Here is a 57,011-nt window from a genome sequence, read left to right on the forward strand (position 1 = left end):
AATAAGAAACTAAAAGTTTCTCAAACATCTGGCTTTAATCATGTTGCATGATTATTTGCATTGTTTAGTTTTCAAAGAACAATCTGTTCAGCACTCTTTCGAAGTGCCTGTCGCTTCAAGCGACTCATTTATCTTATCGCATTCAGCTTAGCTTGTCAAGAACTTTTTTAATTTCTTTTTTCAAGTTTTTCGAACCCTCTCAGTGCCTTGCCAGTCAAGGCTTGCTGCACCGTTTCGCGTCCGTATCTGTCAGCGACTTGTATTATATTACACGAGTCTTGTGCATATGTCAACACCTTTTTTAAAATAAATTAAAAAAAACAGTCAGTACGCAAAAGTACTGACTGTTTTTCGTCTAACTGGGCTTGAAATAGACGGTTATACTCGTCCCTTTATCTACCAGGGTATTCATTTCTATACTCTGTCCCACGGCATAGCCAGAACCTTCACTTTGGAAGGACAGGCCTCTGTCCGCAGCCAGGCCGGCAGCCTCGCGCAAGCTCTTGCCGCTGAAGTCCGGCACCAGAATTTTCCCATCAGGGATTTCCCCTGTATAAAGTCTGGCCGGCTTATGCTGTGGCTTTTTCTCCTCAGCCTCCATACCAGCAAAGGGGTCACTTGACGGTTCTATATGCATATAACGCATCAGCTGGGCAAATATCCGTCCGGCCACCGGTGCGGCAATCTGACCGCCATAAAAGTTCCCCGTACCCGGGTCGTCAATCATCACCAGCACTGTAAGTTTGGGGTCTTCCACCGGCGCAAAACCACAGAAGGACGCTATATAACGGCCGTCCATATAGCCGCTGCCGTCCTCACGGATTTTTTGTGCCGTACCGGTCTTACCAGCAATACGATAACCACGCACAGCGGCTTTAGAACCGCCGCCGCTGGCTACAACCTGCTCCAAAAGCCCCATCAGCGTTTTATCCGTAGCAGAATCTATTACCCGGCGCACTTCTTTCTTGCCGCGTTCCTCATACATACTGCCATCGGCATTACGAATAGACTTTACAATATGCGGTTTCAACAGTACACCATCGTTGGCAATAGCTGACATAGCTGTCACCAGCTGCAACGGCGTCACAGCGATACTTTGCCCGATAGCCGAGGTAGCCATATCGGACTCACGCATATCCTCAGGATTGAACAGGATACCGCTTTCCTCCCCCGGCAGGTCAATCCCCGTGGGTTCACCGAAACCAAAGTTTTTGGCATAACTCATCAGACGGTCTGCACCTAAACGCAGGCCGACCTGGGCAAAACCGGTATTCAGCGACTGTTTTACCACGTCGGTAAAAGTAACCGTACCAAAACTTTCACCATTCCAGTTTTGAATACGCCGCCCGGACACCATAACATACCCGGGGTCCACAAAAACCTGATTCGGCGTAACCACTTTTTCCTGCAGGGCCGCGCCGGCTACTACAGACTTAAAGGTCGAACCCGGTTCATAAATAAAGGACACCGCCCGGTTCTTCCAGATTTCCGGGTTGTAATCCCAGAAACGGTTGGGGTTATACGACGGCCGCGACGCCATCGCCAGCACTTCCCCCGTCTTGGGGTCCATTACTACACAGGTAACCGCCTTCGGGTTATTTTCAGCAATTGCCCGGTCAAGCTCCTGCTCCACAATAAACTGTATCGAACTGTCAATTGTCAGCTCAATGGTTTTGCAGGCATCGCCGGCATAGCGCCGCCGGCTGGAAAAGATAGAATCAAGTATTGGCCGGTCCTGTCTGTCCGTCGTCAGGTAGGTTTCCTTGACCTCGCCCTTCAGCATTTTGTCCAGTGCCTGCTCCACGCCGTCCAGACCTTTGTCGTCCGTACCCACAAAGCCAATAACATTGGCTGCCAGTACATCATTGGGATAGTAGCGCTTGGCCTCATCCCGGAAATTAAGGCATGATACATAGTTTTTCTCACGAATTAACTGACGAACTGCCTCATACTCCGCCTGTTCCATACGCCGTTTTACCCAGACAAAGCCGCCGCCCACAGCAATATCGTCAAGAATCTCCTGTTCGGACTTACCGATAAGCGGCGCGAGGTTAGCAGCTACCTCCTGTGGATTTTCCACATGTGACGGGTCAATGTACAGGGATTTGGTCATCGTGCTGACCGCCAGTTCGCGGCCATTACGGTCTAAAATAGCCCCACGCGGACTCTGAATCGCATAGTCCTGCCCGACCTGAGCCTTCATGCGTTCGCCCAGGGAATTCCCCTGTACCAGCTGCAGCCAGCCATAGCGGAATATCAATAGAATTACACAGCCCAGCATGATTGCCGCCAAAAAAGCCACGCGCTGCTGAACATTATGCTGCTCCAGTTTCATCAATTAGTCTCCTGTCTGCCGCTGTTTTTCAGCAGGGTATCCCTCAGCTTGCCCTCAATCTGTACAAGCTCAGCCTCAGCGGCCTGCCGTTTAGCCCGGCCATTCTGCTGTATTTTTATCGTTTCTTCAATGGTGTTAATCAGCCGTTCATTGACCTCACGCACGGTTTCAATATCCACAATACTGCGCTCGTTTTCCTCAGCTGTTTCAATGCTGTTCTGCTGGAGCATCTCTGCATTGCGGCGCAGCAGCTCGTTGGTGGTATTGCTGACCGCCTGCTGCATACGCAGTACATCCTGCTGTGCCTGCAGCCCCAGGGCGATAACCAGCTGATTTTTCCAGAGGGGAATTGTGCTGTAAATAGCCGTCTGCACCCGGTCAATAAGGGCCTTGTCATTGTTCTGAATCAGCCGTATCTGCGGTGCCGACTGGATAGCGATGGTTTTACTTATCTTTAAATCATGAACCTTCTTTTCAAAACGGTTGACACTGGCCTCAAAGTCAGCCACTACCTGTACCGCCATCGGGTCACCGGATTCGGCCGCCTGTTGGCGCAGCTTGGGCAAAGTAACTTCGCGCATTTCCGTCAGTTTTTCTTCGCCGGCCTGAATATACAGCTGCAGCTGCTTGAAATAGCTGAGATTTTCCGCATATAGTTTATCAAACAGAGCCACGTCCTTCATCATTTTCAGTTTGGCCTGCTCGAGATTTCCCTGAATCCGTTCCACCTGTGTGGACAGCTTTTCATACCCCTGCTTAATATCCTCGCCTTTTTTCACCAGACTGCCTACCAGGGGGATTTTCTTCAGAAAACTGCTGTTCCCTTCCGGCTCAAACTCCCGTACCTGCGTCACCAGACTGGACAGCAATTCGCCCACAGGGCCGCTGTCTTTCGTGCGTACCTGCGATAAAACGCTGTCGGAAAACTCCGCGATTTTCTGCTGGGCCGGTGCCCCAAAGCGCAAAATCGCCGTGGAATCTGTCAAATCTAGTTCATCTTTTATTTTATCCACCTTGCTCCGTTCCTCCGGAGTCAGGTCATTTACCACTTTTTCCACCTGCGCCGTCATAACTTCCGCCGACGGCAGATTATCAGGTGTAACATCAGCTGTTGCCAGCCCCTGCTTTGCTTTCATCAAATCTTCCAGCTTTACTTCCATTTTCAGCCCTCCCATTTAGCGATAATACTGCTCGTAAAAATCATCCACCGGCATGAAGAAATAGCGGATACCCTCAACAATGGATATCAGCGTCGGTATCATGGTCCAACACAAAACAATATAGGCAATACCCCATTTGCTTTTGCCCTGATAAAACTTATGCGCACCAAAAGTCCCCAAGCAAATCGCCAGACCGCTCATAATCGCTTTTTGCACCAGCACCGCTGACCGCAGATTATCCGGTGTATGTATTTTCTCCTTACGGCGCTTTTTTTCCTGCCCGTTCACTCTGCTGACAGCAGAAACACGCGGACGCTTTTTCCGCCCAATACCCGTGGACGCCGGTGTCTGCGCAGCGTTAATCTCTGCCGGCGCACCGTTGCCATTTGCCTGACCGTTGCTGATGCCCTCGGCCTCAAAAGACTGCTGCATTACCGTGAGTTCCGCATCCATATCCAGCAGCTGATTGTTGATTATTTTGGTAAATTCCGCTCCATAGGCCTCGTCAAAACTGAACAGCGTTTCCTTCAACCGGGCTTTTACCTGACGCACCTGGTCCGTTTCCAGCTTGGTTTCCTCGAGCTCACTGTACTGTTCACTGAGGCTGGCCGCCCGGTCCTGATAATAGTGAATAAAACGTCCGGCCGACGCAATCCGCTCCGGATGTTTCTCCACATAGTCTAAAAGTCTGGCAGCCTCCTGCTGCATAAGGCCGAGCTGCTGGCTCATCTGGCTGTCCCGGATTTTATGCCGTGCCGCCTCCACACGTTCATAATCAGCCCGGGCCTTTTCCCAATCAGCCAGAGCTTTATCAGCCTGTTCAGCGGCCAGCTGCCCAATGTCCAGCTTACGGACTTCCGCCTGTGGCAGCTGTCCCCGATAAATGCATATCCCCATCACTGCGAGCAGCAACAGCCCCACCGCATCATAGTCATGTATTATAAGATAAATGCCGCCGACACCGGCTAACAATGCCAGCAGGCCATACACATTGCGCATTACCATCGCCCCCAAGTATAATTTTATTTTCATTATACCACAAAGCCGTCCCGGTTTGGGACGGCTTTAGTTTACCAATGATATTTTTCACCACGGTTAATTTTAAAGGCGCGGTAAATCTGTTCCACCAGCAGAAGTCTTACCATCTGGTGCGTAAATGTCATGCGCGAAAAGCTCAGCAATTCATCGGCCGACCGCCGCACTTCCGGCGACAAGCCAAAGGCACCGCCAATCAAAAAAGTGATATTGCTGCGCCCTGTCAGCGCCAGTTTATCCAGCGAGGCCGCGAGCTCTTCTGAGGATTTCTCCTTGCCAAAAACATCCAACACAAAGAGGTAGCTGCCCTCCGGCACGAGCTTTAACAGCTTTTCGCCTTCTTTTATGAGCACCTGTTCCTTCTCGGCAGCTGACGGTGAGTCCGGCATTTTTTCCTCATGAACTTCCCGTATTTCCACCTGCGCAAAGGGTTTCAAGCGTTTCATAAACTCCGCGATACCTGCCGACAGATACTTCTCTTTGATTTTTCCGGCACAAACAATGGTTATCTTCATCAGCGGTTATCCTGCGGCATTTCTTCCAACACCACATCAGCATTACGGCTGGCACCATTGCGGTCATAGGTAACTTTTACCGTGTCACCGACCTTATAGGACGCCACCTTGGCCCGCAGGTCAGCTACACTATTGACTTCTTCATCATTGACCTTGAGGATGATATCGCCGCGCTGCAGGCCGGCTTTGCCGCAGGGGCCATTCAGCGTGAGCTGGAATACATACACACCCTTGTCAATGTTCAGCTGATAGCCATAACGGCCAGCCGTCTGAGGGTCAAATACCGACACGCCCAGATAAGGACGGGCCACATACCCCTTGTTCATGATTTCATCAATGATATTCTGCACCGTGTTGATAGGAATAGCAAAGCCCATGCCCTCAACACCATTGGCCGCTACCTTGGCGCTATTGATCCCGATGACCTCGCCATCAGCATTCACCAGCGCGCCGCCAGAGTTGCCCGGATTGATGGCTGCGTCCGTCTGAATGAGTTTAACCAGCTTGTCGCTGATATCGAGCGTTCTATTTAACGCACTGATAACACCGCTGGTGACACTCCCCTGGAATTCCAGTCCCATCGGATTGCCGATGGCAATCGCCGGCTCGCCAACAACGATTTTATCAGAATCACCGAACTTCGCCGTTGGCAAGTCCTTGGCCTCAACCTTTACCACCGCCAGGTCAGTCAGGGCGTCAGCGCCAATCAGTTTGCCTTTCAGGCTGCGGCCGTCCGGCATGGATACGATAAGTTCCTTGGCTCCACTCACCACATGATTGTTGGTGACAATATAGCCATCCTCACGGAAGATAACGCCAGAGCCCACGCCCTGCGTTTCCACGGGATTATTGAACCAGTCACGCGCCACAGCCTTGTTGGTGATACCCACCACAGCCGGGCCTACCATCTTTGCCGCCCGTACTACCGGTGTATTCCGGGCGTCAGATAATTTTATATCGCTGCTTGTCTGCTGCACAGCCTTGCTGCTGACAGCCCCGGCCGAATTATCGCTGGCCGTACCAGCAGAACAGCCGGAAAATGATATTGCTGATAACGCCAGCATTGCGGTCATTATAAGAGAAGTTTTCTTTTTCACAAAAATCCCTCCAATTTTACATAAAGTGACAGCCCACCATTTCAGTTTGGCTGGCCACCGTCAAATCAAGATTCAGTCCCTGACCTTCCAAAATACTCTGTACGGTTGTTTCCGCCAGTTCCGGCCGGTTATTCTCCTCAGACAAGTGGGCTAAAAACACTTTCTCCGGACGCTTTTGCATGCGAATCAGCGCCCAGGCAGCGTCGGAATTAGCAAGATGCCCACGATTCGAGAGAATCCGCCTTTTCAACGGCCAGGGATAAGCTCCCTGTTTTAAAACTTCGGGGTCATGGTTAGATTCCAGAATAAGAACGTCTGCGCCTTCCAAGGCAGCCTGCACGCTGGAAGTCACAAAGCCCAAATCCGTGGCTATGGTAACATTTTTTCGCCCCCACAGGCGATATCCCACCGGTTCAGCCGCATCATGCGGAATATTAAAGGCCTCCACCTGAAGTCCCTTTACAGAAAAGCGTTCCCCAATAGGACAAAAACACTCCGCCGGAATCGACGAACGTTCTTTCATGTTTGCAATGGTACCAGGCCGGGTATAAATAGGCAGGTGATACCACTTGCACAACGTAACCAGGCCGGCTACATGGTCACGATGTTCGTGCGTGATGAGCACGCCGTCCAGGTCTGACGCCTCCACGCCAAAACTGGCTAGTCCTTTTTTTATTTTCGTGGCACTAATGCCAGCGTCAATCAGCAGTTTCGTGCCATCCATTTCCACAAAAACAGCATTTCCCTTGCTGCCGCTGGCCAAAATCCTAACCTGCATTCCCACGGCTCCTATCATAACACTTGATTCTGTAAACTATCTGCAAAAGCAAGACATACACATTATAACGCCGTTTTTCGAGTTTTGCCATAGGCAAAAAGCCCGGCATAACTATTTTCGGAGCGTTTGACGCGTCAGCGTCTCAGCGGAGAAAACAGTTATGCCGGGCTTTAACAGCCACGATGTCTTAACGAATCAAACCGTGGTAAATATTAGATGCTGTACACACGTACGGAGCTGGAGTTGCCCTTACCAGCCTTAACACCGGAAGTGATGATGGTCATGTCGCCACGCTGTACATAGCCTTCCTTAACAGCAGCAGCCGTAGCGTTGCTGAGCATTTCATCGGCATCGCTCCACATGGAACCGAGTACCGGATATACGCCCCAACGGAGGTTCAGCTGACGCAGAGCTTTTTCACTCGGCGTATAAGCTACGATAGCAGCCTTCGGACGATACTTGGATACAACTTTCGTCGTGTAACCGGATTCAGTCGGCGTAATGATAGCCGGAACGTCGAGTTCATAAGCCATCTGTACCGTAGCATGTGCAATAGCACGCGTACGGGATTTCAAATGCTGCAGACCGCGTTCTACAAACAGTTCCTTATATTCGAGGGAGCTTTCGATGCGCTGTGCAATGCGGTTCATCGTAGAAACAGCCTCTACCGGATAATCACCGGATGCCGTTTCGCCGGACAGCATGATTGCATCCGTACCATCGAGGATAGCGTTACCAACGTCGGATACTTCAGCACGCGTCGGACGCGGATTACGTTCCATGGAGTCAAGCATCTGCGTAGCAACGATAACCGGTTTGCCGGCAGCATTACACTTACGGATGATTTCCTTCTGGATAAGGGGCACATCTTCTGCCGGAACTTCTACGCCCAGGTCACCACGGGCAACCATGATGCCGTCGGAAACTTCGAGAATGGCATCGAAGTTCTTAACACCTTCGAGGTTTTCAATCTTCGGAATGATTTCCATGCGGCCATTGTGCTCTTCGATAAGCTTACGGATAGCCAGTACGTCATCCGGACGCTGAATGAAGGATGCGGCTACGAAATCCATATCCTGTTCGCAGCCAAAGATGATATCCTTAGCATCCTGTTCGGAGATAGGAGGCAGACCAAGGGATACGCCCGGAGCAGCTACACGCTTACGCGTGCTCATCTTGCCGCTGTTCTGGATAGTCGTAACGATATCCTTGCCCTTGATTTCATCGACTTTGAGTGCTACAAGACCATCGGAAAGGAGCAGCGTGTCGCCCGGCTTTACTTCCGTGTAGAGGCCTTTATGGTTTACGGAAACATGAGTTTCGTCACCCGGTACATCATCATAAGTCAAAGTGAACTGGTTGCCCTTTTCCAGCATAACCTTGCCATCTTTGAACTCGCCCAGACGCATTTCCGGGCCTTTGGTATCGAGGATTAAAGAGATAACCTTGCCAGCCTTCTTGGCAGCTTCACGTACCATGTTGATACGGCCAAGATGTTCTGCATGGTCACCATGAGAGAAGTTGAAACGTGCGCAGTTCATGCCATTGGCAATCAATTCTTCAATTACGCCCGGTTTCTCTGTGGACGGACCCTGCGTGCAAACGATTTTCGTCTTTTTTAACATGTTGTAAACCCCACCTATTCTTTTACTACATATTATATATTTAGACGGACACCTCCCGTCAGGGAGTCGCTGTATGGCGTCCTGTCTACGGCCTGATTTAAAGGGGAAAATCCCCCCCACTAGCTACTATTCTACACTCTTTGTCCCCATAAGTAAAACATTTTCCACGAAAATCTGCCGAAAAAAATATTTTCTGAAAAGACGTTCATTGCTTGAAATTTATTGCCTTTGTTCAGTGCAATAGCTCAAGGCTATCCATATTGATTGAAATTGTTCCCAGCCGCAAAAAAGCCTTATCATTTCCCGAGAAACTGACGATATAACTATAGGGAGAGTCTTGAACTTTTCTACTATCTTTCGCGAAAGGAGGTTTTATCATGTCTACCATTTCGGCAATGGCCAGAGATACGTACACGATGTACAAGATGGCCCAAGGCGGTACTCAGTCGACAACCGCAGCCCAAAAAGCGGCCGCTAAGGCAGAAGAAAGCACCAGCACAGCCTCTGCTCAGGACAAAAGCTATGCTGCAGCAGCTGCCAACGTCAGCCGGCTGAGCAATTTGGTTGGCTCCTTTGATTCAGCTTACACGAACAAGAAAACCAACGCCGCCCAGGATTCCATCAGCAGCCTTTGGTCAGGATACACTAATTCCAGCTCAACCGGCATCGCTGACTTGTCAGCTCTTTCCGGCGTGTCCAGCAGTGCAGCCGGCCTGGTTAATTCCTACAACGAGGCCAAGTCCACATTCCAGACACAGCTCAAGGCTTATATGGGCGATTTGAAAAATTCTGCCCAGACGGTCAGAAACATGAGCTACGAATTCAGTGCCCAAGACATCACCGAGGCGGAAGACGGCAGCAAGACATACAGCGATGGCCTTAAAAATGCCATCAAGAATGTCAAGCAGCTGGTTTCTGACTACAACGACGCGCTGGACCTCACCAGTGACTACAGCAGCGTCGGCAAACGAATGGAATCACTCCATAAGTCCTTTGCCGACACCACCTACCGGGCTGACACCTACAAACAGCTCGGCATCTCGGTGGACAGCAAGACTGGCAAGATGACTGTCGATGAAGACAAACTTGCCACAGCCCTCACCGAAAACGGCGACCGCGCCAAAACGGCTTTAGGCGCCAACGGCCTCGCAGGCAAAGCCGAACAGCACCTCACTCAGGCCAACAGCCAAAGTGAACACCTGTTCCCGTCCATGCAAAGCATGTTTGGCGACTCCATCAAAACCGCGTCGGCCTACACGAACCCCAAAGTACTGAACGCCTCCGTCCAGTACGGCATGATTGGCAACCTTTTCAGTTCGATGTTTTAAAGAGGGCCAACAAAAAGGGAGACTGTACAAGCACTATCACTTGCTACAGTCTCCCTTTTTATTTTTTCTCTTCCGGTAAATCCCCCAATGCATACTCACAGCACTGCTTCACCAGATTATTGACGGAAACATTCTTCTCCTTTGCCACCTGCTCGAGCTTGTCCAACAGTTCCTGCGGAAACCGAAACGTTTTATTCACCATATCCTGACTCTGTTTTACGACAAACATCTACTATCACCTCCATGAGCAAATTTTATCTATCTTTCATATCTGAAAGCCTAATTTTTCCTATTATCTCATTCGTTTTCTGCTGCATTACCCCCTCATCATACCGTGCCTCCACATTAACCCTCAATAAAATTCCCCTGCTCATCAAACATAAAACAGCGGTCAAAGTCACCATCCCAGGCCACACCGGCGTCAGCCCCAAACTTGCGCACAGCATTAGCCGTAGCCTCACGATTATCCGGCAGTAATGGATTGGGCACACCATTGGGAAAATTCCCATCTGGCTGATGGTGAACCTTCACCAGTTCAAACGGCAGATACTTCTCCATTACCTGCCGCACCATTGCCAGCATTGACCACAACTTTCAACGGTTTTAATTTTGACATGTCAACCTTACGAATCTGCCGGAACACACGCTGCGCCATAGAGATATACTCTCCATCCACCTGCGGAAACAGGGGAATAAACTGTTTCGAACGGATATCATTGGACAGCGGCCACAAACGCTTACCAAAGCCGCCGGATAATAAAACTATATGCAATATTTGTTCCTCCCTGTTGAAATAGTATTGGGGCAAGTTTTATAATATGTTATAATCTAGGTAAGGAGCGTGATACATTATGCCAGAAATAACACGGTTTTACGGTATCATCATCAAAATGTTCTTCAAACCAAAGGAACATGAACCTAGCCATATACATGCGCTTTACGGTGAATACGTTGGCGAATTCAATATCCGTAGCTTTGAGATGATAGAGGGGGACTTACCTCCCAAAGCCCAGGAACTTGTAACGGAATGGTTACAAATGTACCATAAGGAACTGCAAGAAATGTGGGACACACAACTTATTCGTAAACTACCGCCTTTGAAATAGGAGGTGCCTGCTATGATTCCTCGCATTACAAAAATAGAACCACGTGAAAACTATATCTTATATGTAATTTTCGACGACGGAAAAAAAGTTCTCTATGATGTAAAAGATGATATTCACACCTTGCCTACATATCGTAATTTAATGACCGAGCCCGGTCTTTTTCAAAACTTTCAAATTGACGAAAGCCGTACTTGCGTATTTTGGAATGACGAAATTGATTTAGCCAGCGATATTATTTATGAATACGGCCTATCCTGCTAGTGTATTTATTGACGAGTCAATTTGACTCGTCATTTTTCTTACAAAGACATAGGAAACAATATAGTCATACTTATTACTGGAATAAACTGTTTCGAGCGGATATCATTGGACAGCGGCCACAAACGCTTACCAAAGCCACCGGATAATAATACGATATGCAAATAATCACTCCTAAACATTAATATAATTGATTTGACTCGATATATACTTTGATATATACTTTTAAAAAAGGGGTGATGATTATGCTTACAGCAAAAATTTTCCAAAACGGACGAAGTCAGGCCGTTCGCTTGCCTAAAGAGTATCGTTTCAATGAAAGTGAAGTTCTCACACACAAAGTCGGTGATGTACTTATGATCTTCCCCAAATCACAGGAAGACAACTGGAATATGTTGCTGACCAGCCTTGATTTGTTCAGTGATGATTTCATGGCTGATGGCCGCGATATCCCACAGGCACAAGAAAGGGATGCACTATAATGTATATGCTTGACACCAATATCTGCATATTCGCTATCAAGAAACGTCCCGATAAGGTCATAGCTCGGTTGCAAACCCACAAACCCTCAGAAATCTGCATATCTTCTATTACCTACGCCGAACTTTGCCATGGTGTGGAAAAAAGTCAAGCAAAAGCCAGAAACCGGCTGGCACTCACATTGTTCCTCTCTGCCATAAACATTATGCCTTTTGACGACCTAGCCGCGTATGAATATGGTAAAGTACGAGCCGCCTTAGAATTAAACGGCACGCCTATAGGACCGCTTGATACACAGATAGCTGCACATGCAAAAGCATTGAATATGACATTGGTAACCAACAACACCCGCGAATTCAAACGTGTAGAAGGATTAAAAATTGAAGACTGGGCAAATGAATAACTGTTATGCATGACGAGTCAAATTGACTCGTCATTTTATTATGCCTTTTGGTATGAACACCCTAAATAATTTCCGAATCTGTCTATAGATATAATTCATGATTTGTCTCAACTACGACCGCATCCATAGCATTATCAAATCTTTTTTCTAACTTCTTGCATATTTATTATCATCTCAAACTTCACACATCCGAAACAAGCCTCCTATCAAGCGTAACATCGGGGGGTGACTGCTAAAACAGCAACTTCATGCACACCGTTCTAGGCATCTGTGCCATAATTTAGGCAGATTTTCCAAGAAGGAATCCAGCATGGCATTTAGTTCTTTTTCAAGGAAAAGCCATTTTTCCGTTATCATGGATACAAGTTTTTTCAAAACCATAATCAGCGCATCCATGTACTGTAAATCCTGCAATTCATCGCACGAGACATAGAATAATTCACCAATACTCCGTTTATCGGTTTTTCTGCGTTGTTCCAGAGATAATAGCATATATCTGGCCAAGACAATGGACACATGAGCTGTCATTGCATCATAAGACATGGTTCTGCTCTCTTTGCCAAGCTTAAGATACGATTTGCACATTTTGAAGAAGACTTCTATATTCCAGCGTTTGCCATAGGTTTTAATGATTTCTTCTTCGGACAGATTAACATCCGTAGAAACCAAAATCAGATAATCCTGTCGGTTGTTCCTGTTTCTTACAAAGACCAGTTTTACCGGAATGGCTTGTTTTCCTTTTACGACTTCCGCCTCCACGGAAAGAAGATATAGGGAACGGCCACGGCGCTTCTTTGCTGCTCGGAAAATTGCAGGCGCGCTTTGCATCCGTCCGCTGTAGCGAAAATGAATTTTTTCACTCTTCTTGACCATGCCAATGACATCGTAGCCAATATCCTTGACTTGCAGCAATGAAGATGGCGAACAGAACCATGTATCAAAAAGAACATACTTTGCCGGAATCTCAGCGGCTTTTGCATCTTTCAGCAAGGTCAGCATCACGCTGGTAGCCTTGGTCTGCGCAGTTTGCCGCCATTGCTTCTGGCATCAATAGATGCGGATGCTTCCTGTAGCCGGTTTTCACGCTCGGTAGAGGATAGCAGACACTGACTCAATGGCAGGAAAGAATTTCCATCGCTCCAGCCAATAGTCCGCAGCCCCCCCTCGTTTCAATTTACCGGTCTTTTTGGCTTCATGCGCAAATACAGCACCAAACAAGCCACTTCCCACAATTAAATAATCGAACATCATATTAATCTCCAACCCCATCAATTATTTTTGCATTTGATCAGCCATAGCCAAAGCACGTTCTAGCGCCTGATCCATATTGTAATACTTAAAGTCAGCCAATCTTCCACAGCAGTAAAAATTACATATCTGCTTTGCTCTCTCCTGATATCTGCCTGCTAATGCGATACTTTCTTCTGTCAAAACTGGATAATATGTTTCCTGCTTTTCACCTTTTTTATACGGCAAGGAGTATTCCACCGCATAGCTTGTACCTGTTACATTCTGTACAGGCATTTTTTTATACTCAGTAATTCTAGTGTACCCCTCAGCCTGCGGGTATGCTGTGACGGGGTACGGCTGCAAACTGTCTATATCCTCATGATGCCATTCAAATTTGAGAGAACGATAGGGCAGCGCCCCTTCATCCATGCCAAAAAGTTCGTCCAACGCACCGGTATAGACAATCTTATATGGAGAAACTTCACCATCCAGCAAGATTTTTTGCCATCTGTCGATACAAACAGGTGTTCCAAAACATCTATACCTAACTTCACTTCAATATTTTCATGCGATAGTAAGTTATGGAAAAAATCGCAATAACTGTGAACAGGCATCACTTGATATTTATCATCGAAGTATCCTTCATCATAAGAAAATCTTAACGGCACACGCTTCAATACGCTCGGATCAATCTTATCTGGCGATATTCCCCATTGCTTGGCAGTATACAGACTGTAATCCTTGGCAAACAGAAATTCACCGTATTTTCGTACAATCTCATTTGCACAAGACAGGACCTCTACCACCGTAGCGGTCGTTCTATCACCAAAAACACTCTTTATCTGCTGTTTGAGTTCTTCCGCTTCCTGTTCAGTATAAAACGTTTCTATCGTGGAAAAGTTAAACGGTGTTGGGGTAAATTTACCATCGATTTGTGCCCCACATTGCAGTGCATACGGTTCCCATTTCTCATGCTGAAGCATGAACTCATATAGTTCTTATCATTCGTATGAAATGTATGCGGGCCATATTTATGGACATTTATGCCATACTCATCTTTATAGTCATACATATTGCCGCCGATATGAGAGCGTCTCTCCCATATCGTAACCTTATGACCATTATCTGCTAATTTTCTGGCAATCACCGCACCACTAAGACCAGCACCAACTACTAAATATTCCATCTTAGAAGGCTCCATACTCATCCACATATTCATTGAAGAACGGCAATTGTTTATCTTTGTCTGCTAGAATCAGATTATCCACACCGCCGATTTTTTCCAATGGCCACTCTACTCCTATTTCCGGGTCATTCCAGCGAATGCCACCATCGAATTCTCCATAGAACTTTTCAGCGCATTTGTATGAGACAATAGAATCCTCCAGCACAAGATAACCATGAGCACATCCTGCTGGAACCAAAAGTTCATTATGTTTTTCTCCATACAAATCAAAGCCTAACCACTTTTTAAAGGTAGGGCTGTCCTTGCGCATATCCACCACTACATCATATACATGCCCCGTGACACAGCGCACTAATTTTGGCTGCTGTTTTTCTCGCTGAAAATGTAATGCACGTATAACGCCCTTATGGGATGTGGTGTAAAAGACTTCGGCTAATTCATGGTCAATACCATTGTTTTTAAACACTTCCCTGGAGTAATCCTTAGTAAAACAGCCGCGCACGTCCTCTGCGTTGAAAGGAGTAACTTCGATAAGTCCCGGAATTATTGTTTCCTTAAATTCAAATTTTGTATTCATCTGTCCATCACCTTCGCATAAGCAATCAGTTCATAAATCCAGCCATCCAGTCACGTGTCTTTTTCGCACCTTCTGCAAAACTTATCTCGGCGTGAAATCCAGTATCCTGCTCAGTATCATGACCATCAAAATAGCTAATAGGCAAGTTGATACCTGTGAACGGCACATCTCCAAAAATGAACTCCCTGTCAGGAGCGATTGCTGCCTTCATCTCCAGCAAGAACTCTTTCAATGGACGTGCCTGCGAACTGCCAATCATGTATTCACAAAACGGCTTGCCCTTCTCACCTATCAAACAAAAAGCCTTTGCCACATCATCAATGTACACAAAATCATAGTTCTGCGTGCCAGCCGTGAAACATGGAGTCTCTCCCTGCAGGATTTTCCGGATTGTACTGTTGACCAAACGAGGGCTGATTTCCCCCGCACCATAAGCATTAGTAATCATAGGCCAGATAAATTCAATCCCAATATTTGCAGCTACGGATTTTGCCATAACATGAGCAATGAGTTTTCCACCGCCATAGATATACCCCATACCGGGCTTATTTTCTCGAGCAAAGGCCGCCGCCACCGTCTCATGTTCCATAATACTGCCAGCACCAACGAAACGCTTACAACCTAATTCTTTCGCCAAACGCAACGCATCAACTGTCCATTGCGCATTATCCAACTGCAAGGCTGTGTCTGCCCGTGCAGCACCTGCCGCACCTTTCCAGGCAAAGTGATAGAATACATCGCAACCAATATCTTCTTTAGTGTGAGATTTTGCAAAATCATTTGTCCGTTCCAAATCAAACGAACATACCGTCAATAACTCAGACTGCGGCAAATTGTCGCACTTACCATCATGGCAGAGTGCCACCACACGGATTTCCTGCTGAAGTAACTGACGCACGACATGACTGCCTATAAAGCCATTTGCCCCTGTGACAATAGCACCTTTCATATACTTAAACCTCTTTCGTATTACAAAAATTCATACATCATAAACTTTACCTGCTTGTTTTTATGTCGAATAAGACATATAATAATCACAAGGAGGTAACTATGTACAACATTGAGTTCTACACCACCGAAGATGGCAAGAAACCCGCTAAAGATTTTATTTTCACGCTAAATGAGAAAATGCAGGCAAAGATGTTACGAAATCTTGACCTTTTGGAAACCAACGGCCCAGCTCTGCGAATGCCTTATTCTGAAGCACTGGAAGATGGTATCTTCGAATTACGCTCCAAGGAATCCTCTAACATCACACGGGTTTTCTACTTCTTCTATGTCGGCAAGAAAGCAATTCTCACTAACGGATTTGTGAAAAAGTCACAAAAGACACCCAAAAGAGAATTGGCTCTTGCAAAAAAATACAAAGCAGATTATGAAAGGAGATATCCTCATGAGTGAATACAGCGAATTCAAACAGGAACTGCTGAAAAATCCCGTTGTCAAAGCCGAATATGATGCTCTTGCCCCGGAATACGACATTATTCAGGCCATGATTGCTGCCCGCAAGGAACAGAATATCACTCAAAAAGAGCTTTCCCTGCGTACAGGCATCACACAGGCAGATATCAGCCGCATCGAAAACGGCAATCGCAATCCGTCATTGAACATGCTCAAAAAACTGGCCAAAGGTCTTGGTATGACACTTCGGGTCGAATTCGTAGCAGATACCGCACATTAACATCTAACATCAAACTTCCATAAATTTACGGATTTGTTCTTCCATAACCGCAGAAATATCTTTTCCCTGCTGCCATGCTTTCGCCCAAACCACTGTTTCTCTCAGCGCCTCTTTTATATGCCACCTTGGCTGCCAGCCAAGGTGACTTTTTATTTTAGAACAATCCAGCTTAAGGAAATTAGCCTCATGCGGCCCTTCCACGCTGATATTTTTCCACGTAAGCCCTTCGCCCCAATGACGGCAGAAAATATCGGTCAGCTCGCCGGTGGTCACACAGTCGCATTCATCGGGACCAACATTGTACCAATCCGCATATTTGCCATCTTCATACTGTGCCTGTGCAATCAACAAGTAAGCATAAAGCGGTTCCAGCACATGCTGGTATGGACGAGTGGAATTCGGATTGCGTACTTCAATGTTCTGCCCTGCAAAAGCTGCCCTTATGCAATCCGGCACAATGCGGTTCACAGAAAAATCACCACCGCCAATCACATTTCCTGCCCGCGCCGTGGAAATTGCACAGCGGCCATCAATGAAGAAACTCTTCTTGTAACTATGGGTTACCAACTCCGAACAGCTCTTACTATTGGAATACGGATCATAACCATCCAAAGGCTCATTTTCCCGATACCCCCAGGGCCATTCCTTGTTCTCATAGACCTTGTCCGTAGTAACGTTCAGAAATGATTTGACGCTTTCCGCCTGCCGTACACATTCCAAAATATTGACTGTGCCCATCACATTAGTTTCGTAGGTCAGCACCGGCTCTTTGTAGCTTTCAATGACAATCGGCTGCGCCGCTAGATGCAACACAATCTCCGGTTGGACTTCAGCAAAGACCTGCATCAGCTTTTCTCGGTCGCGGATATCGCCAATGACTGAATTTATCCTCGCTTCGATGCCAGCCTCACGGAAAACCTTGCCACCTTCTTCCGTAGGCGATTCCAAGGAATAGCCCGTAACAGCTGCCCCAAACATCGTAAGCATATTGCATAGCCACATTCCCTTGAAACCAGTATGTCCTGTGACCAGCACCTTTTTATCCTTATAAAAATCCGGATTTAACTTCATTTATCCCACACTTTCCATGGTGCCTTGCCTACCAGCCACATTTCTTCCAATTTCTGCTTATCCCGCAGAGTGTCCATGCACTGCCAGAATCCTTTGTGCTTATAGGCCATAATCTCACCATCATCCGCAAGATGTTCCATCGGGTCGCATTCAAACATCACATTAGATTGAATATAATCGAAAATTTTCGGTTCCAATACCATATAGCCACCATTGATATAACCGACATCATCCCGGCTCTTTTCCCGGAACGACTGTACATTATCCCCATTCAAATCCAAGATACCGAAACGGCCTTCTGGCTTTACGGCAGTCAGCGTACAGGCCTTGCCATGGGATTTATGGAACTCTACCAAAGCTTTCAAATTCACATCACAAACACCATCACCATATGTCATCAGGAATGGTTCATCCCCAACGTAATCCTGAATTTGCTTAATACGCCAGCCAGTCAAAGAATCCAAACCTGTATCAACCACCGTCACTTTCCACGGCTCAAAATCTGTGGAAATAATCCCACGATGCTCTCGCTCACCATCTACACGGAAATCAAAAGAAATATCACTTGCTTGAAGGAAATAATGCGCAAAATAATTCTTTATATACTCCTGCTTGTAACCAGCACAAATGATGAATTCATCGAAACCATAATGCAAGTATTCCTTCATGATATGCCAAAGGATTGGCTTGCCACCGATTTCAATCATAGGCTTTGGCTTGAATTGCGATTCTTCACTAATTCTGGTACCGAAACCACCGGCTAATAGTACAACCTTCATTTATAGGCTCCCCCTAGCTTTTTTATCTTTTTAATGATTCGAACCCACAAATATGGACGAATAAACTTCAATATGTTTCGGTAAAAAAATACCGATAGTGAGTTCTTATAATTTAAAACATCTTTTATATCACGATAATCAACATCAACATTAAAAAGTTTACACGAATTCATTCCGTCATGAATAAAAGCATTTTGATGCATATGATAAAAGAGCTTGAACACACGATTTACACGATTTGACACAGCCTTATTTTGCTCGTAATTATACAGTAAGAACTGACGTAAGGTCTGGGGATTCATGGATTCATTCGCCGCAATCCTATATTGCATCAACGTTTTACCTAACCTATATACGTAACCATAACCTGCCTGCAACTTGCACATGAAATTAGCATCTGCTGCAGGATAATAATCTTCATCAAAACCGCCCATAGCCATCGCCTCATTCTTTCTAAAAGCAAATCCAGCTATCGAAACAGGACAAGTCTTGAAATAAAAATCGATCATGGATAGTTTCTTTACTTTTCCATCATACAAACCAACATCCGTCACTTCACTCTCAGCATTTATCAATTCATGTTCTACACCGATAGCCACACAATCACTATTTATTTTCGTTACATTTAAGATATTTTCTACATAATCCGGCTTCATCTTATCATCATCATGCAAAATAGCAATCCACGGCGAATCCGCCACTTCAATACAACGATTGAAATTTCCAAACATCCCGATATTCTTCTCATTCTTATAATACATGACCTTATCTTCTGGATAAGATTTCACTATATCGTAAATATCGTCATTTTCTGCTGTATTATCAACAACGATGATATTATAGACATGCTTCGTATTCTGATTCAGCGCACTTTCGATAGCTTCGCGGATAAATTCCACACGCTTATACACTGGTATGACAATCGATATTTCAGCTTTAGCATTTTTCTTTCCATGCAAAAGGAGAGATTTTACGTTTCGATACTTTGTAAAATGATCATCCCTATTAAAAAAATCATACTTATCATACGTTACAATATCCATATTTCTCCCCCAAAACATTTTATTGATTAAATTTACTTATTATTGCCAACATTCCCGTGCGAATCATATACCACGGAGATATCTGAAATTCCCGCAGGACAACTAATGGCCAATACCAGTTGCTATAAACAAGCTGTGCCAAACACTGTCCGACCAATAATCCCCATAGCTCCATTCCTAATATCTGCACATTAAACAGTGCCAGCAATATTACAGCTATCCCAGAATAAATCGAAGCCTTCACAAAAGGAACTTCATTGCGTGTCGTAATGACCGTAGCAAAATTCGAATGATTATACTCCAAGAATAAATAAAAGAGCATAAACGCTACCATCGACGAGGGCAATAGTAATGTATTACTATGAATCAAGACTAGGATATCATTGCCAAATACTAATATTCCAAACGCACAAGCAAGAAATATCAAGCCTCCCAGCACAAATGTCATAGACATCAGTCTGACAATCCCCAAATCATCCTTTATCACTCTCATTTCATTCAACATAGGCAGATAGGTCGAAAATGGAATTCTTGCCAGTGTCAAAGCAAAATTAATAATCTGTAAAGTAAGCCCATAAGCAGCCACTGTTTTTAAATCAAAAAATATCGAAGTCAACAGGGTATTAGCTTGTATGATGAGATACGCACCAATAGATGATATCCCCATTTTCTTCGCATTAAACCAGATGATTTGGAGATACTCTTTGGTTTCTTCTTTGGACATTTCCATATCAGGTATTGACAAATGCTTGTTTAGAAATGATTTGCACATCATGCGAACAATCACACCGTTAAAAAGGAAGGCAATAGCTACAGCCATGATTGAGCCACCAAAGAATAAACCAATCACCGCAATAACGATAAAAACTACATTAGATACAATGGCAGCCTGTTGCCCCTGACGGATAAGACCTACACCATTCAGCAAGAATATCCAATAACTATAAAGGAAATTCAGAAATAAACCTATCGCATATATACACCATGCGATCAGATAATACGTATTATCCGCAAAAGAACGCGTGATGTAATATATATATCCCGTTCCTAAAAACAAGAGTAAAAATAATGCTAGTAAAGAGATATAGAAATAAACATATTTTGATACATGCTTGATTTTTGCCAACAGTTCATAGTTGATTTTCTTGCTAAAATTATTTTTTGCCGCCAAACCTTCTTTGGATAACTTCTCAGCGCCAGCATAGGCATAGGACACATTCCTGGTAATCGTTGGCGAAAAGCCCATATCCAAAATCTGTGTCATCGAGCCTATCGCTAAGAACACATACCATACGCCCATTTCCTCACTCGACAACATTCGCAACATCAGCGGCAGTAACAAAACGCCTGAAAAGAAACGTAAAATATATCCTAAGTAGCTCCATAGAACATCCACTTTCGTTATATGCATTATCCATGAATCCTTCCCTGTCTTATTTATTCGGCAAACCTCACAATATCATCCTCACTGATATAGGCATTATTATGGATTTCGATAAGCTCCAAAGGAATCTCCCCCGGATTAGTAAATAGGTATTTTACAGTCTGCGGGATAAACACAGATTCTTCCTGTTACACTTGATAGAATACTTGTTTCGTATGTACGAAGTTTGAGAATGTTATATAATAAAATAATAGGGCATAACTTCACATGTATTTGTATACATAAGATATACTAGATTTATCATGCCAAAAATATAAAAACAAAACTTCAGCATAATTAATATATTTCTTTGCCTTACCATATCCAATAAATAACAAATAAGCACACATCCATAAATCAAGAATGTATCACTTAATCGACTGAATATATTCATCGTAGTGGTCGATGCATAGAACATAACGCATCCAAAAAGAACCATAATATTTAAATATGAGATTTTTCTCCCTACCTCAAAATCATATTTAAACAGGCTATTAAACAATACTAAAAGGATATATGCTACACACTTCATTAAACCATAATACCCTGATTCTCTTGGCGCATTTAATTCACTATCTGCATTAAAATAGCCTACATACGTATCCCCTAACACATATGTATTATTCAACAAATAACTATAACTCGCTTGTAATATTACCACTCCTATAGCAAAAGGTATGATTAATCTGAACAAATCACTCTCCCCATTTTTAACTTGTAAACTATTTCCTCGAATGTATCAGGCTGAGTAAAATCAAACACCTCATTAGCCCACATTAATGTTACTAGATTTTCAGTCTCACTTAAATTGATAATATTATGCGTATATCCCGGCAGCATATGCACCGCCTGTATTTTATCTCCACTGACTTCAAATTCAATGACTTCATCGGTGCCGATTTTCCGTTCTTGTATCAAACCATGTCCAGCAACGACAATGAAGAATTCCCATTTACTATTGTGCCAATGCTGACCTTTGGTAACGCCTAGTTTGCTGATATTCACCGAAAACTGACCATGATCGGCGGTTTTCAGCAACTCCGTAAAGCTGCCACGTTCATCGCAATTCATCTTTAAATCGAAAGCGACTTTCTCCTTCGGCAAATAGGACAGATACATACTATATAATTTCTTGGCAAAGCTGCCTTCCGGAATTGCCGGCATGATCAGAGTATGCGGCTGATCATGAAAGGTATGAAGAAGTTCCACAATCTGTCCTAAGGCAGCCTTATGTGTAACGGGTGCATAGCAATAACGTCCAGATTCAGTTGGTTTTGCCATCAGGCCATCATACTCGATACCATCAATCACTTCCCCGGTTTTGGGATACTCGCAACGCATTGCCTTACCTTCGAGCAGGTCATACATTACCTCCAACAGGTCATCAATGAACAACATTTCGAGTTCTACAGACGGATCATTTACCGTTATCGGCAAATCATGAGCAATGTTATGACAGAATGTCCCTACTGCAGAGTTATAGTTGGGACGTACCCATTTGCCAACCAAATTTGGAAACCGATAAACATAGACAGGCGCACCTGTTTCCTCACCATAATGGAGGAACAGTTCCTCTCCATCCCGCTTGCTCAGGCCGTATTCCGACGCTCCAAAACGTCCGGCCAAGGTTGCCTGCAGGGATGAACTAAGCATTACCGGACATTTGTTATTGTGTTTTTTTAACGTATCGAGCAGGATACTCGCAAAGCCAAAATTTCCTTCCTCAAATTCCTTAGGGTCTTTTGGCCGGTTTACCCCGGCAAGATTGAAGACAAAATCACAGTCAGCACAAAACTGCTCCAAATCCTCTACCGTGTTATGTCGGTCATATTCATAAATCGCTTGAATAGATATATTGGGGCGCGTCCTGTTCTTTCCGTCCCGAATATTTTTCAAGTTCTCTACAAGATTGCGGCCAACAAAGCCTGCCGCGCCTGTTACCAGTATCTTCATACGTCTTTTCTCCACACCATCTTATTAACCACACCAACATAGGATTGAATGAGTTTTACAACCTTATCCGACACATTGATGTCCGTATAGTCCGGCACAGGCATTGCTCCGCCATTTTTCTCTTCCTTAACCATCTCTACAGCGGTATCTACAGCCTGGAGCAATCCCTTTTCATCAATTCCGGATAGGATAAAGCAGGCCTTGTCCAAAGCCTCAGGACGCTCTGTCGATGTGCGGATACATACTGCTGGAATTGGCTTTCCGATTGAAGTAAAGAAACTGCTTTCCTCTGGCAGTGTGCCGGAATCCGAAACAACTGCAAACGCATGCATCTGCAGGCAGTTATAATCATGGAATCCCAGCGGTTCATGCTGAATTACACGAGAATCAAGTATGAATCCTGAAGACTCCAACCTTTTCCTGGAGCGTGGGTGACAGGAATACAGAATCGGCATATCGTATTTTTCGGCCATGCGGTTAATCGCCGTAAAGAGACTCGTAAAATTCTTTTCCGTATCAATATTTTCTTCACGGTGAGCAGATAAGAGTATGTATTTCCCCTTCTCCAAACCAAGACGGGTGTGTATATCCGATGCCTTGATTGCCTCCAGATTATCGGTCAGAACCTCTGCCATAGGCGAACCTGTCACATATGTACGTTCCTTTGGCAGGCCGCAGTCAGCTAAATAACGGCGTGCATGCTCGGAATAAGCCAAATTCACATCACTGATGATATCGACAATGCGCCGATTCGTCTCCTCAGGCAGGCATTCATCCTTGCAGCGGTTGCCAGCCTCCATGTGAAAAATAGGGATATGCATACGCTTGGCACCAATCACAGACAAACAGGAATTCGTATCGCCCAGGACCAGAACCGCATCCGGCTGCAGTTCTGCCATAGCCTTATAGGAAGATGCGATAATATTGCCCATCGTTTCGCCCAGATCATTTCCCACTGCATTCAAATAAAGTTCCGGATCTGCCAGCCCTAAATCTTTAAAAAATACCCCATTAAGGTTATAGTCATAATTCTGTCCCGTATGTACCAGCACAGTATCAAAATACTTACGGCACTTCTTGATTACAGCAGACGACCGAATGATTTCCGGACGCGTCCCCACAATAATCATCAGTTTCAATTTGCCATTATCTTTCCAATGGATACTCATGAATATCTTCTCCCTTAAGCCTCAACTGCATGTGGACGGCCTTCCAATTCTTCCTTCACATAGTCTGTGGTCATAATTTTTTTCACAACGCCATCCACATCCAGACGATTTGTATTGTGGGAAGTATAGGCCTCGTCACCTTCGGTGACCACATCCCCCTGCACGTAGAACTTATCATAGTTAAGGCCACGAGCATCAGAACTAATACGGAAATAGTTGCCCATATCCGTAGAACGCAAGCGTTCTTCTCTGGTCATTAACGTTTCGTAAAGTTTTTCTCCATGACGAGAGCCTATGATTTTCTTCTCCGTCTGTCCAAATACCTTCATTACACCATCTGCCAGGTCACCAATAGTGCTGGCATCAGCCTTCTGAATGAACAAATCGCCCGGTTCAGCATGCATAAAGGCAAATGACACTAAATCTACAGCTTCATCAAGGTTCATCAAGAAACGCGTCATATTAGGGTCTGTGATAGTAATAGGCGCTTTTCTCTTAATCTGGTCAATAAACAAAGGAATGACCGATCCACGGCTGCACATTACATTTCCATAACGAGTACAACATAGCACCGTACCGCTCCTATCAAAAGCAGCCTGCGCTCTGGCCCCCATCACTTTCTCCCCCAGCATCTTAGTTGCACCCATTGTATTGATGGGATACGATGCTTTATCTGTAGATAAGAACACAACCTTCTTTACTGCATTTTCCACAGCCGCCGTAATAACATTATCTGTACCTATAATGTTCGTCTTAACAGCCTCCATAGGAAAAAACTCACAGGAAGGTACTTCTTTCAACGCTGCAGCATGAAAAACATAATCTGCTCCATACATGCATTCACGCACAGAAGATAGATTACGCACGTCTCCTACATAGAACTTTACTTTCGAGGCATATTTAGGATATCTTGCCTGCAACGTGTGCCGCATAGTATCCTGCTTCTTCTCATCGCGGCTGAGAATACGAATCTCTCCCAGGCCAGAGCAAATGAAATGCTTAAGCACTGTGGAGCCAAAAGACCCAGTACCGCCGGTAATAACCAAAGTCTTATCCATAAATGAGTCCCTGATGTCCATACACTTTATTTCCTCCAAAAGTATCTATTACACATGAAGTTTTATAATTTTATATTTTTTTATCCTTGTAACCTGCTATATTTTTGTATAATTCAACAAATTCTCTAAATCTTTCTTTTCGATCAAAACACTTAGACCTTGTAAGACATGTTTCTGTACTAATACATTCTCCTTTACAGATGTCTTTAATTGCTTTCATGAGACCTTCCAAATCATCTGGTTCAACTGAAAGGCCACTAGATTTATTAATAATCTCGGCACTCCCGCCTGTTCTAAAAGTAACAACTGGTGTTCCGCACGCAAGTGCTTCTATATTAACTGTAGGAAAATTTTCCTCCCGTGTAGGATTAATAAATACATCAGCTGCTGTATATATTTCTGCCAGCTTATGTTTACTACTAGTTCTTTCAATCGCTATAATATCCTGGGGCAGTATAATGTTTTTATCGACACCAACAATTACAATTACGTATTTTGATTTGTCAAGCCTCTTATTCAAATCAATAAATACATCCAAGCCTTTACGATAAGACCAACCAAATGACACCCCTAAGAGGATTTTTACCCCTTCTTTAATTTTATACCTCTCACGAAAGTCACTTTTTTTCGGCTTAAACACATTTAAGTCAATCCCATTATTAATCACTTTTACTTGATACTCATTGAGAAATGATTCCTTTACTAAACTGGCCAACCATTTAGAAGGAGTAACAATAGTCATGTCCTCCACTCCAGTAAATGTCATTTTTTTTGTTTCCATAACACGTCTGTCCTATCCCAAAAAACAGACGGATACTCATTCTTAGGATATGGACAGTCATAACATCCTGTCTTCCACCTATCGCATCCACTAATTTGAAAATGTGGGCATCTCCCCGTAAAAGCCCAGCAATCATGCAAAGTCCATATCACTTTAATATGATGCTTCTTAATATAATCAAACAGCAATCCAACATGAATATAATTACAATGCAGATTATGAAGATGTATGATATCTGGTTTGATTCTGTCGACCTTTTTTAAAAAGGCTAATGTTGAAAAGTATGATGAAAAACCGCGCATTCCGGTAAAGCGAGAATACAACTCATTTACTCTCCTTATATTATACGAAGAAATAATGATATCTCTTTCGGCTTTAGGTCCATTATTCTTATCTGGTGCATATGCCTGCCAACAAATAAAACCATTATCTTCTGCAATTTTTGATATACCACGCATTATATTGCCGGTACTACCGAAGTTCCCCAAATTAATAGATAAAACTTCCCTCATATTATCACCTTAAAACAAAATATTATTTATAATAATATTTTTATTAAAATTTTCGTAACTATTCACCAGCGATCTGTAGCAGTAGACAATAATCGTTAATGTCCGCGAAGCAAGCTACAATATCCACGAATTACACCACAAAACGGTCAACATTGTACGCTGTACAACGGACATTACTGAGGCTGGTGAATAGTTACCATTTTTCATAGCTTGCCAAAAAACAACTTATCTTCTGCCGTACCAATGGACTCATCAAAACGTGTATTTGTGACAAGTTCTTTTTTAAATAACTTGTCGCAAAGCTCCCAATATAGAAGTTTTGGGACATCGCATGAAAATATTACTTGCAAAATATCATTCCGTGAATAAACAGCACGTTTTTCCTTTTTTAATGTTATATATCCACCATTTTCTTCCTCACATATATATCCACCGCCTGCAACATCGGCATTATTATTTACTATTTCACGCAACAAATGTTCATAAGTATCTTCATCTACCCAATCATCACCATCTACAAAACCAATGTATTCGCCATGAGCAGTGTTCAAACCAACATTTCTTGCATGACTTACACCACAATTATTTGTATGTATAGCTTTTATCCTTTTATCTCGTTTAGCAAATTCATCAATTATTTCTGCAGTATTATCTTCAGAGCCATCATCAATAACAATAATTTCAAGATTTCTATATGTTCGATTTAATACTGAGTTGAGGCAGTATTCTAAATAGTCTCCAACATTATAAACCGGAATAATAATACTTATTAAACCATTTAGTATTTTGTCAACCTCCGACATATGTTTAGTAATATTATTCATTGTTATCAGCTACTCATTTCATAAAATTCTCTATACCAACACGCAAAAAGGTTCAATCCTTTAGTAATAGTGGTATTAGGACGAAAATCAAAATCCCGTTCCAAGTCACTAACATCAGCATACGTCTGATACACATCTCCTGGCTGCATAGGTAGATATTCTTTCTCCGCGCTTTTGCCTAAGGCTTTTTCTAAAGTCTCGATAAAGTCCATTAATTTAACCGGACTGTTATTGCCAATGTTATATACCTTGTACTTATCGCCCTCCTTGTTGGCTTTCGGTGGATTGCAAAGCATATGCTCGATCCCTGTAACGATATCATCAACATAAGTAAAGTCGCGAAGCATATCACCGTTGTTGTAAATCTTTATCGGTTTACCGTCACGAATCAGATTGGCAAATTTGAAGTATGCCATATCGGGACGACCATACGGGCCATAGACCGTAAAGAACCGCAGCCCCGTTGCCGAAATGCCATACAGATGACTGTAAGTGTAAGCCATCAGCTCATTAGACTTCTTTGTTGCAGCATAGAGACTAATTGGATGGTCAACATTATCTGTGGTACTAAACGGCGTTTTCTCCTGATTGCCATACACCGATGAACTGGACGCAAACAGCAGATGCTCCACGGGATTATGACGGCAAGCTTCTAATATATTGAAGAAACCTATGACATTGGAGTCAATATAACTACGCGGATGGTCGATACTATACCGCACACCAGCCTGTGCGCCCAAATTCACCACAATATCAGGCTTTGAACACTCAAACAGTGTCTTGACTGCTGACTCATCAGCCAAATCCCCTTTGAAAAACTCATAATGGGGATACGCCTGCAAAATCGCCAGTCTGCTTTCCTTCAGCGATACATCATAATAATCATTGCAATTGTCAAATCCGACCACATTTGCCCCCAGCTCCAACAGCCTTTTCGACAGATGAAAGCCGATAAAACCAGCACCGCCAGTAACCAATACCTTTTTCGTATTATCAAAGTCCTTGTAATCTGCCAATTTCTTCGCTCCCCTAGCTTATTAATCCCGACTGAAAATGTCTCGCGTAAACACCTTATCCCGCACATCATCCAGCACGTCATTCCAACGATTGGCCACAATCACATCGCTTCGTTCCTTGAATGCTTCCAAATCATTAACCACCTCGGAACGGAAGAAATTATCCTCTTTAAGTGTTGGCTCATAAACAATGCAGGGAATACCTTTCGCCTTAATGCGCTTCATAATGCCCTGAATCGCGCTGGCGCGGAAATTATCGGATGCCGTCTTCATCGTCAGACGATAAACACCAACAACCTTCGGTTTTTTAGCAATAATCGCATCCGCAATAAAATCCTTGCGCGTGCGGTTGGCCTCCACCACTGCGCCAATAAGATTCTGCGGCACATCACGGTAATTAGCCAACAGCTGTTTTGTATCTTTGGGCAGACAGTAACCGCCATAACCAAAAGACGGATTGTTATAAAAATCCCCAATACGCGGATCTAGACTGACACCACGGATAATCTCGCCCGTATCCAGCCCACGGGCTTCTGCATAAGAATCCAACTCATTAAAGTAAGCCACCCGCAAGGCCAGACAGGTATTGGCAAAGAGCTTGATTGCTTCAGCTTCAGTAGAACCAGTAAACAGCGTAGGAATATCCTTTTTCACTGCACCTTCCGCCAGCAGTCCAGCAAAGATCTTTGCCCGTTCCGAGCGTTCACCAACGATAATCCGGGAGGGGTAGAGATTGTCATGCAGAGCCTTCCCTTCCCGCAGAAACTCCGGCGAGAAAAGGATATTGTTGGTCTTGTAACGCTTCTTCATCTGTTCCGTATAACCAACCGGCACCGTAGACTTAATCACCATAACCGCCTGCGAATTGATATCCAACACTTCTTCAATCACCGTCTCCACAGAAGAAGTATCAAAGAAATTCTTGTCCGGATCATAATTCGTGGGCGTAGAGATAATCACAAACTCCGCTCCCTCAATCGCCTCCCGTGCCTCCAAGGTAGCCCGGAAGTTCAGTTTCTTATGTGCAAGGAACTCTGAAATATCCCCGTCCACAATCGGTGAAACGCCCTGATTCAACATATCCACCTTCTCCGACACAATATCCAGCGCCGCCACCTCATTATGCTGCGCAAGCAAGAGACCATTAGACAAGCCCACATAACCTGTACCCACAATTGCAATTTTCAAAATGCACTACTCCCCTTCAAATTTTCATTATATATATAAGCAAAAGAGGTCATCATCATGTATGCTATACAAGAAGAATCCAAAAACGAACTTATCCAAGGACGTGAGCTTGCTATAGTTCTACCAGTATCAAACATATCCACATAGAACGGATTTTTTTCGCTATGATTCGATAATTTTTACATGGTAAAAAAATATCAAGTACTACCCGAGGCAGAAGTTGTCTTTGCTGAATAAAATAAGTCTTTATAATGATTTAGAAATTCAAGTAAAAAAGATATAACCGCCGTTTATACGACGGTACTTTTATTTAGATAAAACTTATCCATGACATACCTTGTTGCATCCATCTCAACATTCCGCCAATATGTATAGTTCAACATGTGAAACACCTTATACATCATCAATACTTACTGCCAAGTATTTAATGTTTATCTTCGGCAAACTGACACCTCCCTACCATTACCACATAATCCTAAAACCATAACAATTCCAAAAAAAATTGGATATGCATCCCCTTTATATTCTGCTACAAAAAAGCATATAACCAATGCCATAATCAAATAGCGGCAGACCTTATTTCCACGTAAATTGTGTAAGGCAAATGCGGTTAAAGCTAGATAAGATCCATATATCAAAAATGCACCTATCACGCCAAAGTAAAGAATTATCCTCATATAGCCAGCATCTGTATTCATATAATAGCTGCCATCAACATTCTCATACCTGCCATCCCCTAACAAAATAGTACTATCATCTGGCATAAAATACATACCATACACTAATTTATCGCCACTGGAGCCAAATGTAATCTGACCATATTGTAATCCTTGGATAAATCCTTCTATTGGTTGCATAAGCCATAATTTCCAAGCATCAAACATCGGATTATCAAAAAAACCTAAAACCACATATAAAAAAAAGAACGCAATTACAATTCCTCCAACCTGCCAAGCAATTGTGTTGAACTTCAACGTCTTCATCATCAAAACAACGATGGCTACAAGGGAAAGAATGATACCTATCCTGCCATAGAATAAATTTCCCAACAAAGATACCAGCAGCAAAGGAAACCCAATATATATTTTTCGACTTATTAAATAGTATGATAATATTCCAGCAATACTAGCCAATATAGTTTGATTAAATCCTGCAAAGCCCCCTACACTAAAGCGCGTTATATACATTTCATCTTCCAACAGACTTGGTCGATCCGTTTTATTAAGCAACAAAATATAGTTCTCACGCATATCTGGAAAAAGCAGTGTTAAAACCGTAAAAAAAACACAAACAGCAATAGCACCACTATAAAAAATACTGAATATCTCTAATATACTTTTATTCCGCAATGTATTCTCAGCTAACAACAACAAAAACATGCTAATATACATCCACCGAAACGCAGTAAATATTTTCATAAAATAGCTATAATCATCAGTATTATTATAAACTATGGCACAAAGCGACCATATTAGAGCAACCACCCAAAAAGAAAAAGATATCCATAAGTATTTCTTTTTTATTCCATTCAATAAACATTGAACTCTTCTAAAATTACACAAAAGATAAAATAATGGTATACTATTGTATATCCCACTATTCAACCATCCCGGAAATGCTCGCAAATACACGGGAACCAACCAATAAACAAAAGCCAGTAATACCATTGCATATTTTATATATTTCATCGAGCAATCAACTCCTTGAGATGGTCTATCACGTGCATAGTTTCATCTTTTGCCGAATATCCACTGGATATAATCACATCTGCATTATCCAGACGTTTCTTTTGATTATGGCATATCGACAGTATTTCACCTACCCATTCATCAACATCGTTTAATTCACACCTGGTTGTCTCCTCAACCAATGCAACTTCATGTGGGACACCTGTTGAAATTATACAAGGCAATCCTGAAGCCTGTGCTTCCAAAGCAACAAGACCGAACCCTTCACTAATCGATGGTAACAAGAACAAATCCATGGCTTGATACATTATTTCTACATTTTCAATATTCCCCGTAAATATTACGTCATCATCTAAATGATTCAGTGTTATTTTTTCTTGAATTTTTCTAAGGTAACTATCATATGCATCAAGATTTGTATTATCACCTACCAAGAGCAATTTTGCATTTGTACGTTGTCTTTTCACCGCCGCAAATACCTCAATAAGGAATAAATGATTTTTTACCGGTGAGAACCTGCCAACATGTCCAATAACAAATGTATCATCATTCAATCTATATTTTGACCGTACCCTTTTACGAACAACATCATTATAACGGTATTTAGATACATCAATTCCATTATGAACAATAAATGCATCTTCATGTCCAAATAAGAATTTCGATGCTTTTTTACTACAAGCCCAATACTCCGTAACACAAAATTTAACGATTAAACGATTATATGCAAACATAAATCTACGCAAAAGAGAAATATTATTTTCAAAACCACTTCCATGTGCGTGCATAATCCTATGCTTTATACCTATGATTTTCGCCAATAAAAATGGCAAGTCTTGTGAGTAGTCTGAACAATTGCTGACAAAGGCCGAATATTCTTCATTTCTTATTTGCCAAAACAATTTCAACATACGCCAATAATATTTCAGAGGATTCTTGGGTCTGCTACCTAAATTATAAACATTTCCTTGATGCAGAATTTCCTCTTCATAAGCAATGGGTCCATCTGAGCTATTGATGAAATCATATCTGACATCTGCAGGCAGGCATCGAATTTGATTGATTAAATATGTCTCTATGCCACCCTTTGTTTTTTCTGCAGACATGCCAAATTGTAAAATCTTCATTTTATTTCCTTTGTCCGAGAATAATCTTCGCGAGTCTAATACACAATTCAGCCAACTGAAAATTGCAGGCAAAAAGTAAAATAAGCATCTTGCGACTAAGCGGCAAGGGCATGCTGCACAAGAATCGCCAGTTATCTCTCAATTGTCTCTGACATATTCCGATTATTTCTTCTGTCCGTTCCTTTGATTCTGCCGAACCGTAAAAGGCAATCCTTGCCAAAATAGAAAAATATCCTCGTTCATGTTTTGCTTTCGCTAGTTCCCTTATTCTCTCATTATATGGACTAGCTAAGCTCTGCATTAATTCAGTAGCTTTGAAGAGATTTAAATCTTTTTCCTTAAACGCCCCTCTCGTAGTACTCATCCCCTTTTGATAGTAATAATATTTAATTAAATTACTATTTACCATTCTTTTCACATTAGATAAGGCTGCAAACTTGAACGGTATATCTTCATTTATAATTCCGTTTGGAAATCTCACCTTTGACAAAACCGATCTCTTAAACAAGCAACGACAAACACTATGCGAACCTGTGGCCATAGCTTCCAACAAATGTTTCTCCAATATTTCTTGCCCTGACCAAACATTTATCGTTTCTTTCTGTTTTATTTTTTTAGGAAAATCACTCGTTGTAAATGTGAAAGAAATGCTAGCACAATCAGCGGCGTTATCTATTATTAATCCATATAGATATTCATACATATCGCATGCAATATAATCATCACTATCAACGAAACCAACATATTCACCTTGACATTTATCTAGGCCATAATTTCTTGCAATTGCCTGTCCTTTGTTTTCTTGATGATAAACACGAATATTGGTATATTTATCAGAAAACATATTGCAAATTTCTCCACTATTATCTTCAGATCCATCATTAATAATAACTATCTCTAAATTAGGATATGTTTGTCTCAAAAGAGATTTTATACATCTAGTCAAATACTTATCCGTATTATATACAGGAACTATAACCGATATTAGTGGCAAACCATCAGTTATAGTTCCATTTTTACTATGGTTGATAAGCACATTATCCATTAAAATCACTTGCTACCTTTCAAGAATTTATACAACATCTTTTGAAACAGATTGGGTAATACGTGTCTCGCCAACTGTCCTATGCCGATAATCAAAAACTCCCCCAATGTGTTATATCCGCTTTTCCACGCCCTATATCTAATTTCGATCAAACTTCCCGTGTTCAACCAATTTTTCCGTCTAGCATATGTTGCCTTATCAAAGCGAAAACGAAACTGATCATCTGGCAGATTCATGCATACGGAATTATTCCTCAACATCTTAATCCACAGGTCACTGTCTTGATTTTTTCGATAATCGCCATAATTTCCCGACGATAACACCTTAGATTTACGAAACATCACCGTAGGATGATTAAACGGGTCACGTAGTTTTGCGAACTTGTATATTGCCTCATTTGTTTCAGGTACCCTGCGTTCACCTACAATGTTATCCGGACTTCCAGAAAATTCTTTTATAGAGTATCCCACAATATCCAAATGCGGATTTTGAGCAAATGCCTCCAACTGTAACTTACAACGATCGGGCAAGGAGATATCATCCGAATCCATACGCGCTATCAATTCATTTTTACATTTTTTTACACCAATTTTTAAAGCCGTACCCAAGCCAACATTTTCTTTAAGCTTTACTTCATTGATTACCTGAGGATATTTAGTGTCAAGTTCATCAATAACCGACTGTAAATATTTCGTTATGGGGCCATCAGTAACGACCACGACCTCATCTGGCATAACGGATTGAGTCAGCATACTGGACAGACTTTGTCGGAAATATTCAGGGTTATCTTTTTTGTATACGGTAATCAATACGCTGTATGGTTCATACACCATGAATTTCCTGCCACTCCCTTAGTAGCTCATTAGCTACCTGTTGTTTTTGTTGATAATCAGATTTCGTTACTAATTTTTGCCGTAACAGCCAGTCTCCATAATCTTCGCTGGTTTCCATACCGTCTGTGGCAATATCTTCCTGCTTGCTGACTTTAAATATTGTCCGCCAGATAATACGCAAGTCTTCTAACAAGTTTATGTTCTCAATATATTTGAGGTCATAGGCAAAGCGTTCTTTCCAGTCGATATTGTTTCTGCCACTGATTTGGGCAAGGCCAGTAAGTCCCGGTGTTATATCCTGGCGGTGCATTTCTTCTTCGGTGAAGAAAACCATATCCCGGACCAGCTGAGGTCTAGGCCCCACCAAGCTCATATCGCCTTTTAGGATATTCCATAACTCCGGTAGTTCATCCAAGCTGGTAGCACGGAGTTTTCTTCCAAAATCGATCATGCGCTCGTCATCCGGCAGGAGATTGCCGTCTTGGTCTTTGGCATCCGTCATGGAACGGAATTTATACAGGCGAAAGAGCTTATTGTTCTTGCCAGGCCTTATTTGTGAAAAGATTACCGGGCTGCCAAGATTTTTCTTTATCTTCCAGGCCAGCCATAACATCAACGGACTTAACAATATTAAGGCTATGACTGATGCTGCAATATCCAGCAGGCGTTTGCCGTATTTTTGATACAAAGATGTTTCACCTCAAAATCACATAATTTCCTGATATATTTCTTTGAAATTCTGAATAATATAGGCCACATCTTCATCCGTCAGTTTAGTATGAAGTGGCAAAGTCATTTCATTCTGATACTGAGCATAAGCATTGGGATAATCTTTAATGTCAAATCCCAGATTTTTATAAGCCGTATGCATAGGCAAAGGCTTATAGTGAACATTAGTGGCTATCCCCCGTTCGGCCATTTTGGTGATGAAAACATTTCTCGTAGTTTCGTCTTTACCCATCAAGCGCAAGATATAAAGATGCCCGCTGCTCTGGTGTACGTCCGTATAATGGTTCAACACCTGCACATTTAGACCTTGGAAGGCTTCGTTATATTTGTTGATGATTTCCTTGCGGCGTTTGAGCATTGCCGGATAGCGTTTCATCTGTACAAGGCCGATGGCCGCCATAATGTCAGTCATGTTGCATTTGTACCATGGCCCTTTGATATCGTATTCCCAGGCGCCGAGCTTGGTCTTAGCCAATGCATCCTTTGACTGGCCGTGCAGGCTCAAAAGCTGGTACTGATGGTAAAGCGCTTCATTATCCACACCATCCATGTCGTTCCAGACGACCGCACCGCCTTCAGCCGTGGTGAAGTTCTTTACGGCATGGAAGGAGAAACTGGTGAAATCAGCTACGGAACCAATAGGCTGACCGTTGTATGCGGCACCGAAGGCATGGGCGGCATCAGCGGTGATGGCCACTCTGCCAATAGCTTTCTGGATTTCATTATTCGGCTGGAACAAGTCTTTCTTGCTCTCCACAATGGCTTTCAGCTTGGCATAGTCGCAGGGAGCGCCGCCTAAATCCACGGGGATGATGGCCTTGGTCTTTTCCGTGATGGCTTTTTCCAAAGCATCGTAATCCATTTCAAAGGAATCTTTCGCCGTATCCACGAGGACAATCTTGGCACCTACGTGGTCAATTACGCTGGCCGAAGCGGTATAGGTGTAGGCGCTGGTGATGACTTCATCGCCTTCGCCGATGCCCAGGACTCGTAAGGTGAGTTCCAAGGCCGCTGTCGCAGAGTTCAGACAGACGGCTTTGCTGGTATGGCAGAATTCGGCAATCTGCGCCTCCAGCTTTTTCGTGCGGGGGCCGGTGGTAATCCAGCCGGAGCGCAGGGCTGCGGCGACCTCTTCGATTTCAGCCTCCGTGATGTCGGGAGGGGAGAAACTGATTTGACGGGATTTCATGATTATATTGCCTTCTTTCTTTGTTGCAGTGGGTTTTACACCTCATCCGAGCGCTTCGCGCCCACCTTCTCCTCAAGGAGAAGGCTTTATTTTGCTTCTTCAAGCTGCTTGCTTTTATAGGTTGGAATCATGTGTTTCAACGTCTTTAAGATTAGCTGTTTGTCGTTTGTATCTTTGAGTGTCTGCAGGCTTTGCTGCAGATCATCTTCGTTCAAGGGCTGAATCTGTGCCTTGAAGATTTTCTTGTGTTTGGTACTGGTCGTGCCTTCCTCGCTGGTGAGAAGTTCTTCGTAGAGCTTTTCGCCGGGGCGCAGGCCGGTGTAGACGATTTTTATGTCTTTGTCCGGTGTCAGGCCATGGAGTCTTATAAGGTCTTCGGCCATGTCCTTGATTTTTACAGGTTTCCCCATGTCAAAGAGGAATACTTCGCCGCCTTCGGCCTGGCTGCCGGCCTGCAGAACTAATTGCACTGCCTCGGGGATAGTCATAAAGAAACGTGTCATTTCTTTGTCAGTGACAGTTACGGGACCGCCGGCGGCGATCTGCTTTTCAAAGAGAGGTACTACACTGCCGCGGCTGCCTAAGACATTACCGAATCTTACGGTGACGAATTTGGTATTGCTGCGCTGGTTGATTTCCTGCAGGACAAGTTCCGCGGTACGCTTGGTAGCGCCCATTACACTGGTTGGATTTACGGCTTTGTCGGTGGAAATCAAAACGAATATTTCCGCATGGTTTGCGTCTGCCAGTTCAGCTACGTTTTGCGTGCCAAATACGTTGTTTTTTACTGCTTCGTCCGGCTGAATTTCCATTAAAGGTACATGCTTATGCGCTGCGGCATGGAATACCACCTGGGGGTGGAACAGTTTAAAAACTTTGGCCATACGCTCTTTGTCAGTAATATTGGCAATGACCGTGTGATAGGCCTGTTCCGGGAATTTACGCTTTAATTCCTGATGGATTTCGTAAATGCTGTTTTCACCACGGCCCAGGAGGATAATCTCCTTAGCGCCCACCCTGCTGATTTGTCTTGCTAATTCCGAGCCGATGCTGCCTCCGGCACCGGTAATCAGCACAGTTTTGCCGGAGATGTAATTGGTTATCTTGGCAAAATCCAAATGTATGGGCTCACGGCGCAGCAGGTCTTCAAGACGGATTTCCCGCATTTCGCCCATGCCAACTTCATTGGAAACCATTTCGTATATGCCAGGCATAATGCGAACTTTCGCCCCGGTCTGACGGCATTTGCCATCTATATGGCGAATGGTGTCACCATCTGCCGAAGGGATGGCGATGACGATTTCATCAACCTTGTTGGCTTTTACTACCTGCGGCAGTTCGTTAACCGTCCCCAGAATAGGAAAACCTGCTAGTCTGCCATTTCTTTTCTTTTCATCATCATCGACAAAGCCGATGATATTCGTGGTGGCGGCGGCATTCTGCTCAAGCTCTCGCACCAGCATAGCCCCGGCATCACCAGCACCGACAATCAGGAGATTATCCTTGTCACCCTTAGATTCCGTTACCATGTCAAAATTTATCTTGAACATCAACCGGCTGACACCAATGGCACCGATGCCCAGCAGCCAAGAGAGTATTAGCACACTTCGTGGCACGGGTATTTCTGCCAGCATAGTTACAATAAAAATTACAGCCTGCGAAATGGATACAGCACCAATAATAGCTATCAAATCCCGTATGCGTGCATAGTGCCAGATGCGATGATATAAACCATAAAAATAAAAAATCCCCAGGTTTATAAGCACCATCCAAGGCAGGCACGCACGAAATATCGCATATTCTGCATTGGGAATTACACCGTCATAACGCAGGAGCAACGCAATGATAGGTACGACTGCTAAAATCACTGCATCTATTAAGATAAGTTTCATTTTGTCTCGAATTTGTTGTAAATAACTCACACGCTACGCCTCGCCACACTGATTTAAGTTTTGTTTCATTACAACACACAACAAATATATTGTTGCGCTACGCAACTCCTATTATATGTTTCTTTTTGTTGTTAGTCAATAATATATGTTACATTATGACACTCAGTCTGCCATACGTGGCCCGGCTCTCGTATAATAGATTTGTACGTCCCACAAAGGAGTGATTCATATCGAAAACAAACTGCAATTTTTACGAGAGCTGCACGAACTTAAACAGCAGGATGTAGCCGACACGCTCGGTGTCAGCCGCTCGACTTACGCCAATTACGAGTCCGGACGCCGGGCACCTGATATCGATATGCTGATGCGTTTGGCGGATATATATGGTATTTCCCTTGATGAATTGACCGGTCACGAAGTAAATCAGTCCCAAGGCATAAAGCTGACCAGTCAAGCCCTGCGCCTGCTTAAGAGCTTTAATCAGCTTCCCTTGAATTATCAGGAATGGTATATTTCTCATATGGCTGTCGATGCCAAGGGCCGGCAATACTCACTGGATTTAACACCATCCATTGTTGCTGATAAAATTGACGAAAAAAAATAGGCATTTCGATTTCCGATGAATCGAAATGCCTATTTTTTTTATGTTATTATTCTGTTACCAGCACAGCCTCTTTTTCTTCCGCGTCCAACTGGGCCATATCTTCTCTTACTTTACCATTCCAATGGTATTTGACAGTAAGCACCAGGGCAGCGGCTGCAAGCATGAAGGCGGCCATGATGTAGTAGCCTAAGTCAAAGGCACCGGTATTGGTCTTTACCCAGGCCATCATGTTGGGGCCTACCCAGCCGCCGATGTTGCCACAGGAGTTGATAAGGGCCACCGAGGCGGCAGCGGCCGGGCCGGTGAGGAAGGTAGTCGGTATCGTCCACCATACGCCCATGGCGGCATAAATGCCGATAGCGGAGAGGCAGACAAGGAAGAGGGCCATGCCCATGCTGTCGACAAGCGGTGAGCAGCCAAGGCCGACAGCGCCTACCAGCAGGGCGCCGGCTACGTGCCAGACTTTATCGCCGGTACGGGTAGAAGTATAGCCGATGATGACCTGTACCACGAGTGCAGCTACCATCGGAATGGCGATTGCGCCGCCCAGCAGGGACGTTGACCAGCCGGACATACCTTTGAGCACCGTCGGCATCCAGAAGTTAAAGCCCCAGAAACCAACCACCCAGAGGAAATAGATAAAGCAGAGTTTCAATACTTTAGGTTCACAGAAAGCCTGCCATACGGTGTATTTTTTCACACGGTGCATAGCAGCCTGTTCTTCTTCATACACTTTACTGAGATAGGCTTTTTCCGTGTCGGTCAGCCAGCTGGCCTGCTCCGGACGGTCTTTCACGGCAAAGAAGAAGTAAACGGCAAAGAGCAGCGCCGGCAAAGCCTCCAGAATAAAGAGTTCCTGCCAGCCATGCAGGCCAAACAAGGATGTTTCCAGCAGCACACCGGCCAGCGGCGCACCGATAATTGTCGAAATGAGCAGCGAAGTCAGCATGAGCGAAGTCGCCCTGGCCCGCTCCCCGGCGGCAAACCAGCGCGGAAACAACACCGAGTAAATGACCGGATACAAGCTGGCTTCTGACGCCCCCAGCAAGAACCGGCACATGTAGAATTCTGACGGTGTTTTCACGAAAGCCATATACACGCACACCAATCCCCAGGTGAACATGATACGGGCAATCCACTTCGTCGCCGAAAACTTCGCTGCTACCAGCGAGCCCGGCACTTCAAACAGCAGGTAGCCGATAAAGAAAATCCCGGCACCCATGCCAAAGATTTCCGGTGTCAGCCAGGGCATATCCTCCGTCATGGTGAGTTTGGCATAAGCCACATTCACGCGGTCAATGCAGGCGATGATAGATACCAGAAATACCGGCAGAATGATGCGCCAGTCACGCTTGCGTTTTAGTCGTTGCAAATCCAGAGTTTCCATAATGATTCCTCCCTAAAATGATTGCATATAAATAAAATAAAAAAGTCCGTCCCTATAAAGGGACGGACTGCTTATCCGTGTTACCACCCAGTTTCCCTGCCATGACAGCAGAGCACTCTACTACGTACCAACATACGCGGCTGCTGTAACGGGCAGCTCCCGTGGACGCTTACTTTCTTTCTGACAAGGTGTTCAGCACCATATCTCAAGGATGATTTTCCATTTCCGCTGGACTATCGGCTTACACCATACCCGACTCGCTGCAAATCTGCTAAAAATGTACTCTTTCCTATCATCGATTGTGTCTTATACGTGGATTTATGTGTTTCAAATCACAGTTAGTATAATAACACTTAGGTGTAACATTGTCAACACGTGGTTTTAAAATTTTCCGCCACCGCCGCCGTGGCTGCTGTCACGGGAGGAAGAACTGCTGCTCTTGGACTTTTTACGCCTGGTCACGGTAGTGTAAAGGTATCTGTCCTGGCGCTGGCTGATATCTACGGTGTCCTTTTTCAGGTAGGCACTGGCCTCCAGCGCCGGAGCGACGTTGCTCATGCCGCAGATGAGGTAATAGGCAAATCCAAAGCCGCCCACGGCAGCCACTGCCGCTGCCAGAATAGCCGCGAGCATATTAAACTCATCGGCCGGGTCATACGGCTTGCCCTCCTGCTCGTAATAGGTCAGATATTTATCCACCCCATCGACAAAGGCAGTAAAGCTGGTGCTATACTTGCCGGCAGACAGGTCCTCCAGGAAGAGGCCTTTCAAGCCGTTTATACCTTGTTCATCAGTAATACGGGCACGCATATTGTTGTCGGTGGAAATGTACCAGTCGCGGCTGCCCATGGCTATTACCATAACAATGCTGCCGTTTTCGCCGCCGGCATAGTTCTTGTCCAAAACATTGTTGGCAAATTTACCGACAGGAACGCCCTGCGGCAGATTTTGCAGGGTACAAATGCCGATTTTGACTTTATGGGCTGTCTCCACCTGCTTAATTTTGGCCGCCAGCGCCTCACGCTGGCTGTCAGAGAGAAGTCCGGCCTGGTCCGATACAGGAGCTGCCGCCATGGCCAATGACTGACACAGGAGCAGGACGAGCAGGCAGGCACCTTGCAATGCAGTTAATATTTTTTTCATCACTGCCACCTCCTCAATCCGCTAACAGCCATTTGGCCAGATAGTAAACAAGCGGCAGAAGGACGGCAAAGACCGCCAGGCCATAGGCCACGGCTTTTTTCATGTCGTATGGCAGACTGCCCACCACTTTGCCGGACTGGCCATTCATCATAAAAGTGTAAGGCTTGTCCTGATAGCGTGTGGTGACAATCCAAACGGGGGCCATGCAATAGGCCACCGCGCCGTCCTGTTTTCTCACGTCTGACTCGGTGCAGGACACACTGTCATACCCTTCAACGGTATCACGCAGTACATCGATGGCACTCTGCTGTACCCGTTTGTCCGCCCGCGGTACGGAGGCCTCTGCGTCCACGTCATACTTATCCGCGAGGAAACCTGTCATATAGGCGTTGCTAAAGGGCACCATCTCACTGTAGTCGAAGGGCTCGATACTCTCCATATAGGTATCGTCCATCTTTTGACTCCCGTCCACAGGAATACGCTCAAAAGCCATACTGCCGGAACGCAGGCACTCATAGTGACTGGTTTCGGTGACTTCTTCGTCACTCGTTTCGTAGATATGCACCTTTTCGGCCCGGAAGTGCGCGTAAGCGTCTACATCAGAGTCAAAGAGCCAGAATGGCACGTAAACTGCCTGAATGGCCTCAATACGGTTCTGGGATTTAAAGAGACTGGGCAGGAGCCACTTGTCCTCGCAAAATGCTTTGAGCGCAGCCTTAGCGTCCTCCTTGGTCTTTTGGAAGGGAATGATGTAATCAGGTTTCAGCATACCTTCAAACCTGTGCGGCAGCATGACGGCATGACCGCAGTAACAACATTCTGTCGCCATCGTATTGCCATCAGCCACAATCTGCGCCCCGCAGGACTCGCAGACATACGCCTTAAAGGCCTCCGCCTCTTCTGCTGTCCACTCGCCGCCAGCCACGGCGGTGTCCCATTTCTTATCTTCCTTGTCCGCCGCCTCGGCCGCCATGGCCTCTTTGGCCTGAAAGAGTTCTTCTATGGCAGCCGCGTCCAGTTCTGTACCGCAGTAGTCACAGGTTATCTTCTGGGTGCCGGGCTTGAAATCCAGTGGCGCACTGCAATTCGGGCATTTATATGCCACGGAATTATTGGCCATATTGCCACCTCCTTATACATTTATACTAGTATACTGGTGATTACGGGCGCGGCTTGCCGCACTCCGCACAGAATTTGCCGCTGTTCTTGGCACCACAGTCGCAAATCCAGTCACCGGCCGGACGGGGCTTGCCACATTCAGAGCAGAACTTGCCCGTGTTTTTCGCACCGCACTCGCAGGTCCAGCCATCATCGGGCTTGGGCTGGCCGCATTCGGAGCAGAATTTGCCCGTATTGCCGGCCTTGCCGCAAGCACAGGTCCAGCCGCCAGCTGCCGACTGCTGTACGGCAGCCTGCTGAGCCTGGGCTGCTCTTTGCGCCTGTCCCTGAGCCATTAGGTCGCCCACGTTGACGCCGTTGGCACCTGCAGCCATATTCATCCCCATAAAGCCAATCGCCGCCCCGCCTTCATTCTTGGCTGCATCACGCAGGGCATCAGCCTGTGCAGCGCCGTACATTCCAGCCATCAAGGACGGGTCGCGCCCCAGGACAGCAGCCTCCTGCATCTTCTGAAGTTTTTCCAGTACTGCCTGGCTTTCTTCAGTAAGGCTGACGCTGGCCACGGCTACGGAAACGACTTCGATACCGCGCAGGTTGCCCCATTTCTGGCTGAGGTTTTCGTTTAATGCGTCAGCGATATCCGCGGAATGAGCCTCTAACTCATCATAGCCCACGCGCATGGCAGAAATTTTCGCCATGGCCGGTTTCAAGGCCATCATGAGTTCCGATTTCAGCTGGCTGTCAATTTCTTCCCGGGAGAAGGTGTCACTGACATTGCTGGCAATATTGGTGTAAAAGAGAATCGGATTGGTAATACGATAACTGTACTCACCAAAGCAACGAATCTGAATCGTCTGTTCGTAGTTCAGGGTATCGTCGCGCACCTTAAAGGCAATAGGTGACGGTGTCCCGAACTTGTTGCCGTAGATTTCCTTGGTATTCACATAGTATACGCGCTGGTCACGGCCCGTATCGCCGCCAAAGGAGAATCGGCGGCCGATTTCCGAAAATACCTTGGGAATGGTGTCCGAAAGGTCACCGGCAAACAGCGAGGGCTCAGTTTCCCGGTCATAGGTGTATTCACCCGGTTCGGCACAAATATCCACCACTTCACCATTTTCCACAATGATGAGACACTGGCCGTTGTTGACAGCAACCCGCGAGCCCTGCGAGATGATGTTGTCGTCGCCATTGTTGGAGCTGCCCTTGCCCGTCTTGCGGTGTCCCTTGGCCATAAGCACATTCGGCGGCAGGCTGTCACAATAGATATATTCCTTCCACTGATCCCCCAAGACGCCGCCTACGGCTCCCATACCTGCTTGTAAAAGTCCCATAATCTTTACCTCCTGTTTCAAAATATTTGGTGTTTACTTCGCCATCACTCCCCCAAATTCCCCCTTGCAATGGTATAATAAAAATGCTATACTAAAAGAGTTCTTGCGGGCATAGTTCATCGGTAGAATGAAAGCTTCCCAAGCTTTAGAGGTGGGTTCGACTCCCATTGCCCGCTCCATAAGAGATTACAGGAGTTGCTATAGCAACTCCTTTTTTGATGCTATGATTATAACGAGGCAAGAAAATGTCCCCCACCTCAGCAGGTGGGGGCACGAATACCAAAACAGGCGGCGAGCATATCTCCCGCCTCGTTGAAACGCCAAGAGGAAGTTTTGCCTATGGCAAAACTGGAACAACGGCGTTATAAAAAAGCTCATGGCCGAGAGCAAATCTCTCCCAACCATGAGCTAATCATCATATTGCAAATCCGTTCTGTCTGGCAATATCCAATCCCTTATCCTTGGAAATCTCCAAAGCATCTGCGATGGCCTCAGGAGACTTATGCTTCTTTAGCTTAGACAAGACCATTTAGGTCAACATTACCTTTCTTGCTTTGCCTTAATCTCTTTAACATCCTCAGCCGTTATTTTTCCTAATGAAAGCAATAGCTTTATCATTTCATCCCGGCCTTCTTCCCGGCCTTCTTCCCGGCCTTCTTCTCGACCTTTTTCTCGGCCTTCCTTGCGCCCCTCATCAATCCAAGCGGCCTTGTCAGATTCGTAATCCATGATTGCCATTTCACGGTTCAGATATTTTAATCGTTCATCGCTATTTTGCATAAATATTGCCGTGGCATCCAATGCAGTCTGAATAGAAACCTCATTCATGGCTAGTTCCTCCATTTTAAAGGAAATGCAGGCAAAACACTTATTGTTGCAATGACTTAATTTGTGCATCTGTCATTCCGGTAGCCTGTTTAACCGCTTCTACTGTCACCAATCCAAGTGATAACATTTTTTTGATAGTTTCATCGCGTCCTTCTTCACGGCCAGCTTCACGCCCCAGATTTATTCCTTCATTACGAGCATCCGTTACCATATCATCTATTGCCTTGCACACATCAATCCGCTCCTCTCCAATGGGAAAGTTGAAATTTTGTCCAGAACAAACACTTATTGTCTGTGCCGCTAAACGATCTAATGATTTGTAATCCTGATTATTATTTACCAAATTTGCCAGTTCTTGCTTATCCCTGGAATGCTTGATGAACTTCAATACGGCCTTTAGATCTGACCGAAAAACATCCAGTTGTTCATCCGTCATCTGCGCCGGTGAAATCAAATTCACCTTATATTCGTTTGCGTAATGCAAAATTCTCTCGTCCAGCCCCTCCGGATACATTTCTCGCAGGGTAACAGGCGCCTCCCACTCATCAGCTCCCCAATATATCACCAAGGTGATAACAGGCAGCAGCTTATCTTCACGGTGAAAGCCCGACAAATATTCTGCACTATCTTTTCCCCTGTTATGTGCCTCCTTATGCGAGTTAGCCGCCGCAGCCACCTGCTCAGCCAATGTCATGGCGTCGTATAACATATTCCGGACGGGCATAGCCGTATGAATCTTTGATTGATTCTCCACGCCTAAAATACAATACGCTGCCTTTCCATCAGTCTTTAGTGCCAATTTCAGTACATCTCTGGCCTTCTGCTTAGGCAGTGGTGCTCCGTCTTCTCCATAGGGGAGGACAATGCTGGCTGTATCCATATCTTTAAGCTCATCCGGATGAAGCTTTTCCTCGCCTCCGAAGCAGAATCCATTGAAAAGGTCTGCAAAACGCTCCGGTTGTTTCATGTATTGCTTGGTTATAGAATCTTTATCTCCCAATTGCCAGCACCTCATTTCCTATTTGGTATATCTCAATTATACAGCAGTCTGCGTAAAAGTGTCTATGCTTTTTCGCCCCTAATCGATTTCATCAAATTGTATTTTCCATTCTGTAATCTTGTTTTATTGAGCCTTCACTCTACAGGCGATAGTCTTCACTATTCGCGTTTTACACCTTATTTGCACCTTATCGAGCCTCAAACGACCGCAAATAACTGCAAATATCTGCAAATATCAATTTCTGCATCGCAAGATAAAAATGCCGCCACCCCTTGAAAATAAAGGGCTGACGGCCTATAATGAATTTATCGCATTTGATGGGCGGATAATGAGCCTAGACTTCCCAAGCTTTAGAGGTGGGTTCGACTCCCATTGCCCGCTCCATAAGAAAAATTAAACCTCTGCATAAGCAGAGGTTTTTTGGTATTTGTATTCAAATAAGTTCATTATGCTTTAATTGCCTGTACAATGTATAAAAAGCCGCAGGAAAGCCTAGTATAATACCGCCGATTATGCCGGCTTTGCCCAGCTGGAGATAATCCCCCAGCAGGCTGCCAATATAGCCGCAGATACCTACAAACACCACGAGGTATATGCCAACACCGCCGAGAATTGAGAAGGCCTTGACTGCCTGTTTCAGCCCGCTTTCTGTTTTTTTCTGCATGATAGTTCTCCCTTGTAAAAAAGCCTTCCCCTCAGGGAAGGCTTTTATTTATTTACCGCTGAATACATCAGGACGGCTGTCTGCCAGTCCATAATGATAGAGAATTGCCTGAATGATACGTGCGGAGGCTTTGCCGTCACCATAGGGGTTGACGGATTCAGCCATACGGCTGTATTCTTCCTTATCCGTAAGCAGAGTTTTAGCCTCGCTGTAGACGCGTTCGCTGTCCGTACCGATTAACTTCACCGTACCGGCAGCCACGGCCTCGGGGCGTTCGGTGGTATCACGCAGTACCAGGACAGGCTTACCCAGCGCCGGAGCCTCTTCCTGCACACCGCCGGAGTCCGTCAGAATCAAATGTGCCTTGTGCATGAGGTTGGCAAAAGGTTCATAATCCAAGGGGTCGATAAGGTGAACTTTCTGCAAATCGCCCAGTTCTTCCTTAACCACTTCCCGGACTTTCGGGTTTTTGTGCACGGGGAAAACAACTTCCACGTCGTCAAAGTCTTCCGTCAGACGGCGCAAAGCCTTGTAGACATGGCGCATGGGCTCGCCCAGATTTTCCCGGCGATGGGTAGTTACCAATATAATGCGCTTATTTTCAAAGTCGATGTTCCGCAGCATATCATCCGCGAACTGGAAATCTTCACGTACGGTATGGTGCAGGGCGTCAATAACCGTATTGCCCGTTACAAAAATGCTGTCGTCCTTTACATTTTCTGCCAGCAGATTGCTTTCCGAGGTTTCCGTGGGCGCAAAGTTCAAATCAGCAATGCAGCCCGTCAGCTTACGGTTCATTTCCTCGGGGAACGGCGAATATTTATTGTGCGTGCGCAGGCCGGCCTCTACATGGCCGACTGTCGTCTGATGGTAGTAAGCAGCCAGAGCACCGGCAAAGGTGGTCGTGGTATCACCATGTACCAGCACGATGTCCGGCTTTTCCTGTTCCAGCACCTTATCCAGGCCCATCATAGCCTTGGTCGTAATATCAAAGAGGGTTTGTCCCTGCGCCATGATATCAAGGTCGTAATCCGGCGTGATATTAAACAGTCCCAGTACCTGGTCCAGCATTTCGCGATGCTGTGCCGTAACCGCCACAATGGGCACAATCTTGTCGGGGTGCTTTTGCAGCTCCAGCACGATAGGCGCCATTTTAATGGCCTCCGGACGGGTACCAAACACCGTCATAACCTTGATTTTCTTTTGTTCCATTACTAGTCCCCTCTCTATAACCAGACCATAATTCGCACTATGGCCTCATAAAAAAGGCAGGTCTGCGCCTGCCTTGTGGGTTCTGTCGTAAGCAGCATCAATGCTGATGCGCAGAATCATTCATCCGAAAAATACCGATTTTCTTGGCTCCAAAGAGCACGGCCGCTATAACTACACATACGATGAGAATTGCAAACTGATAGCTGACTTCCGTAAGAGCCACCGCGCTAAGGCCCAGCAGCGCACTGATAACATACATCAGGAGCACAGCCTGACGCTGGCTGAAACCTAAGTCCATCAGGCGATGATGTAAATGACCTTTATCCGGTTTGAAAATAGGCACACCACCACGATAACGGCGCACAATGGCAAAGGTCGTATCAAGAATCGGCAGGCCCAGTGCCAGAATGGGCACAATCAGGGCAATGGTAGCTGCGCATTTTACGGCACCGATAACGGAAATGCCGGCCAGCATATAGCCCAGGAACATACTGCCGGAGTCACCCATAAAAATGCGTGCCGGGTTGAAATTGTAGTACAGGAAACCGCAGGCAGCACCAGCCAAAGCAGCTGTGAGTACAGCTACCAGCATGATGTTCTGTTGCAGAGCCACCAGGAAGATCGTCACGGAGGCAATGGTAGCCACACCAGCTGCCAGTCCGTCCAGGCCATCAATAAGATTTACCGTATTGGTCAGGCCCACAATCCAGAAAATCGTCAAGGGAATAGCCAGCCATTCCGTATAGAAGAAATCGCCAAACGGGTCGGTAATAAAGTCAATACGCACATCAAAGGCAATGACCAATACCGCTGCTGCCAGAATCTGGCCCACCAGTTTCACCTTGGCCGGCAGGTTCTTGTAATCGTCGATAATGCCTACCAGAACGATAAAGGAACCGCCTACCAGCAGGCCGGTAACTTCAAAGAGCACCTCCGGCTCCACTTCAATGACTTGCAGAATTCCTAAAATAGCCACCATAAAGGCCGCATAAATGCCCAGTCCGCCAATACGGGGAATGGGTTTTTTATGTACTTTTCTCGCATCAGGAGCGTCCAATGCCCCTGTCTTGGCCGCCAGGAAAATCACACCGGGCGTAATGAGCAAAGCCACACCAGCAGCAATGACAAACGCCAACATATATTCTGGCATACAAGTAGCACCTCTTTTTCTCAAAAATCATAAACACGTAACAAGCCTATTTTAGCGCAGGCCACTCATAGTGTCAATGAAAATAAACTGAAAGACAGCTTTTAATCGTGAATTTCATCTGGTCGGCAGCTGACAATCGAGCCATCCGTTTCGTAGTAAATCACCTGCGCCAGTTTCGCATTGCGGAGCATACGGCGGCACAGCAGGCAGGGCTTGCCGGAGGCCAGGGTGCCATCAGCGTTTATCCCTACAATATAAATAGTTGCACCTTCCATCGCAGCCGGGTCGGCATTGATGATGGCGTTCTGTTCGGCATGAACGGCCACACAGAGTTCATAGTTCTGTCCCTTGGGTACATGCAGGCGTTCCCGTTCGCAAATGCCCGTATCAATACAGTTGGCCTCGCCCCGGGGCGCACCATTGTAACCGGTACTGATGATGATGTGGTCCTTGACAATGATGGCACCGTAACGGCGGCGCAGGCAGGTGGCCCGCCGTCCCACTGCCCGGGCAATATCCAGAAAATACTCCGTCCATTCCGGACGCTTTTGTACCTTGCTATTCTGCTCCATGTTCGCTGCTCTCCTTTAAGTAACGGCGGCCTAAAATCACCGCCACAAAATCATCTACCGGCACCGGCGGCACCTGCATGGTAACCGGCAGCAAACGCCGCCAGCCCTTGGGGGGATTGGCTTTCCAATACTCGCCCTTGGCCATTTCCGTAGTCCGGTATTCATCACGGATAAGAATCTCCAGGGCCGGCACTTCGCTCAGCCGCTGCCGGGCCTCCTTGCTGGTGGTGCCGTTGCCCATAATGAGACGGCTAAAGCCGTATGTTGCTTTAGCCGTAGTTATTTCTGCTATTAAATTATGCGTTTCGATAACCCTCTGGGACAAAACCTTGCCGTCCTCGTCCAGAACGGCAAAGCCGCACTTGTCCCGGCCGGGGTCTAAGGCTGCAATACTCATGGTGCGCCTTTCTCCACATTTATTTTAAGTCTTAACGGTCCCAGTGCGTCAGTGTTGCCATTAGCATACGCCGACAGAATCATGGGGCCGCGCTGTCCGCGCAGCTGCGCAACGATTTCGTAGAACTGGGCACCTTCCATCACGCCGACAGTTCCCTGCAAGGGATCCTGCAGGATACCGCGGTTGACCGCCGCAAAATTGACGTCCTTCAGGAAGTTCATCACCGTTTCCTCGGCCTCACTGTCCGAACCGCTCATTATATTGTACGGACGGGCAATGATGAATTCCTTATCACGATAGATGACACTATTGGGATAGAGCTCCAATATTGTGCGGACCTCCTCGCCCCGGACAATATTGCTGGCCGCCGTCATGCGCACGATGATATCCTGCTTGCTCTTGGCGATTGTCTCCACCGCCGCATCCCGTTCCGGCTGATATACCCAGATTTCCTGGTCAGAACGGTCCTGTCCTTCCCGGGCAGACACGTTGCGGTTAGCCAAAGCCGCCAGGGAATCCAAATCAGCGGCCACTTCCGCCGGACTGCGGTTGCCCTGAATCACCCCGCTGGCGATAACCTCGCCAGCGCGGAAGGCAATATCGCCTTCTCTCATGGTAATCAGGCCGTCACGCAGCTGTTCGGCGCGTTTTTCCAGCTTTTTATTATCCTGCTCCAAGGTGCTGTTAGCCGCGGTCAGTTCCTTATTGCTGTCACTGAGGCTGGCATTTTGACCTGTCAGCTCGTTATTAGCAGCCTGTAAGGCCTCATTCCCAGCCTGCAGTGCCTCATTGCCGGCTTGCAGCCTTGCAGACTCTGCCTCCAGCTCCTTTTGCTGGGCGCTGAGCTTGGACACTTCATCTTTGGACTGGCGCAGCGCGGTATCCGTGGCCTCCTGTTCAGACTTGGCCGTAGCCAGCGCCGACTGGGCCACGAGCAGGCTGTCCTTGGTCTCCTGCATGGTTCTATTCAGTTTTTCCATCCCAAAGAGGGCGGTACGTACATTGTCAGAAACCGCTGCCATGACCCCAAAGGTCAGCGTGGTAATGACAATGCCCGTAAAAATTGTAATTATTATTGACGTGTGCCGCGGCCGCAGGCCGAAAATAGACAGGCGTTTCTTGCCGATTTTAGTGCCCAATCGGTCACCAATAAAGGCAATCGCGCCGCCAGTAATTACCAGCACGGTAATCAAAAGGACTCCAGACATCCGGCAGCCTCCCTGTAATTTTTTTAGCGTGAGGCCTTGCGAATAAGCAAAGCTCCGAAGATAATGCTGACCACGTTAGGCATCCATACAGCCAGCATCGGCGGCCAGGAGCCGCTGCGTGCCAGGGCATTGCCAATGGTCATTAACGCATAGTACGAGAAAATTATCACTACACTGATGGCGAACCCTTTAGCAGATGTACGACGATTTGGCTGCAAGCCTAATGGCACCCCGACCAAAGCGAATACCAGGCTAGCCATCGGTATGGTCACACGCTGATGGAACTCAGTTTCCAGCTTGCTCGTATCCACATACTGGGTTCTCATGATATCAATCTGCTCACTGAGCTCGCGCATCGTGAGTTCTTCCAGTTCCTTTTGCTCACTGACCACCTGTTTAGGCGTTACCTCTATAGGCAAAGTCTGAGTTTTAAAACGCACTGTATGTTCACTACTCTTTTCATCGCTGGCGATATCGTAAATCATACCATTGTGCATTGTCCATACAGAACCGTTCCAATCGGCATATTCCGCGTTCTCTACATGGGAAACCTTACCATCTGCACCAAATTCCTGTAAACTGACGCCCTGCAACTGCTGTGTCTCAGCATCATAGCGACGTGCATAGGCCAGACGCTGCATAACACCATTATCCATTTGCTTGAGGATGATATGCTCCTGCGATTTCGTGGCAACTGCCCCCTGAATCTCATAGTTCAGGACATTGCGATAAGCTGTGTTGGCCCACGGAACAACATATTCGTTGAACCCAATGGCAAAGATACTTACCATACCGCCTAAGACAATGGCCGGAGCCGCAATACGGAAAAAGCTGACGCCACAGGATTTCATCGCCGTGATTTCGCTGTTGCCTGAAAGGCGTGCATAGGTCAGCAGACTGGACACCAACATGGACATCGGAAAAGTCCAAATAACCACGGCCGGCATACTGAAGATGAATATTTTCACCACAGATGCAAAAGATGCCCCGTAATCAGTTATGTATTCGGCTATACGGAACAGAGTGCCTGTGCCGATAAACACAGCCGTAAACGCACATATTCCGAACAGGTACGCCAAAGTGACTTCCCGGAATATGTATTTATCTAATATTCGCAAATGCATCGTCTTACTCCTTAGAGGGTGAATTTCTCACCGAGATAGAATTTCTTGGCTATGGGGCTTTCAGCAATAGTCTGGCTATCTCCTTCCAGGAGGATTTCCCCCTGATTGAGGATATATGCCCGGTCGACAATCTGCAGGGTTTCCCGGACATTGTGGTCAGTAATCAGTATGCCCATACCACGCTGGCGCAGATACTGAATGATTTCCTGAATGTCAGCCACCGCCAAGGGATCTACGCCGGCAAAAGGCTCATCGAGCAGGATAAACTGCGGCTCCAAGGCCAGACAGCGGGCGATTTCCACACGGCGCCGTTCGCCACCGGAAAGGGCTGAACCTTTGCGCTGGCGCACATGGCCGATATGGAATTCCTCCAGCAGCTCCTCGTATTTTACCCGCTGCTCCGTTTTAGACAGATTGGTCGTTTCCAATATGGCCATAATATTTTCTTCCACGGTCAGTTTACGGAAAATTGACGACTCCTGCGGCAAATAGCCAATGCCCAGGGTTGCCCGTTCATAAATAGGCATATTGGTAATATTGACATCGGACATGTAGACCTCCCCGGAGGTAGGCTTGTCCAGTCCGACAATCATGTAGAAGGACGTGGTTTTTCCTGCACCATTCGGGCCTAAAAGGCCGACAATCTCACCTTTTTCCACTCGCAGGGATACACGGTTTACCGCCGTGTGGTCTTTAAATTTTTTTACCAGATTCTTCGCTTCGATATGCAAAGCCTTAACCTCCAAGAATATTTACACGCATTTTACCGAGCCTGAGCCGTACCGTCGTTTGCTAAATACAACGTCAGCTTTTTACTCCGCATGCGATTGTTCTCCTTCGTCGCCCAGGCATTTCCTGACAGAACAACCTGTCCATTCTGTTTACCCTGATAATCGGCATTATCGCCGCCAGCTTCCATCATGCGGACAGGACTGCTGATATAGACGTTGCCGCGACCGATGTAATGCTCATCATCCAGCCAGCCTTCCATATAGTCTGCTTTAAATGTGCCGTCCTTATTGGTGACCGTGCCGCCCAGCGGAATCTTGACATACTTGTTCTGATTGGGGTAATAATCCACCTGTTCGCCGGTAAATTCTTTATCAGCATGCGTACCATGCACATTGCCGGTAGCCGTCATGCGCCCCTGGCCGTCAGTGACCACCTTGGCACAGGTTACACGCAAATCGTCGCGGATAGCAATGACATTGCCCTCGACAGAGCCTTCCTGCGTCTTAGCATTATAGGTGGCCTTGGCGCCTGAGAGCTTAGCCGTCCCCTGTTTAAACAGCACATCACCCGTGGCCGTAACCAATCCGGTAGAGGCATCGTATTCCACCACATCAGCGTCCAGTTCTGCTGGCTCATTATTGGCTGCCGACATCTGCCCCAGAGGCAAAGCCAGCGTCAGGCATACGGTCAGCATCAAATGTTTCATGTATTTCTTTCTGCGTATCATTCGCTTTTTCCTCCCTTAACCAGATGGGCCTTGCCACTGATTTTTATCTTATTGAAGCCATCGCGGCTCTCTATCTTGTCACCCTCAGCCAGCATATCATCTTTGCTTATACGAGCCTCGCCCTTAGCTGTCAGCACTTCCTCTTTAGCCTGCCAGACCAGCTCCTTACTGGTCAGCTTAGCGCCATCACTGTTAGAAATGGTGACATTGCCAGAAACAACTACATCACGGGTCTTTTCATCGTACCGGCCTTCATCAGCCGTGACCTCCGTAATGCGTCCATCTTCTGCATAAAAATGACCTTTCAGTTTTGTCATTTTGGTTGTTTGCTTGTCAATATCTACGTCTATATGTTCAGCCGTCAAATCCCATATCTTACGGCCGTTTTTTTCCTCGCTCAGTTCGTTGCCGTCATAGCTGATGACCCGCCCACGGTCAGGTTCCTCGATTTTCCGCTGTTCCGGTACCGTGACGACAGCCCAGACGATAATCGCGATTACAGCTGCAGCAACGACTCCCATTAGGGGCTTTTGGTATTTTTCCATCAAGCATCCTCCTGTGATTTAACGATGTGGTGTGTGCCCGTTTTTTGTTGTTCCAGAGAGGTATTCCAGCGCTTTTGGAACCACAGCCATTGGGTGGGATTCTCCCGAATGACCTTTTCCATAATCGCTGTCATTTTCGCGGTAAAGTTGAACAAGTCCTTATCCGTGTCCCCGGTATCCTCGTAGCGCATAACCTCACCGATTACCACTTTGTGCCTGCCGTTCGGCTGGCGCAGGATAAAGGCCGGCAGCACCGGAGCATTGAACTTGCAGGCAAAAACAGCCGGCCCCATCGGCGTGGACGCCATTTTCCCCAAAAAGGGCAGGAAGGCGCCCTTCGGGCCTGCGTCCTGGTCAGCCAGGAAACCAAGGATTTTCCCCTTTTTCAGGGCCTTAGCCGCCGCCAGCAGCTCGCTGGTACCACGGGAGAATATCTCGACATTGATGGTCTTGCGCAGGTCGTTCAAGGCATTGGTGTACTGCATATTGGGCTGGTTTTTGGCAATCGCCGTCACCGGCAGGCCATTCATGGTGAAGGCCGCCGACAGCCATTCCCAGGTACCGATATGGCCCGTGAGGACGACCACGCCATTGCCTTCAGCCAGGGCGTCGGTCATCCGCTCCAAATGGTCAATCTCGATGTACTTGTGGAAGTTTTGTTCGTTTAATTTGGGCATGTAGAGAATTTCCAGTACATTACGTGCTAAATTCACAAAGGATGCCCTGATTAAACGCCGGGCCTCCGGCTCTGTCAGTCCTAAAGCCGGCATTACCTGTGCCACAGCCCGCTCCCGTTGTTTTTTTATCAGGAGATAATACAGCTGTCCAAGTACCCAGCCGGCACCCATTACCAGCTTGTACGGCGTATGGCAGACAAGCCAGCTCATGAACATCACGAATTTATACTGCATGAATCTCGTTCCCCCAAAACATCACTAAACAGCCCTATTGGGCAAGATTGGTATTATCCTGCGGCGTTATAAAATCCGCCATTATCTGTTCCCAGCGTCCCTGCGCTTTGAAGATAAACTCCAGTAATTCCCGGACAGCGCCGCGGCCGCCGGCAAAGCCGGATACCACCAGGGCACGGCTGCGCACTTCTGCCACGGCATCAGCTACCGCCATGGGCAGGCCTACCTGCAGCATAATGGGCAGGTCAATCAGGTCATCGCCAATATAGGCAATCTCCTCATCCTGCAGGCCGGTAAGTTTTTTTAATTCCTGATAGGCCCCCCGTTTGTCCGAGTTGCCTTGAAAAACATGGCTTATCTTTAATTCCTGCGCCCGGAACTCCACCTGCGCCGACTTACGGCCGGTGATGATAGCGGTCTGCAGCCCCTGCTTATGGGCCAGCGTTATAGCCAGCCCGTCACGGCAGTAAAAGGGCTTAAATAACTCGCCGTTTGCGCCGATGTAAATGCCGCCATCAGTGAGCACGCCATCCACATCGAAGATAATCAGTTTTATCTTTTCGGCCGCCCGTAAGGCCCGGCTGTTAATCTCCATTATACCACTCCTTGACGCAAAAGGTCCGTCAAATGAATAATACCTACAGGAATTTTATTTTCATCAATAACCGGCAGCACCGTAACAGGGCGCGGTTTGTGTTTTTCCATAACAGACAGTGCCGAGGAGGCCATAGCCTCCTGCGTGATGGTCAGCGGCGTGCCAAACATGATATTGCCCACGGCCTCGTCCAGGAATTTGTAATCCTTGGCCAGGGCCCGGCGAATTATACCATCGGTGATAATGCCCACCAGCTTGCCGCTGTCGTCGACCACCGAGGCCGCGCCCAGCCCTTTATCCGTCATGGTAAAGAGCGCGTCTTTCGCCGTCTTATCCTTATGCACAATGGGATTTTCGTCCCCGGTGTGCATGACATTTTTCACCGTCAGCAAAAGTTTTCGGCCCAATGCCCCACCGGGATGGAACAGGGCAAAGTCCTGACTCGTGAAATCGCGTACCGACATGAGCGCGATGGCCAGAGCGTCGCCCATGGCCAGCGTGGCCGTGGTGCTGGCTGTAGGTGCCAGTCCCAGCGGGCAGGCCTCTCTTTCCACCCCGATATCCACGAAGTGGTCAGCTGCCTTGCCCAACTGTGAGTCACGGCGTCCACACATCGCGATGATTTTAGCCCCGATACGGTGGATAATGGGCAGGATATTTACCACTTCCGTGGATTCACCACTGTTGGAAATGGCAATGACCACGTCATTTTCCGTTACCATGCCCAGGTCCCCGTGGAAAGCCTCACCGGGGTGCATAAAGAAGGCCGGTGTTCCTGTACTGGCAAAAGTTGCAGCCATTTTACGGCCAATGTGGCCGGACTTGCCCATACCAGTAACCACTACACGGGCCTTACAGTCCAGAATACACTGCACTGCCGCTACGAATTCATCATCCACACGGCTCTTGAGTTTTTCCACTGCAGCAACCTCAATGGAAAGTGTCTCTAAAGCAGCCTCTTTTATCTTCGCTATCACGCTTATCCCCCCGGTCATCAGTTTTGCTTATTTTACTTTGTGGCGTACGATTTCATGAATGGCCACGGCATCTTTTAACAGGTCTTCCAGTTTGTCCAAATATACCATGTTGGCACCATCAGACAGTGCCTCTTCCGGATTGTCATGGACTTCCAGGAACAGGGCATCCACACCAGCGCCCACTGCAGCCCGTACGAGGTATTCCACATACTCACGGTTGCCGGCAGAGGTCGTGCCATTGCCGCCGGGCAGCTGCACACTGTGCGTGCCGTCCATAACCACCGGATAGCCGAAGGAGCGCATGATGGGCAGGGAACGCATATCTACCACCAGGTTGTGGTACCCAAAGGAGGCGCCGCGCTCCGTCAGCATAATCTGGTCGCAGCCGCTTTCATGGAGCTTGTCCACGACATTGCGCATATCCTCAGGTGCCAGGAACTGGCCTTTTTTTACATTGACTACCCGGCCCGTCTGCGCCGCTGCATGGAGCAAATCCGTCTGGCGGCAGAGGAATGCCGGAATCTGCAGGATATCAGCCACCTGTGCCACGGGCTCAGCCTGGCTGGTCTCATGGATATCCGTTACCACCGGTACCTGCAGTTCGTCTTTTATCTTCTGGAGCATTTTAATGCCTTCCTTCATGCCCGGGCCACGGAAACTATGGAAGG

Annotated in this window: 63 protein-coding genes, 1 tRNA gene, 3 pseudogenes and 1 other annotated feature (1 of these 68 running past the window's edge); of the genes and pseudogenes, 10 read left to right on the forward strand and 57 right to left on the reverse strand. The window is 46.0% G+C overall.

Annotated elements, in window-relative coordinates:
• Positions 1-355: 355 nt before the first annotated feature.
• The 7 genes from DL94_RS0111655 to pyk form a co-directional block, all read right to left on the reverse strand.
• On the reverse strand, positions 356-2,335 hold the full coding sequence (locus tag DL94_RS0111655) for a penicillin-binding protein (RefSeq protein WP_028130303.1): 1,980 nt from the start codon (positions 2,333-2,335) through the stop codon (positions 356-358).
• Complete coding sequence (locus DL94_RS0111660; RefSeq protein WP_051586441.1) at positions 2,335-3,495, reverse strand: toxic anion resistance protein; 1,161 nt, start codon at positions 3,493-3,495, stop codon at positions 2,335-2,337. Before DL94_RS0111660 ends, DL94_RS0111655 begins: the two co-directional genes overlap by 1 nt.
• A gap of 15 nt (positions 3,496-3,510) precedes the next feature.
• Entirely contained in the window at positions 3,511-4,527 is a 1,017-nt protein-coding gene (locus tag DL94_RS16340) for a 5-bromo-4-chloroindolyl phosphate hydrolysis family protein (RefSeq protein WP_081798817.1), read from the reverse strand.
• Between the two features lie 38 nt (positions 4,528-4,565).
• A complete protein-coding gene (gene rlmH / locus DL94_RS0111675) occupies positions 4,566-5,045 on the reverse strand; it encodes a 23S rRNA (pseudouridine(1915)-N(3))-methyltransferase RlmH (RefSeq protein WP_028130305.1) in 480 nt (159 codons plus the stop codon).
• Entirely contained in the window at positions 5,045-6,118 is a 1,074-nt protein-coding gene (locus DL94_RS0111680; protein ID WP_051586460.1) for a S1C family serine protease, read from the reverse strand. The genes rlmH and DL94_RS0111680 overlap by 1 nt, the downstream gene beginning before the upstream one ends.
• A gap of 40 nt (positions 6,119-6,158) precedes the next feature.
• A complete protein-coding gene (locus DL94_RS0111685) occupies positions 6,159-6,920 on the reverse strand; it encodes an MBL fold metallo-hydrolase (protein WP_028130307.1) in 762 nt (253 codons plus the stop codon).
• 212 nt (positions 6,921-7,132) lie between these two features.
• Positions 7,133-8,545, reverse strand: coding sequence for a pyruvate kinase (gene pyk / locus DL94_RS0111690; protein ID WP_028130308.1), 1,413 nt, complete (start codon positions 8,543-8,545; stop codon positions 7,133-7,135).
• Positions 8,546-8,922: 377 nt separating this feature from the next.
• Between pyk and fliD the strand changes: the two genes are divergently transcribed.
• Positions 8,923-9,873: a flagellar filament capping protein FliD gene (gene fliD / locus DL94_RS14825; RefSeq protein WP_051586442.1), complete on the forward strand. Its 951-nt coding sequence runs from the start codon at positions 8,923-8,925 to the stop codon at positions 9,871-9,873.
• 58 nt (positions 9,874-9,931) lie between these two features.
• Here the strand turns inward: fliD and DL94_RS15695 are convergent, their stop codons facing one another.
• Entirely contained in the window at positions 9,932-10,102 is a 171-nt protein-coding gene (locus DL94_RS15695; protein ID WP_072023123.1) for an Arc family DNA-binding protein, read from the reverse strand.
• Positions 10,103-10,221: 119 nt separating this feature from the next.
• Positions 10,222-10,645, reverse strand: a pseudogene (locus tag DL94_RS16475) (sugar phosphate nucleotidyltransferase); the annotation flags it as partial.
• A gap of 79 nt (positions 10,646-10,724) precedes the next feature.
• Here DL94_RS16475 and DL94_RS0111720 point away from each other — a divergent pair.
• Positions 10,725-10,979: a DUF4160 domain-containing protein gene (locus DL94_RS0111720; RefSeq protein ID WP_028130311.1), complete on the forward strand. Its 255-nt coding sequence runs from the start codon at positions 10,725-10,727 to the stop codon at positions 10,977-10,979.
• Between the two features lie 12 nt (positions 10,980-10,991).
• Positions 10,992-11,240, forward strand: coding sequence for a DUF2442 domain-containing protein (locus DL94_RS0111725; RefSeq protein ID WP_028130312.1), 249 nt, complete (start codon positions 10,992-10,994; stop codon positions 11,238-11,240).
• 74 nt (positions 11,241-11,314) lie between these two features.
• Here DL94_RS0111725 and DL94_RS16170 read toward each other — a convergent pair.
• Positions 11,315-11,401 (reverse strand): annotated as a pseudogene (locus tag DL94_RS16170) (sugar phosphate nucleotidyltransferase); the annotation flags it as partial.
• A gap of 81 nt (positions 11,402-11,482) precedes the next feature.
• On the opposite strand from DL94_RS16170, the gene DL94_RS0111730 reads away from it, so the two are divergent.
• A complete protein-coding gene (locus DL94_RS0111730) occupies positions 11,483-11,719 on the forward strand; it encodes a type II toxin-antitoxin system antitoxin VapB (RefSeq protein ID WP_028130313.1) in 237 nt (78 codons plus the stop codon).
• Positions 11,719-12,120: a type II toxin-antitoxin system tRNA(fMet)-specific endonuclease VapC gene (locus DL94_RS0111735; RefSeq protein ID WP_231464695.1), complete on the forward strand. Its 402-nt coding sequence runs from the start codon at positions 11,719-11,721 to the stop codon at positions 12,118-12,120. Before DL94_RS0111730 ends, DL94_RS0111735 begins: the two co-directional genes overlap by 1 nt.
• 246 nt (positions 12,121-12,366) lie before the next feature.
• On the opposite strand, the gene DL94_RS14830 is transcribed toward DL94_RS0111735, so the two are convergent.
• The 7 genes and pseudogenes from DL94_RS14830 to DL94_RS0111760 all read right to left on the reverse strand — a co-directional run bounded on the left by DL94_RS14830 (position 12,367) and on the right by DL94_RS0111760 (position 16,062).
• Positions 12,367-13,110 (reverse strand): IS4 family transposase, encoded by a 744-nt coding sequence (locus DL94_RS14830; RefSeq protein ID WP_231464698.1) that lies wholly within the window; start codon positions 13,108-13,110, stop codon positions 12,367-12,369.
• Positions 13,111-13,200: 90 nt separating this feature from the next.
• Positions 13,201-13,371: a hypothetical protein gene (locus DL94_RS16345; protein WP_197020751.1), complete on the reverse strand. Its 171-nt coding sequence runs from the start codon at positions 13,369-13,371 to the stop codon at positions 13,201-13,203.
• Positions 13,372-13,392: 21 nt separating this feature from the next.
• Positions 13,393-13,845, reverse strand: a complete 453-nt coding sequence (locus tag DL94_RS16555; protein ID WP_255326892.1) for a UDP-galactopyranose mutase — start codon at positions 13,843-13,845, stop codon at positions 13,393-13,395.
• Positions 13,846-13,886: 41 nt separating this feature from the next.
• A pseudogene (locus tag DL94_RS16610) lies at positions 13,887-14,333 on the reverse strand (UDP-galactopyranose mutase); the annotation flags it as partial.
• Entirely contained in the window at positions 14,237-14,536 is a 300-nt protein-coding gene (locus tag DL94_RS16360) for an FAD-dependent oxidoreductase (RefSeq protein WP_197020754.1), read from the reverse strand. The pseudogene DL94_RS16610 and the gene DL94_RS16360, both read right to left, overlap by 97 nt.
• Before the next feature lies 1 nt (position 14,537).
• A complete protein-coding gene (gene rfbC / locus DL94_RS0111755) occupies positions 14,538-15,113 on the reverse strand; it encodes a dTDP-4-dehydrorhamnose 3,5-epimerase (RefSeq protein ID WP_028130315.1) in 576 nt (191 codons plus the stop codon).
• Positions 15,114-15,138: 25 nt separating this feature from the next.
• Positions 15,139-16,062 (reverse strand): NAD-dependent epimerase/dehydratase family protein, encoded by a 924-nt coding sequence (locus DL94_RS0111760; protein ID WP_028130316.1) that lies wholly within the window; start codon positions 16,060-16,062, stop codon positions 15,139-15,141.
• Between the two features lie 101 nt (positions 16,063-16,163).
• Between DL94_RS0111760 and DL94_RS0111765 the strand changes: the two genes are divergently transcribed.
• Positions 16,164-16,514 carry a type II toxin-antitoxin system RelE/ParE family toxin gene (locus tag DL94_RS0111765; protein WP_028130317.1) on the forward strand — a complete coding sequence of 117 codons (351 nt, stop codon included), beginning with the start codon at positions 16,164-16,166 and terminating at the stop codon, positions 16,512-16,514.
• The gene (locus DL94_RS0111770) at positions 16,507-16,794 is read left to right on the forward strand and encodes a helix-turn-helix domain-containing protein (RefSeq protein ID WP_028130318.1); all 288 of its coding nucleotides are present in this window, start codon (positions 16,507-16,509) and stop codon (positions 16,792-16,794) included. The genes DL94_RS0111765 and DL94_RS0111770 overlap by 8 nt, the downstream gene beginning before the upstream one ends.
• 9 nt (positions 16,795-16,803) lie before the next feature.
• Here the strand turns inward: DL94_RS0111770 and rfbG are convergent, their stop codons facing one another.
• From rfbG to DL94_RS0111870, 20 genes are all read right to left on the reverse strand, one after another.
• Entirely contained in the window at positions 16,804-17,865 is a 1,062-nt protein-coding gene (rfbG, locus tag DL94_RS0111775; protein ID WP_028130319.1) for a CDP-glucose 4,6-dehydratase, read from the reverse strand.
• Complete coding sequence (rfbF, locus tag DL94_RS0111780) at positions 17,862-18,644, reverse strand: glucose-1-phosphate cytidylyltransferase (protein ID WP_028130320.1); 783 nt, start codon at positions 18,642-18,644, stop codon at positions 17,862-17,864. The genes rfbG and rfbF overlap by 4 nt, the downstream gene beginning before the upstream one ends.
• A complete protein-coding gene (locus tag DL94_RS15430; protein WP_028130321.1) occupies positions 18,641-19,687 on the reverse strand; it encodes a glycosyltransferase family 2 protein in 1,047 nt (348 codons plus the stop codon). The genes rfbF and DL94_RS15430 overlap by 4 nt, the downstream gene beginning before the upstream one ends.
• A gap of 19 nt (positions 19,688-19,706) precedes the next feature.
• A complete protein-coding gene (wzx, locus tag DL94_RS0111790; RefSeq protein WP_028130322.1) occupies positions 19,707-21,098 on the reverse strand; it encodes an O-unit flippase-like protein in 1,392 nt (463 codons plus the stop codon).
• A 26-nt stretch (positions 21,099-21,124) separates the two neighbouring features.
• Positions 21,125-21,247 carry a hypothetical protein gene (locus tag DL94_RS16615; RefSeq protein WP_081798819.1) on the reverse strand — a complete coding sequence of 41 codons (123 nt, stop codon included), beginning with the start codon at positions 21,245-21,247 and terminating at the stop codon, positions 21,125-21,127.
• A 544-nt stretch (positions 21,248-21,791) separates the two neighbouring features.
• Positions 21,792-23,063 carry a polysaccharide biosynthesis C-terminal domain-containing protein gene (locus tag DL94_RS0111805; protein WP_028130324.1) on the reverse strand — a complete coding sequence of 424 codons (1,272 nt, stop codon included), beginning with the start codon at positions 23,061-23,063 and terminating at the stop codon, positions 21,792-21,794.
• Positions 23,060-24,232 carry a non-hydrolyzing UDP-N-acetylglucosamine 2-epimerase gene (gene wecB, locus DL94_RS0111810; protein WP_028130325.1) on the reverse strand — a complete coding sequence of 391 codons (1,173 nt, stop codon included), beginning with the start codon at positions 24,230-24,232 and terminating at the stop codon, positions 23,060-23,062. The genes DL94_RS0111805 and wecB (DL94_RS0111810) overlap by 4 nt, the downstream gene beginning before the upstream one ends.
• 14 nt (positions 24,233-24,246) lie before the next feature.
• Positions 24,247-25,311, reverse strand: a complete 1,065-nt coding sequence (locus DL94_RS0111815) for a polysaccharide biosynthesis protein (RefSeq protein ID WP_037371865.1) — start codon at positions 25,309-25,311, stop codon at positions 24,247-24,249.
• Between the two features lie 49 nt (positions 25,312-25,360).
• Positions 25,361-26,071: a glycosyltransferase gene (locus DL94_RS16365; RefSeq protein ID WP_197020755.1), complete on the reverse strand. Its 711-nt coding sequence runs from the start codon at positions 26,069-26,071 to the stop codon at positions 25,361-25,363.
• Positions 26,053-26,583, reverse strand: a complete 531-nt coding sequence (locus DL94_RS16370; protein ID WP_197020756.1) for a glycosyltransferase family protein — start codon at positions 26,581-26,583, stop codon at positions 26,053-26,055. The genes DL94_RS16365 and DL94_RS16370 overlap by 19 nt, the downstream gene beginning before the upstream one ends.
• Positions 26,584-26,786: 203 nt before the next feature.
• Positions 26,787-27,407: a glycosyltransferase family 2 protein gene (locus DL94_RS14850; protein WP_051586443.1), complete on the reverse strand. Its 621-nt coding sequence runs from the start codon at positions 27,405-27,407 to the stop codon at positions 26,787-26,789.
• Positions 27,408-27,412: 5 nt separating this feature from the next.
• Positions 27,413-28,423 carry an NAD-dependent epimerase gene (locus tag DL94_RS0111830; RefSeq protein WP_028130327.1) on the reverse strand — a complete coding sequence of 337 codons (1,011 nt, stop codon included), beginning with the start codon at positions 28,421-28,423 and terminating at the stop codon, positions 27,413-27,415.
• Between the two features lie 21 nt (positions 28,424-28,444).
• On the reverse strand, positions 28,445-29,611 hold the full coding sequence (locus DL94_RS0111835) for a nucleotide sugar dehydrogenase (protein ID WP_028130328.1): 1,167 nt from the start codon (positions 29,609-29,611) through the stop codon (positions 28,445-28,447).
• Between the two features lie 431 nt (positions 29,612-30,042).
• On the reverse strand, positions 30,043-31,299 hold the full coding sequence (locus DL94_RS0111840; RefSeq protein ID WP_028130329.1) for a hypothetical protein: 1,257 nt from the start codon (positions 31,297-31,299) through the stop codon (positions 30,043-30,045).
• A complete protein-coding gene (locus DL94_RS0111845) occupies positions 31,296-32,426 on the reverse strand; it encodes a glycosyltransferase (RefSeq protein ID WP_028130330.1) in 1,131 nt (376 codons plus the stop codon). Before DL94_RS0111845 ends, DL94_RS0111840 begins: the two co-directional genes overlap by 4 nt.
• 1 nt (position 32,427) lies before the next feature.
• Complete coding sequence (locus DL94_RS0111850; protein WP_028130331.1) at positions 32,428-33,471, reverse strand: glycosyltransferase family 2 protein; 1,044 nt, start codon at positions 33,469-33,471, stop codon at positions 32,428-32,430.
• Positions 33,472-33,476: 5 nt separating this feature from the next.
• A complete protein-coding gene (locus DL94_RS0111855) occupies positions 33,477-34,304 on the reverse strand; it encodes a glycosyltransferase (RefSeq protein ID WP_028130332.1) in 828 nt (275 codons plus the stop codon).
• Positions 34,294-34,992, reverse strand: coding sequence for a sugar transferase (locus tag DL94_RS0111860; protein WP_028130333.1), 699 nt, complete (start codon positions 34,990-34,992; stop codon positions 34,294-34,296). Before DL94_RS0111860 ends, DL94_RS0111855 begins: the two co-directional genes overlap by 11 nt.
• Before the next feature lie 18 nt (positions 34,993-35,010).
• Positions 35,011-36,222 (reverse strand): DegT/DnrJ/EryC1/StrS family aminotransferase, encoded by a 1,212-nt coding sequence (locus DL94_RS0111865; RefSeq protein WP_028130334.1) that lies wholly within the window; start codon positions 36,220-36,222, stop codon positions 35,011-35,013.
• Positions 36,223-36,308: 86 nt separating this feature from the next.
• Positions 36,309-38,144 (reverse strand): polysaccharide biosynthesis protein, encoded by a 1,836-nt coding sequence (locus DL94_RS0111870; protein ID WP_156031858.1) that lies wholly within the window; start codon positions 38,142-38,144, stop codon positions 36,309-36,311.
• 190 nt (positions 38,145-38,334) lie between these two features.
• On the opposite strand from DL94_RS0111870, the gene DL94_RS15435 reads away from it, so the two are divergent.
• The gene (locus DL94_RS15435; protein WP_051586444.1) at positions 38,335-38,718 is read left to right on the forward strand and encodes a helix-turn-helix transcriptional regulator; all 384 of its coding nucleotides are present in this window, start codon (positions 38,335-38,337) and stop codon (positions 38,716-38,718) included.
• Between the two features lie 46 nt (positions 38,719-38,764).
• On the opposite strand, the gene DL94_RS0111880 is transcribed toward DL94_RS15435, so the two are convergent.
• From DL94_RS0111880 to DL94_RS0111895, 4 genes are all read right to left on the reverse strand, one after another.
• The gene (locus tag DL94_RS0111880; protein WP_028130336.1) at positions 38,765-40,105 is read right to left on the reverse strand and encodes an MFS transporter; all 1,341 of its coding nucleotides are present in this window, start codon (positions 40,103-40,105) and stop codon (positions 38,765-38,767) included.
• A gap of 55 nt (positions 40,106-40,160) precedes the next feature.
• Positions 40,161-40,410, reverse strand: a binding site (T-box leader).
• A gap of 76 nt (positions 40,411-40,486) precedes the next feature.
• A complete protein-coding gene (locus DL94_RS0111885; protein ID WP_028130337.1) occupies positions 40,487-41,248 on the reverse strand; it encodes a TPM domain-containing protein in 762 nt (253 codons plus the stop codon).
• 13 nt (positions 41,249-41,261) lie between these two features.
• Positions 41,262-42,368, reverse strand: a complete 1,107-nt coding sequence (locus tag DL94_RS0111890) for a TFIIB-type zinc ribbon-containing protein (protein ID WP_028130338.1) — start codon at positions 42,366-42,368, stop codon at positions 41,262-41,264.
• Positions 42,369-42,408: 40 nt separating this feature from the next.
• Positions 42,409-43,701, reverse strand: a complete 1,293-nt coding sequence (locus DL94_RS0111895) for an SPFH domain-containing protein (protein WP_028130339.1) — start codon at positions 43,699-43,701, stop codon at positions 42,409-42,411.
• 105 nt (positions 43,702-43,806) lie between these two features.
• Between DL94_RS0111895 and DL94_RS0111900 the strand changes: the two genes are divergently transcribed.
• Positions 43,807-43,880: transfer RNA gene (locus DL94_RS0111900), tRNA-Gly, on the forward strand.
• 160 nt (positions 43,881-44,040) lie between these two features.
• The gene (locus DL94_RS16180) at positions 44,041-44,220 is read left to right on the forward strand and encodes a hypothetical protein (RefSeq protein ID WP_156031861.1); all 180 of its coding nucleotides are present in this window, start codon (positions 44,041-44,043) and stop codon (positions 44,218-44,220) included.
• 21 nt (positions 44,221-44,241) lie between these two features.
• On the opposite strand, the gene DL94_RS14860 is transcribed toward DL94_RS16180, so the two are convergent.
• The 16 genes from DL94_RS14860 to kdsA form a co-directional block, all read right to left on the reverse strand.
• Positions 44,242-44,529: a hypothetical protein gene (locus DL94_RS14860; protein ID WP_051586445.1), complete on the reverse strand. Its 288-nt coding sequence runs from the start codon at positions 44,527-44,529 to the stop codon at positions 44,242-44,244.
• A gap of 40 nt (positions 44,530-44,569) precedes the next feature.
• Positions 44,570-45,529: an Rpn family recombination-promoting nuclease/putative transposase gene (locus tag DL94_RS0111915; RefSeq protein ID WP_028130341.1), complete on the reverse strand. Its 960-nt coding sequence runs from the start codon at positions 45,527-45,529 to the stop codon at positions 44,570-44,572.
• Between the two features lie 433 nt (positions 45,530-45,962).
• Positions 45,963-46,193: an AtpZ/AtpI family protein gene (locus tag DL94_RS0111920; protein ID WP_028130342.1), complete on the reverse strand. Its 231-nt coding sequence runs from the start codon at positions 46,191-46,193 to the stop codon at positions 45,963-45,965.
• Positions 46,194-46,241: 48 nt separating this feature from the next.
• The gene (gene wecB, locus DL94_RS0111925; protein WP_028130343.1) at positions 46,242-47,405 is read right to left on the reverse strand and encodes a non-hydrolyzing UDP-N-acetylglucosamine 2-epimerase; all 1,164 of its coding nucleotides are present in this window, start codon (positions 47,403-47,405) and stop codon (positions 46,242-46,244) included.
• A 97-nt stretch (positions 47,406-47,502) separates the two neighbouring features.
• Positions 47,503-48,555 (reverse strand): MraY family glycosyltransferase, encoded by a 1,053-nt coding sequence (locus tag DL94_RS0111930; protein WP_028130344.1) that lies wholly within the window; start codon positions 48,553-48,555, stop codon positions 47,503-47,505.
• 101 nt (positions 48,556-48,656) lie between these two features.
• Positions 48,657-49,127, reverse strand: a complete 471-nt coding sequence (locus DL94_RS0111935; protein ID WP_028130345.1) for a deoxycytidylate deaminase — start codon at positions 49,125-49,127, stop codon at positions 48,657-48,659.
• Positions 49,114-49,524: a RuvC family protein gene (locus DL94_RS0111940; RefSeq protein ID WP_028130346.1), complete on the reverse strand. Its 411-nt coding sequence runs from the start codon at positions 49,522-49,524 to the stop codon at positions 49,114-49,116. The genes DL94_RS0111935 and DL94_RS0111940 overlap by 14 nt, the downstream gene beginning before the upstream one ends.
• A complete protein-coding gene (locus DL94_RS0111945) occupies positions 49,521-50,732 on the reverse strand; it encodes a DUF3084 domain-containing protein (RefSeq protein WP_028130347.1) in 1,212 nt (403 codons plus the stop codon). The genes DL94_RS0111940 and DL94_RS0111945 overlap by 4 nt, the downstream gene beginning before the upstream one ends.
• Positions 50,733-50,755: 23 nt before the next feature.
• Positions 50,756-51,856: an LptF/LptG family permease gene (locus DL94_RS0111950; protein WP_028130348.1), complete on the reverse strand. Its 1,101-nt coding sequence runs from the start codon at positions 51,854-51,856 to the stop codon at positions 50,756-50,758.
• A gap of 11 nt (positions 51,857-51,867) precedes the next feature.
• The gene (gene lptB, locus DL94_RS0111955; RefSeq protein ID WP_028130349.1) at positions 51,868-52,587 is read right to left on the reverse strand and encodes an LPS export ABC transporter ATP-binding protein; all 720 of its coding nucleotides are present in this window, start codon (positions 52,585-52,587) and stop codon (positions 51,868-51,870) included.
• 32 nt (positions 52,588-52,619) lie between these two features.
• A complete protein-coding gene (locus DL94_RS0111960; protein WP_028130350.1) occupies positions 52,620-53,315 on the reverse strand; it encodes an LptA/OstA family protein in 696 nt (231 codons plus the stop codon).
• Positions 53,312-53,860, reverse strand: a complete 549-nt coding sequence (gene lptC, locus DL94_RS0111965; RefSeq protein ID WP_028130351.1) for an LPS export ABC transporter periplasmic protein LptC — start codon at positions 53,858-53,860, stop codon at positions 53,312-53,314. Before lptC ends, DL94_RS0111960 begins: the two co-directional genes overlap by 4 nt.
• Positions 53,860-54,771 (reverse strand): lysophospholipid acyltransferase family protein, encoded by a 912-nt coding sequence (locus DL94_RS0111970; protein ID WP_028130352.1) that lies wholly within the window; start codon positions 54,769-54,771, stop codon positions 53,860-53,862. The genes lptC and DL94_RS0111970 overlap by 1 nt, the downstream gene beginning before the upstream one ends.
• 34 nt (positions 54,772-54,805) lie before the next feature.
• Positions 54,806-55,366: a KdsC family phosphatase gene (locus DL94_RS0111975; RefSeq protein WP_028130353.1), complete on the reverse strand. Its 561-nt coding sequence runs from the start codon at positions 55,364-55,366 to the stop codon at positions 54,806-54,808.
• A complete protein-coding gene (locus DL94_RS0111980; protein WP_028130354.1) occupies positions 55,366-56,340 on the reverse strand; it encodes a KpsF/GutQ family sugar-phosphate isomerase in 975 nt (324 codons plus the stop codon). Before DL94_RS0111980 ends, DL94_RS0111975 begins: the two co-directional genes overlap by 1 nt.
• A gap of 30 nt (positions 56,341-56,370) precedes the next feature.
• Positions 56,371-57,011, reverse strand: the 3' portion of a protein-coding gene (gene kdsA, locus DL94_RS0111985; RefSeq protein WP_028130355.1) for a 3-deoxy-8-phosphooctulonate synthase. 187 nt of this gene lie beyond the right edge of the window; 641 of the gene's 828 nt are visible here — the last part of the coding sequence; its start codon lies beyond the right edge, outside the window; it ends in the stop codon at positions 56,371-56,373.

It is taken from the genome of Selenomonas sp. AE3005, assembly GCF_000686945.1.
GTDB lineage: Bacteria > Bacillota > Negativicutes > Selenomonadales > Selenomonadaceae > Selenomonas_A.

What these genes read in the sequence shown, in the direction of transcription:
- DL94_RS0111655 (WP_028130303.1), bottom strand. Translation starts at nt 2,335, where the DNA reads ATGAAACTGGAGCAGCATAATGTTCAGCAGCGCGTGGCTTTTTTGGCG.
- DL94_RS0111660 (WP_051586441.1), bottom strand. Translation starts at nt 3,495, where the DNA reads ATGGAAGTAAAGCTGGAAGATTTGATGAAAGCAAAGCAGGGGCTGGCA.
- DL94_RS16340 (WP_081798817.1), bottom strand. Translation starts at nt 4,527, where the DNA reads ATGAAAATAAAATTATACTTGGGGGCGATGGTAATGCGCAATGTGTAT.
- rlmH (WP_028130305.1), bottom strand. Translation starts at nt 5,045, where the DNA reads ATGAAGATAACCATTGTTTGTGCCGGAAAAATCAAAGAGAAGTATCTG.
- DL94_RS0111680 (WP_051586460.1), bottom strand. Translation starts at nt 6,118, where the DNA reads ATGACCGCAATGCTGGCGTTATCAGCAATATCATTTTCCGGCTGTTCT.
- DL94_RS0111685 (WP_028130307.1), bottom strand. Translation starts at nt 6,920, where the DNA reads ATGCAGGTTAGGATTTTGGCCAGCGGCAGCAAGGGAAATGCTGTTTTT.
- pyk (WP_028130308.1), bottom strand. Translation starts at nt 8,545, where the DNA reads ATGTTAAAAAAGACGAAAATCGTTTGCACGCAGGGTCCGTCCACAGAG.
- fliD (WP_051586442.1), top strand. Translation starts at nt 8,923, where the DNA reads ATGTCTACCATTTCGGCAATGGCCAGAGATACGTACACGATGTACAAG.
- DL94_RS15695 (WP_072023123.1), bottom strand. Translation starts at nt 10,102, where the DNA reads ATGTTTGTCGTAAAACAGAGTCAGGATATGGTGAATAAAACGTTTCGG.
- DL94_RS0111720 (WP_028130311.1), top strand. Translation starts at nt 10,725, where the DNA reads ATGCCAGAAATAACACGGTTTTACGGTATCATCATCAAAATGTTCTTC.
- DL94_RS0111725 (WP_028130312.1), top strand. Translation starts at nt 10,992, where the DNA reads ATGATTCCTCGCATTACAAAAATAGAACCACGTGAAAACTATATCTTA.
- DL94_RS0111730 (WP_028130313.1), top strand. Translation starts at nt 11,483, where the DNA reads ATGCTTACAGCAAAAATTTTCCAAAACGGACGAAGTCAGGCCGTTCGC.
- DL94_RS0111735 (WP_231464695.1), top strand. Translation starts at nt 11,719, where the DNA reads ATGTATATGCTTGACACCAATATCTGCATATTCGCTATCAAGAAACGT.
- DL94_RS16345 (WP_197020751.1), bottom strand. Translation starts at nt 13,371, where the DNA reads ATGATGTTCGATTATTTAATTGTGGGAAGTGGCTTGTTTGGTGCTGTA.
- DL94_RS16360 (WP_197020754.1), bottom strand. Translation starts at nt 14,536, where the DNA reads ATGGAATATTTAGTAGTTGGTGCTGGTCTTAGTGGTGCGGTGATTGCC.
- rfbC (WP_028130315.1), bottom strand. Translation starts at nt 15,113, where the DNA reads ATGAATACAAAATTTGAATTTAAGGAAACAATAATTCCGGGACTTATC.
- DL94_RS0111760 (WP_028130316.1), bottom strand. Translation starts at nt 16,062, where the DNA reads ATGAAAGGTGCTATTGTCACAGGGGCAAATGGCTTTATAGGCAGTCAT.
- DL94_RS0111765 (WP_028130317.1), top strand. Translation starts at nt 16,164, where the DNA reads ATGTACAACATTGAGTTCTACACCACCGAAGATGGCAAGAAACCCGCT.
- DL94_RS0111770 (WP_028130318.1), top strand. Translation starts at nt 16,507, where the DNA reads ATGAGTGAATACAGCGAATTCAAACAGGAACTGCTGAAAAATCCCGTT.
- rfbG (WP_028130319.1), bottom strand. Translation starts at nt 17,865, where the DNA reads ATGAAGTTAAATCCGGATTTTTATAAGGATAAAAAGGTGCTGGTCACA.
- rfbF (WP_028130320.1), bottom strand. Translation starts at nt 18,644, where the DNA reads ATGAAGGTTGTACTATTAGCCGGTGGTTTCGGTACCAGAATTAGTGAA.
- DL94_RS15430 (WP_028130321.1), bottom strand. Translation starts at nt 19,687, where the DNA reads ATGGATATTGTAACGTATGATAAGTATGATTTTTTTAATAGGGATGAT.
- wzx (WP_028130322.1), bottom strand. Translation starts at nt 21,098, where the DNA reads ATGCATATAACGAAAGTGGATGTTCTATGGAGCTACTTAGGATATATT.
- DL94_RS0111805 (WP_028130324.1), bottom strand. Translation starts at nt 23,063, where the DNA reads ATGAAGATACTGGTAACAGGCGCGGCAGGCTTTGTTGGCCGCAATCTT.
- wecB (WP_028130325.1), bottom strand. Translation starts at nt 24,232, where the DNA reads ATGAGTATCCATTGGAAAGATAATGGCAAATTGAAACTGATGATTATT.
- DL94_RS0111815 (WP_037371865.1), bottom strand. Translation starts at nt 25,311, where the DNA reads ATGGACATCAGGGACTCATTTATGGATAAGACTTTGGTTATTACCGGC.
- DL94_RS16365 (WP_197020755.1), bottom strand. Translation starts at nt 26,071, where the DNA reads ATGGAAACAAAAAAAATGACATTTACTGGAGTGGAGGACATGACTATT.
- DL94_RS16370 (WP_197020756.1), bottom strand. Translation starts at nt 26,583, where the DNA reads ATGAGGGAAGTTTTATCTATTAATTTGGGGAACTTCGGTAGTACCGGC.
- DL94_RS14850 (WP_051586443.1), bottom strand. Translation starts at nt 27,407, where the DNA reads ATGAATAATATTACTAAACATATGTCGGAGGTTGACAAAATACTAAAT.
- DL94_RS0111840 (WP_028130329.1), bottom strand. Translation starts at nt 31,299, where the DNA reads ATGAAATATATAAAATATGCAATGGTATTACTGGCTTTTGTTTATTGG.
- DL94_RS0111845 (WP_028130330.1), bottom strand. Translation starts at nt 32,426, where the DNA reads ATGAAGATTTTACAATTTGGCATGTCTGCAGAAAAAACAAAGGGTGGC.
- DL94_RS0111850 (WP_028130331.1), bottom strand. Translation starts at nt 33,471, where the DNA reads ATGGATAATGTGCTTATCAACCATAGTAAAAATGGAACTATAACTGAT.
- DL94_RS0111855 (WP_028130332.1), bottom strand. Translation starts at nt 34,304, where the DNA reads ATGGTGTATGAACCATACAGCGTATTGATTACCGTATACAAAAAAGAT.
- DL94_RS0111865 (WP_028130334.1), bottom strand. Translation starts at nt 36,222, where the DNA reads ATGAAATCCCGTCAAATCAGTTTCTCCCCTCCCGACATCACGGAGGCT.
- DL94_RS0111880 (WP_028130336.1), bottom strand. Translation starts at nt 40,105, where the DNA reads ATGGAAACTCTGGATTTGCAACGACTAAAACGCAAGCGTGACTGGCGC.
- DL94_RS0111885 (WP_028130337.1), bottom strand. Translation starts at nt 41,248, where the DNA reads ATGAAAAAAATATTAACTGCATTGCAAGGTGCCTGCCTGCTCGTCCTG.
- DL94_RS0111890 (WP_028130338.1), bottom strand. Translation starts at nt 42,368, where the DNA reads ATGGCCAATAATTCCGTGGCATATAAATGCCCGAATTGCAGTGCGCCA.
- DL94_RS0111895 (WP_028130339.1), bottom strand. Translation starts at nt 43,701, where the DNA reads ATGGGACTTTTACAAGCAGGTATGGGAGCCGTAGGCGGCGTCTTGGGG.
- DL94_RS16180 (WP_156031861.1), top strand. Translation starts at nt 44,041, where the DNA reads ATGGCAAAACTGGAACAACGGCGTTATAAAAAAGCTCATGGCCGAGAG.
- DL94_RS14860 (WP_051586445.1), bottom strand. Translation starts at nt 44,529, where the DNA reads ATGAATGAGGTTTCTATTCAGACTGCATTGGATGCCACGGCAATATTT.
- DL94_RS0111920 (WP_028130342.1), bottom strand. Translation starts at nt 46,193, where the DNA reads ATGCAGAAAAAAACAGAAAGCGGGCTGAAACAGGCAGTCAAGGCCTTC.
- wecB (WP_028130343.1), bottom strand. Translation starts at nt 47,405, where the DNA reads ATGGAACAAAAGAAAATCAAGGTTATGACGGTGTTTGGTACCCGTCCG.
- DL94_RS0111930 (WP_028130344.1), bottom strand. Translation starts at nt 48,555, where the DNA reads ATGCCAGAATATATGTTGGCGTTTGTCATTGCTGCTGGTGTGGCTTTG.
- DL94_RS0111935 (WP_028130345.1), bottom strand. Translation starts at nt 49,127, where the DNA reads ATGGAGCAGAATAGCAAGGTACAAAAGCGTCCGGAATGGACGGAGTAT.
- DL94_RS0111940 (WP_028130346.1), bottom strand. Translation starts at nt 49,524, where the DNA reads ATGAGTATTGCAGCCTTAGACCCCGGCCGGGACAAGTGCGGCTTTGCC.
- DL94_RS0111945 (WP_028130347.1), bottom strand. Translation starts at nt 50,732, where the DNA reads ATGTCTGGAGTCCTTTTGATTACCGTGCTGGTAATTACTGGCGGCGCG.
- DL94_RS0111950 (WP_028130348.1), bottom strand. Translation starts at nt 51,856, where the DNA reads ATGCATTTGCGAATATTAGATAAATACATATTCCGGGAAGTCACTTTG.
- DL94_RS0111960 (WP_028130350.1), bottom strand. Translation starts at nt 53,315, where the DNA reads ATGATACGCAGAAAGAAATACATGAAACATTTGATGCTGACCGTATGC.
- lptC (WP_028130351.1), bottom strand. Translation starts at nt 53,860, where the DNA reads ATGGAAAAATACCAAAAGCCCCTAATGGGAGTCGTTGCTGCAGCTGTA.
- DL94_RS0111970 (WP_028130352.1), bottom strand. Translation starts at nt 54,771, where the DNA reads ATGCAGTATAAATTCGTGATGTTCATGAGCTGGCTTGTCTGCCATACG.
- DL94_RS0111975 (WP_028130353.1), bottom strand. Translation starts at nt 55,366, where the DNA reads ATGGAGATTAACAGCCGGGCCTTACGGGCGGCCGAAAAGATAAAACTG.